Consider the following 55,578-nt stretch of genomic DNA (forward strand, 5'->3'; position numbering starts at 1 on the left):
AGTCGACGCTGCTGACGCAGGCCACTTCGCTCTTGGCGCGGGCCGGCCACCGCGCGGTGTATATTTCCGGCGAAGAAGCCGTGGCGCAGGTGCGGCTGCGCGCCGAGCGCTTAGGCCTAGCCGACGCGCCGGTGCAGCTTGCCGCCGAAACCTCGGTCGAGGATATCGTCTCGACGCTATCAGAGGGCGCGGTGCCACGGCTGATCGTGATCGACTCGATCCAGACCATGTGGACCGACACGGTGGAGTCGGCGCCCGGCACGGTGACGCAGGTGCGCGCCTCGGCGCAGGCGCTGATCCGGTTTGCCAAGAAATCCGGTGCTGCGATCATCCTGGTCGGGCATGTGACAAAAGACGGCCAGATCGCCGGTCCCCGCGTGGTCGAACACATGGTCGATGCGGTGCTGTCGTTCGAGGGCGAAGGCTCGCAGCAATTCCGCATCCTGCGCGCGGTGAAGAACCGTTTCGGCCCGACCGACGAGATCGGCGTGTTCGAGATGACGGGCCTCGGCTTGCGCGAGGTCTCCAATCCGTCCGAGCTGTTTTTGTCCGAGCGCGACCTGGGCAGTCCGGGCACGGCGGTATTCGCCGGGATCGAGGGCACCCGCCCGGTGCTGGTGGAATTGCAGGCGCTGGTGGCGCCGACCTCGCTTCCCACCCCGCGCCGCGCCGTGGTGGGCTGGGACCCGAGCCGGCTGTCGATGGTGCTGGCGGTGCTGGAGGCCCATTGCGGGGTCAAGCTGTCCGGACATGACGTCTACCTGAACGTGGCCGGGGGCTTGCGGATTCAGGAACCGGCGGCGGACCTGGCCGCGGCCGCCGCCTTGGTGTCGTCGCTGGTCAATGCGCGGCTGCCGACGGATGCGGTCTATTTCGGCGAGATTTCGCTGTCCGGCGCGGTCCGGCCGGTGGCGCAAACCGCAGCGCGCCTGAAGGAAGCGGCCAAGCTCGGTTTCGGCCGCGCCCTGCTGCCCGAATCGGCGCGTGGCGACAGCGGCGGCGATTCAGGCATGATCCTCAATACCGTCGGCGGATTGACCAGCCTGGTGGCGGAAATTGCTGCCCGGGGCACGCCCCGAGCCGATCGGGAGCGGACCCCGCCGCAAAACCGGGACAGCCAGCTAGAGAAAAATGCCACACCTGTGAGATTCCGGCGTCAGGAAGGCTAGCCGAGCGTGACCTTGTCGTCCCCCGCCGCTATAACCCGCGCGCACGGATGGCACGATTTCCGGCCTTGCGGGATAGGCCATATCCCCGTCACCTAGGGCGGCACCGACGTTGCCGATTCGCGGTTTCGAAGCTTTGATGCGGACCTGACCAGCCGATGCCGATAACCATACTCGATCTCGCTTTGCTCGCGGTGATGCTGATCTCCGGCCTGCTGGCGATGGTGCGCGGCTTCATGCGCGAGATCCTGTCGATCGCGGCATGGGGTGCTGCGGCGCTGGTCACCCTCTATGGATTCTCGAAACTGCTGCCGACCGCGAAAACTTATTTCAACAACGACACGGTCGCAGCCATAGTGGTGGTCGCCGGCGTCTTCGTCGGCACCCTGATCGTGGTCTCCATCGTGACGGTGCGGATATCCGACATGATCCTGGACTCCCGGATCGGGGCGCTCGACCGCACCCTCGGGTTCCTGTTTGGGCTGGCGCGCGGCCTTCTGATCGTCGTGGTCGCCTACCAGTTCTTCATCTGGCTGGTTCCGGAGAAGCAGCGGCCGGACTGGGTGACGGGCGCGAAGTCCCGGGTGGTGCTGCAGGGAACCGGCGATTGGCTGATGTCGCTCTTGCCTGACGACCCCGAGAACACCATCTTGAAGAGATTCAAGAAGAACAAGCCGGATGACGACCAACCTGAGACCGAACCGACGGCGCCGGCCCCCGGTGATGGCTACAGCAAACCTGCCCGCGACAGCCTGAAAAAGCTGATCGAGAAACCCACGGGACGTTGATACGAGACGCTAATACTTGGCCACAAGAGAGGCGCGATGGACTGCCAACAGAGCCCTTCCGATCAAGCCGAACACTGCGATTTCGACCTTACGGACCAGGACCTCGACGGCGACACGCTCCGCGAGGAATGCGGGGTATTCGGCATCTTCGGCCATCCCGACGCCGCCACCATCACCGCACTCGGATTGCACGCCCTGCAGCACCGCGGCCAGGAGGCCGCCGGCATCGTCTCCTTCGACGGCTCCCGGTTCCATTCCGAGCGGCGGCTCGGTCTGGTCGGCGACACCTTTTCCCGCGCCGACGTGATTGCACGCCTGCCCGGCACCATCGCGGTCGGCCACGTGCGCTACTCCACGACGGGCGAAACCATCCTGCGCAACGTGCAGCCGCTGTTCGCCGAGCTCAACGCCGGCGGCTTCGCGGTCGGCCACAACGGCAATCTCACCAACGGGCTGACGCTGCGCCGTGAACTGGTGCGCAACGGCGCCATGATGCAATCCACCACCGACACCGAGGTGATCCTGCACCTGGTCGCGCAGTCCAAGCGCAACCGCTTCATCGACCGTTTCATCGAGGCGCTGCGCGCGATCGAAGGCGCCTACTCGCTGGTGTCGCTGACCAACAAGAAGCTGATCGGCGCCCGCGATCCGCTCGGCATTCGCCCGCTGGTGATGGGCGAACTCGACGGCTGTCCGATCCTGGCGTCGGAAACCTGCGCGCTCGACATCATCGGCGCGAAATACATCCGCGACGTCGAACCCGGCGAAGTCATCGTGTTCGACCGCCATGGCGTGCAAAGCCACAAGCCGTTTCCGCCGATGCCGCCGCGCCCCTGCATCTTCGAATACATCTACTTCTCGCGGCCGGATTCGATCGTAGGCGGCCGCTCGGTCTACGACGTGCGCAAGGCGATGGGCGCTGAACTCGCCCGCGAGAGCCATGTCGATGTCGACGTGGTGGTGCCGGTGCCGGATTCCGGCGTGCCCGCCGCACTGGGTTATTCCCGGGAATCCGGGGTGCCGTTCGAACTCGGCATCATCCGCAACCACTATGTCGGCCGCACCTTCATCCAGCCCACCCAGAGCGTGCGCGAACTCGGCGTGCGCATGAAGCATTCGGCCAACCGCGCCGCGATCCAGGGCAAGCGCATCGTGCTGATCGACGACAGCCTGGTGCGCGGCACCACATCGCGGAAGATCGTCAAGATGATGCGCGACGCCGGCGCGCGCGAGGTGCATTTCCGCATCGCCTCGCCGCCGATCACGCATCCGGATTATTACGGCATCGACACCCCCGATCGCGCCGGCCTCTTGGCGGCAACCCATAACCTCGAAGAGATGCGGCAGCTGATCGGCGCCGACACGCTGGCGTTCCTGTCGGTCGACGGCATCTACCGCGCCATGGGCGAACCCGGCCGCGACCCCGCGCACCCGAAATTCACCGATCACTGCTTTACCGGCGACTACCCCACCGCGCTCACCGACCTGACGCAGGCCGAAGCCCAGCCGCGGCAACTGTCCTTGCTGGCGGAGGCGAGCTGATAGCTCGTCCCCGCGAAAGCGGGGACCCATAATCCCGGGCGCCGATTGTTCGGGCGGTATCAATAGGCACATCGTTTTCCATCATCACCTGCACGGCGTATGGGTCCCTGCGTTCGCAGGGACGACCGCCGATAGAGTTACCCGATGCCCCTCCCCCTCGCCTCCCGCATTGCTCTCGTCACCGGCGCGTCGCGCGGCATCGGCTATGCCACCGCGCGGGCGCTGGCCAAGGCCGGCGCCCATGTGATCGCGGTGGCGCGAACCCAAGGCGGGCTCGAAGAACTTGACGACGCGATCCGAAAGGACGGCGGCAGCGCCACCCTGGTGCCGCTCAACCTCACCGACTTCGACGGCATCGCCCGCCTTGGTGCTGCCCTCAACGAGCGCCACGGCAAGCTCGACATCCTGGTCGGCAATGCCGGCGTCGCCGGCCCGTCCTCGCCGCTCGGCCATATCGAGATGAAGCCGTGGAACGACGTGATCGCGGTCAACGTATCGGCCAACTTTCAACTGATCCGGTGCATGGAGCCGTTGCTGAAAAAGTCCGATGCCGGCCGCGCGGTATTCGTCACCTCGGCAGCTTCCTACAAGGCGCTGGCCTATGTCGGTCCGTATGCCGCCTCGAAAGCCGCGCTGGAAACGCTGGTGCGGGTATGGGCCAACGAGACCGCAACGACGCCGGTTCGCGTCAATCTGTTCAGCCCGGGCCCGATCCGCACCCGCATGCGCGCCACCGTGTTTCCGGGCGAAGATCCCCTGACACTGGACACGCCGGACCAGGCCGCCGGATTCATCGTGCCGATGTGCCTGCCCGGCTGGACCGAGACCGGCAAACTCTACGATTACCCGACCCGCAAGCTCCTGAGTTTCCAAAGCCCGGCGTGACCCCTTTCGGGGCATTCAGCCCGATTGACTCCCGAACTCCCCCGCTATTCACTGGCGCCCAATGTGGAAAAACCGGCAAACCAAGGGGGAATTTCGATGACGATGACGATGCTGACGCGGCGCACCGCCGTGCTTCTGACATGCGCGGGACTGGGGGTTGCAACCCCGGCGCTGGCTCAGGACAAGACGGTCAAGATCGGCGTGCTGAACGACATGTCGAGCCTGTACGCCGACATCGGCGGCCCCAACTCGGTGGTCGCCGTCAAGATGGCCGTGGAAGATTCCGGCCTGCCCGCAAAGGGCTGGAAGATCGACGTGCTGAGCGGCGATCACCAGAACAAGCCGGACGTCGGCGTCAACATTTCCCGGCAGTGGATCGACGTCGACAAGGTCGATGCCATCGTCGACACGCCAACCTCCAGCGTCGCGCTCGCGGTGTCCAATCTGGTCAAGGACAAGAACGCGATCATGATCAATTCGGGCGGCGCCAGCGCCGACATCAGCGGCAAGGCATGCACGCCGAACACGCTGTCGGTGACCTACGATACCTACATGCTCGCCACCGGCACCGGCAAGGCGCTGACCAAGGCCGGCGGCGACAGCTGGTTCTTCCTGACCGCCGACTACGCCTTCGGCTACGCGCTCGAGCGCGACACCGCGGCCGTCGTTACCGCCAGTGGCGGCAAGGTTCTGGGCGGCGTCAAGCATCCGCTCAATACCTCGGACTTTTCGTCGTTCCTGCTGCAGGCGCAGGCTTCGAAAGCCAAGGTGGTCGGGCTCGCCAATGCCGGCGGCGACACCACCAATGCGATCAAGCAGGCCTCCGAATTCGGCATCGTGGCGGGCGGACAGAAGCTCGCGGCGCTGCTGCTTTTCATCAATGACGTGCATGCGCTGGGGCTGAACACCGCGCAGGGTCTCACCTTCACGGAGTCGTTCTACTGGGACATGAACGACAATACGCGCACATGGTCGAAGCGCTTCCAGAAGCTGTCGCCGAAGGGGTCGATGCCGTCGATGACGGTGGCGGGCCTGTATTCCGGCGTGCTGCACTATCTCAAGACACTGGAGGCGATGGGCGGCAATTCGCATGACGGCGCCAAGATCGTCGTCAAGATGAAGGAATTGCCGACCGACGACGTGCTGTTCGGCAAGGGCACCATTCGCATCGACGGCCGCAAGATGCTGCCGGCCTACCTGTTCGAGGTGAAGAAGCCCGAAGAGTCGAAATATCCCTGGGACTACTACAAGCTGGTGGCGACGATCCCGGCCGAGGAGGCCGCGCGGCCGCTCAGCGAAAGCGAGTGTCCGCTGGTGAAGAAGTAGGGTCGCGGGTCCGCTGGCGGCAGGCTCAGGCGCGTTCGCCCGGGCCGGTCGCCAGCACGCGCACCGCAAGCGCGGACGCCAGCACCAAGAGCACCGAGGCCAGCAGGAACGGCGCGCCCGGCAGTTTCAGCGGCGCTTGCGCTCCGATGAACCAGGCAAACGTCAGCGTGAACAGAAACGGCCCCACCAGTTGGGAGACGCTTTGCACGCTCGATATCGCGCCCTGCAACTGGCCCTGCCGGTCGGGCGCGACCTGCCGCGTCATCAGCGCTTGGGTCGCCGCACCCGCGACGCCCCACAACGCCATCACGGGAATGCCCAGCCAGAACAGCGCGCCGGTCGATGCCGCGCCGAAAATCAGAAAGCCAGTCGCGCCGCAGCCAAGCCCGAGCAGCAGCGCGCGCCGCTCGCCGAGGTGCCGCACGATCGGCCCGATCGCAACCCCCTGGACCACCATCGCGCAGATGCCGACCACCGCCAGCGTGAGACCGACGGTCCTTGCATCCCAGCCGTAGCGATAGGTCGCATAGAGCACGAAGGTGGAGGGCAGCACCACATGCGCCACTTGCGCGATGAAGTTCACCACCGACAGGCCGGCAAGCACGGCATCGGAGCGCAGCAGATGCAGCGCACCGATCGGGTTGGCGCTTTTCCAGCGAAACGGCGAGCGGCGCTCCCTCGGCAGCGACTCCGGGAGGATCAGCAGGCCATACAGCGTATTGGCAAAACTCAGGCCGGCGGCGACCCAGAACGGCAGCCGCGGATCCATGCCGCCGAGCAGGCCGCCGACCGCGGGGCCGACGATGAATCCCGCGCCGAAGGCTGCGCCGATCTTGCCGAACACCGCCGCGCGCCGTTCCGGCGCCGTGATGTCGGCGATGTAGGCGAATGCCGTCGAGACACTGGCCGAGGTGATGCCCGAGATCACCCGGCCGACGAACAGCCAGGTCAACGACGGCGCCAGCGCCATCAGCACATAATCCAGCGCCAGCCCGAAATTCGACAACAGCACCACCGGCCGGCGGCCGAACCGGTCGGACAGGCCGCCCAGGATTGGCGAGAAGAAAAACTGCATCAGCGCCCAGGCGGTTCCGAACAGGCCGAAAATCCGCGCCGCGCTGGCGGTGTCGTTATCGACAAAGCTTTCGACGAGCTTGGGCAGGATCGGCATGATCAGGCCGAGCGCGAACATGTCGAGAAGGATGGTGACGAAGATAAAGGCCACCGCCGCGCGGCCCGGCGCGGCCGCGAGCGGCGTTTCGATGATGCTCCCGGGCCGCGCCTCGCTCACGACGGACGCCTGCGCTTGTGGGCGAACGGGTTGGCTTTCTCGCGCAGCGTAATCCGCACCGGCGTGCCCGGAAGCTCGAAGAATTCGCGCAAGGAATTGACGAGATAACGCAGGTACGATTGCGGCACCGCGTCCGCCCGCGAGCAGAACAGCACAAAACTCGGCGGCCGCGCCTTGGCTTGCGTGATGTAGTTCAGCTTCAGCCGACGGCCCGACACCGCCGGCGGCGGATTGGCGTCGACGGTCTGCTCGAACCAGCGATTGAGCGCGGCCGTCGGCACCCGCCGGTTCCACACCGCATAGGCCTCTTCGATCGCACTCATCAGGCGGTCGATGCCCTCGCCCATCAGGCCGGACACCGCGACAATCGGCATGCCCCTGACCTGGGGCAGGAGATGATCGGCGTCGGTGCGCAAGCCCGCGATCAGGCTGGCCTGCCGTCCCATCAAGTCCCATTTGTTGACCGCGATCACCAGCGCTCGGCCCTCGCGCTCGATCAGGTCGGCGATGCGCAGGTCCTGTTCCTCGAACTTGTTCTGCGCGTCCATCATCAGCACCACGACTTCGGCGAAGCGCACCGCGCGCAGCGCGTCGGCCACCGACAGCTTTTCCAGCTTCTCCTCGATCCGCGAGCGCCGCCGCAGGCCCGCAGTGTCGAACACCCGGAAATCCCGGCCCTGCCAGTTGATCTCGACCGAAATGGAATCGCGGGTAGTGCCGGCCTCGGCGCTGGTCAACAGGCGCTCTTCGCCGAGCAGATGATTGATCAGTGTGGACTTGCCGGCATTGGGGCGGCCGACGATCGCCACCCGGATCGGCCGCTTCGAAATGTCTTCATCCGGATCGATGACGTCGTCATCATCGAACTCGTCGGCGACGTCATCGACCGGCTCCGGCATCAGCGGGCGCAGCGCATCGTAGAGTTCGCCGAGGCCCTCGCCATGCTCGGCCGAAATCTGGATCGGCTCGCCGAGGCCCAGCGCGTAGGCTTCCATCGCGCCGGCATCGCCCTGCTTGCCCTCGCTCTTGTTGGCGACGAGAATCACCGGCTTGTTGGCGCGGCGGGCGAAATCGGCGAAGGCGCGATCGTTCGGCGTCAGCCCGGCGCGAGCGTCGATCACGAACATCAGCACATCGGCAAGACCGATCGCCGCTTCGGTCTGCTCCTGCATCCGCGCGGTCAGCGAGCCCTTGGCGCCCTCGTCGAGACCCGCGGTGTCGATGATGGTGAATTCGAGATCGCCGAGACGCGCTTCGCCCTCGCGGCGATCGCGGGTGACGCCCGGCTCGTCATCAACCAGCGCCAGCTTCTGCCCGACCAGGCGATTGAACAGCGTCGACTTTCCGACGTTGGGCCGGCCGATAATGGCAATCGTGAAGGACATGGACGATCCGTGCGCCTTAAGCGCGTGTTCCGCAAAAAGTGTGTCGCGGTCTTGCGACAAGAATACGCGCAGATTATCCGATCGGCGCGCATGTCCGTGAGACGGAAAAGCGAAATCAGCGCGAGAAGGTACCGCCCGGCAACGGCGCCGGGAATGGCGCGGCGGATTGCTGTGCCGGTTGGCCGGGCGCCGGTTGCGGCGCTTGCGCGGCCGGCTGATCGGGCTGCGGCGCGGTGGTGCGCTTGCGCACGATCTTCTTCGGTTTCGGCGCCGGCGGCACCGCGGCGGCGCCGCCTTCTTCCTCGGTTCCGGCGGCAGGCTCCTCGGGCGCGGTGCTGGCGGTCGCCGGCGGCTTGCCCTTACCTTTGGCGGCGCGCTTCGACTTCGGCTCCTCCGCGGGCGGCGGCGGTGCCGGCGTCACCAACGCGTTCTGCTGCTCGGTCTGCTCGCGCGCTCCCTTGTACAGATCCTTCGGCACGCCCTGCTCGAGGCCCGGCACGCCCTCGGGGAAAACCGGCTTGCGCTCGCCCGGCAGCTTTTTCTTGGTGTCGAGGAAATCCAGCCAATCGGTCGGATCGAAATTGGCGAAGCCGCCGGAACAGCCGGCCAGCGCGCCCGACAGCGAGATCAGGACGGCGGCAGCGATCAGACGTTGCGAGCGGCGCATGGTCGATTTCTCACTCAAGTCGTTTCTCACGCCGTCAGCTTTTCGCGACCGGCGGCAGCAACGCCTGCAGCGCTTCGGCGCGCGAGCGCAGGGCCGGCGGCGTTTCGCCGTCATTGGCAATCAAGTCCAGCCATCGCCGCGCCGCCGTGGTATCGTTGGCACGCCAGGCGGAGAGCGCCAGCAGTTCGCGCGCCGTATGGCGAAAGGTCGCCCCCGGCGCTGCGGCGGACTCAAGACGTTGCAGCATGTTGGGATAGCCAGCGGTATCCACCAGCAGCCCTGCGGCGCGGACCTTGGCCAATTCCTGTTCGGCGGTGCCGACGCTGCGATCGGTCGAGATGTCGTCGTACAGCTTGGCCGCCGCTTGCGGATCGCGGCTGGCGACTTCCGCCGCCGCGTGCAGCCGCGACATCATGCGGTAGCCCGACGGGGCGGTCGCAGCCAGAGTGTTGAAGGCCGCCTCGGCCTCGGTGTGCTTGTCCTGTTCGGACAGTTCCACGGCCTTGTCGAAAGCAGCCCCCGCCTCGGCCGCCTTCTGCGCTTCGAGGTACTGGTAGCCGCGCCAGCCGCCCACTGCGGCGACGATCAACAGCGCGCCAGCGATAATGTAGATCGAATACTGGTCCCACAGCTTCTTGAGCTGGTCGCGACGGACATCCTCGTCGACTTCATCAAATAATTCAGACACTTAAAGGTATCCATTCCCCGCTGAGCCGCAAAACATTACCGGCGGCGCAAAACGCCTGTCCCCGCATGGCGGCGGCGATACCCTAGCGATATGGCGGTGGCAAGGCAAAGCAAGCCGGACCAAAGCGTTAACACTGTTGAAGTCGGGCAAAAGCCGTTGTCACACCCCCACCACGGGAACCCCGATCACGACGGGATGAAACGCGAAAGCCAGCGCCAGATAGGCGACGATCCCGACCGCCACCGCGATCAGGTCGTTGCCTGGGCCGCCGACCGGAATCGGCGGCGCCCCTCCATCGGTGCGGCGCTTCAGCGAAATCCGGTCGAACACCGCCCATCCCAGGAACGAGCCGAACAGGATGATCGAGCCGAGGTCGCCGTTGGCGAGCAGATGCGCCGCCGCCCACAATTTGACGCCGGCCAGCATCGGATGCTTCAGCGTGGTGTAGATGCGGCCGCGGATGTAGGACGCCGCCACCAGAATGACCGCCGGCAGCATCAGCGCCACCGTGATGTGCTTGAGCACGGTCGGTGGATGCCAGATGTCGATCCAGCCGGTCGCGCGGTAATGGGCGAAACCCCAGACGATCAGCACCAGACCCGCGACCGACGCCAGCGCGTAGCCGATCTTGTAGGTGCCCTCGCCCATCGAAGCGATCGTTCGCGCGCGCAACTCACGCTGGGTCGTGAGGGTGTGGACACCGAGGAACAGCACGAGGCCCAGGATCATCACCAGCAGTCCCACGATGTCCTCCGTGTGCGATACGCCAATGCCGCATTTGACGCGACCGCAAGCTTTCCGTCAACGCTGAGTTCCCGCGTCGGGTTCACCGCGGACATTGCCACTTTCGAGTTTTGAAAACGTGCCGGCCATTTCGATTTCAAAAAAACAGCAAGACGGAAAGGAAACACGGAACCGGAATCATCGAAATCAAAGTGAAGCCAACCAAGCTGAACATCCGTTCAGAATACTGTTGTTGCGATGCCAGCAACGGTTTGGTTATCTTATTCTTCTACTGCTTGGAAACGATTCACCTGGAGGAAACAAAATGAAGAAGATTGCTTTGGTTCTGGCCGCACTGGCTGCTATCGCGTTTGCCATACCAGTTACAAGCGCAAGTGCCAAAGGGCATCACCATCACCATCACCACCATCATCATCACCACAGGTGATGCAGCGCTGACAAAAATGGCCCCTTAACCGGGGCCATTTTCGTTGCGTGACAACTGACGGATTTACCCGCGGTAGCTCACGCGGCGACAATCGTCTTCCATCGCGTGTCATTCGAGTTGGCGATGACGCCGGAGTTCGAAATGTCACCGGCGCGCTTCGTGTTGCTCTCCTTGAGGTGAGAAGCCACTTCAACCGCCAGATGCTCCCAGCGTTCAGCCTCGGCGAGCAGCTTCCAGGCTTCGGTTGGATTATAGGCGGCGTGCTGACGGCACAACAAACCCATGGCGCGATAGCGTTGCACCTCTTCCATGGCCACCTCCCTGAACTTATTTTTAGCGATACTACTTCTCGTTGGCAACGGTGTCACCACGACTTTGGGGCGGGTTTGTGTCAGTGGCCTTGACAGAATATCGGAAAAGCGCACGACGGCGGCGACGGAACGATCGGCGCCCTTACGGACTTCCCGACTGCTTGCCTAGTTCCCTGTTATCGACGTAGCGGATCGCGATCGGCCTACCCGCGAGCGCGCCGCCAAGGCCGCTGGTGAATTTCAGCGGCATGCAGGCGTCCAGCGACGCGTTGATCGCCTTCAGATAGGTGTCGCGGACATCGGCCGATACGCCCGCCGTCGCATAGGTCATGCGCGGGGTCGCGATGATTTCGCCGGAGCGCTTGAAGCTGAAGCGCACCGACATCTGCATGCCCTGCCGCGCGGCATCGGCCGGCGGCGGCGACCAGCACGCTCGCAGTTCCGCGAACAGGTCGCCGATGGTGTCGAGATCATGGTCGGGTTTGACGTATTTGGCGGCGTCGTCGTGCGACGGCGCGCTCTCGATCGTCAGCTGCAGGTTCTCGCCGTAGGGATAGTCGATCTCGGGAATACAGGGTCCGTGATTGAACACGCTGCAGAACGACGGCGTGCAGGGACGGCCGTCCAGCACGCTGCAGGGGGCATGGGAGAACGGCGTGGGATTGATTTGATGGCGGTGCCGGGCCTCGGCCGGGCCGGTGACGGCGAGACACATGACGATGAAAAGCGCGGAAACGTAACGCACGCCTCATACCTTCTTTTTCACGTCCTTCACGCTGGAGAACGCAATGCCCTCGGCGCGCTCCCGGACGTAGCCGAGATAGAATTCATTCTTGGCGAGGAACACCGGATCGCCATCGACGTCGTCGGCCACGCCGGAACCGTTGGCGGCGATGAAGGCGTCGAGTTTCTTGCGATCGTCGGACGAAATCCAGCGCGCCAGCTGGAACTCCGAAACCTCGAACTCCACCGGCAGCGAATATTCGGCATCGAGCCGCGCCTTGAGCACGTCGAGCTGCAGGGGACCGACCACGCCGACCAGCGCCGGAGCGCCGTCGCGCGGGCGAAACACCTGCACCACGCCCTCCTCCGACATCTGCTGCAACGCTTCCTTCAGCTTCTTCGCCTTCATCGCATCGGTGAGGCGGACGCGGCGGACGATTTCCGGCGCAAACGAAGGCACGCCGACAAAGGTGATGTCCTCGCCTTCGGTCAAGGTGTCGCCGATCCTTAAAGTTCCGTGATTGGGGATGCCGACGACGTCGCCGGCAAAGGCTTCGTCCGCCAGCGCGCGATCCTGCGCGAAAAAGAACTGCGGACTGGACAGCGACATGTTCTTGCCGGTGCGCACCAGTTTCGCCTTCATGCCGCGCGTCAGCTTGCCGGAACACAGCCGCGCAAATGCGATGCGGTCGCGGTGGTTGGGGTCCATGTTGGCCTGGACCTTGAACACGAAGGCGCTCATCCGCGGTTCCGAAGCCTCGACCTTGCGCAAGTTGGAATCCTGCGCGCGCGGCGGCGGCGCGAAACGGCCCAGCCCTTCCAGGAGATCGCCGACGCCGAAATTGCGCAGCGCGCTGCCGAAATAGACCGGCGTCAGATGGCCCTCGCGAAACGCCTCGAGTTCGAATGGCTTGCAGGCCTCCGACACCAGCGCCAGTTCGTCCTTGATCGCGCCGACATCGAGATTGGCGCTGCGTCCGGCAAGATCGGCGATGTCGATCTTGAGCGCCGCACCGGTCTTGGCGCCGCCGCCTTCGAGCAGGCGCACGCCGCCGGTTGAGACGTCATAGGTGCCGAGAAAATCGCGGCCGCGGCCGACCGGCCAGGTCATCGGCGTGGTGTCGAGCGCCAGGGTCTTCTCGATTTCATCCAAAAGGTCGAAGGTGTCGCGGCTCTCGCGGTCCATCTTGTTGATAAAGGTGATGATCGGAATGTCCCGCAGCCGGCACACCTCGAAAAGCTTCCGGGTCCGCGCCTCGATGCCCTTGGCGGCGTCGATCACCATCACGGCGGAATCGACTGCAGTCAGGGTGCGATAGGTGTCTTCGGAGAAATCCTCATGGCCCGGCGTGTCCAGGAGGTTGAACACGAGCCCCTCGAATTCGAACGTCATCACCGAGGTGACCACCGAGATGCCGCGCTCGCGTTCGATCTTCATCCAGTCCGAACGGGTGTTGCGCCGTTCGCCCTTGGCCCTGACCTGCCCGGCCAGATTGATGGCGCCGCCGAACAGCAGCAGCTTTTCGGTCAGCGTGGTCTTGCCGGCATCGGGATGCGAGATGATCGCAAAGGTCCGCCGGCGTGCGACTTCAGCCGCTAGCGGCGAGCGGGACGGCGATTCGGCGGTGAGCGTGAGGTCGGACATTGCGCGTGCGTTTGGCAGGGAAAACGGGCCGGATCAAGCACGATCCGCAGGGCGGATATGGGGATTTCGCGGCTGAACTCCAGCCCAGGCCTGCGTCTATCGCAGCGGCAACACCGACCAGTACGCCGCTGCGGCAATGATCGCCGCGGCGGGAATCGTGATCACCCAGGCATAGACGATCGAGCTTGCCACGTTCCAGCGCACCGCCGAGAGCCGCCGCGCCGCGCCGACGCCGACAATGGCGCCGGTGATGGTGTGGGTGGTCGAGACGGGAACCCCGAGCCAGGTCGCGATGAACAGCGTCGCAGCGCCCCCGGTCTCGGCGCAAAATCCCTGCATCGGCGTCAGCTTGGTGATCCGCAGTCCCATGGTGCGGACGATCCGCCAGCCGCCCATCAGGGTGCCCAGCGCCATCGAGGCCTGGCACGCCAGCACCACCCAGAACGGCACCGAAAAATCGTGGCCGAGAAAGCCTTGCGAATAGAGCAGCACCGCGATGATGCCCATGGTTTTCTGCGCGTCGTTGCCGCCATGTCCCAGCGAGTACAGCGACGCCGAGGCGAATTGCAGGATGCGAAATGCACGGTCGACCGCGAACGGCGTCGAGCGCACCGAGGCCCAGGACACGACCGCGATCAGCACCAGCGCCAGCAGAAAGCCGACCAGCGGCGACAGCACGATGGCGAGCAAGGTCTTCGACAGGCCGCTCCAGACCGCGGCCGACAGTCCGGCCTTGGCGATGCCGCCACCGACCAGCCCCCCGATCAATGCGTGCGAACTGGAGGACGGTATGCCCAATCCCCAGGTGATCAGGTTCCAGGCGATCGCGCCGATCAGGGCGGCGAAGATCACGTGGGCATCGATCACGCTGGGCTCGATGATGCCGGTGCCGATGGTGCGGGCCACGTTGAGCCCGAACACCAGGAAGGCGAAGAAATTGAAGAACGCCGCCCACAGCACCGCATATTGCGGCCGCAGCACCCGGGTGGACACGATGGTCGCAATCGAGTTGGCGGCGTCGTGCAATCCGTTGAGGAAGTCGAACAGCAGCGCGACGGCGATTAACCCGACCAGAATCGGAAGACCAAGCGTGGCATCCACTGCGCGGCCCTGCCCTATACCTGTTCGATCACGATACTGTTGATCTCGTTGGCAACGTCGTCGAAGCGGTCGGCGACTTTCTCAAGATGGTCGTAGATCTCCGCGCCGACGATGAAATCCATGGTGTTGGCGTCGCGATGCTTGAGGAACAGCTCCTTGAGGCCGATATCGTGGAGATCGTCGACCCGGCCCTCCAGCTTGGTCAATTCCTCGGTGATCGCGGTGAGCATCGCGACGTTCTTGCCGATCGATTGCAGCAGCGGCAGCGCGCGGCCGACCAGGTTGGCGCATTCGACCAGCAGCGTCCCGATTTCCCGCATCGGCGGCTCGAAAACCCGGACCTCGAACAACACCACCGCCTTGGCGGTCTGCTGCATCTGGTCGATGGCGTCGTCCATCGAGGTGATGAGATTCTTGATATCGACGCGGTCGAACGGCGTGATGAAGGTCCGGCGCACCGCGGTGAGCACCTCGCGGGTGATGTTGTCGGCGTCGTTCTCGAACTGGTTGACGCGCTGGCAAAACACCGGGGTTTCCTCGCCGCCGCGGAGCATGCCCTGCAGCGCCAACGCGCCCTGCTCCACGGTCTGGGAGTGACGGGCGAACAGGTCGAAAAACCGTTCCTCCCGGGGCAGAAAGGCACGAAACCAGCGCAGCATCGGATCTGTCCACGGCTCTTCAGGAAACGGCCGGCCAGGCGGCGGCCTGTCACATAACCGTCATAAACCATTTTGCCGGGAAAGCGCGCGGCGAGCGACGCCGGAACCGGGTCATCCACCGCTTTGTCGTGACGTTCCCCGGGCGCAGCGCAGCATGGAATGCCGCGCTGCTGAACCGGGGTCTCATCGGCATGAGAGAAAGGTGGGTCCCCGCTCTGCGGAGCAGCGCGAAGAAGCGCTGCACCGCGCCCAGGACACGGGTCCGTCTACAGCGAACGACGGAAATAATGCGCGATCTCGCCGATCACGCCGCGACGGAAGGTCAGCACGCAGACCACGAAGATCACGCCCTGGATCACCGTCACCCACTGACCGAAGCTGGCGAGGTACTGCTGCATGGCGATGATCACGAAGGCGCCGACCACCGGCCCGAACACCGTGCCGAGGCCGCCCACCAGCGTCATCAGCACGATCTCGCCGGACATGCTCCAGTGCACGTCGGTCAGCGAGGCGTTCTGCGCGACAAACACCTTCAGCGAACCGGCGAAGCCGGCCAGCGTGCCAGACAGAATATAGGCGAGCAGCTTGTAGTGGTCGGTCTTGTAGCCAAGCGAAATCGCGCGCTGTTCGTTCTCGCGGATCGATTTCAGAACTTCGCCGAACGGCGAATTGATGGTGCGATAGATCAACAGGAAGCCCGCGAGGAATCCGACCACGATGACGTAATAAAGCGTCGTCGAATTCGCCAGATTGAAAACCCCGAACAGATAGCCTTGGGGAATGCCCTGGATACCGTCCTCGCCGTGGGTGAACGGGGTCTGCAGATAGATGAAATACAACAGTTGCGACAGCGCCAGCGTAATCATCGCGAAATAGATGCCCTGGCGTCTGATCGCGACGAGGCCGGTGATGACGGCAAGCCCGGCGGCGGCCGCGATGCCGGCCACGATCCCGAGTTCCGGCGTCAATCCCCAGACCTTCAACGCGTGTGCGCTGACATAGCCCGCAGTCCCCAGAAACATCGCATGCCCGAACGACAGCAGGCCGCCGTAGCCGATCAGCAGGTTGAACGCGCAGGCCAGCAGCGCAAAGCACAGGGCCTGCATCACGAAGAACGGGTAGATGCCGGTCCAGGGCACGACTGACAACACCGCCGCCATGACGACGAACAAGATCATTTCGTCGCGCATGGCCCGCGGGGTTACCGGCAAGGTATCGTCGGTCATGGCCGTCATGTCAGTTCGCCCGTCCCGTCAGTCCCGTCGGCTTTACCAGCAGCACCAGCACCATCAACACGAATACCACGGTGTTGGAGGCCTCGGGATAAAAGTATTTCGTCAGTCCCTCGATCACGCCGAGCGCAAAGCCGGTGATGATCGATCCCATGATCGAACCCATGCCCCCGATCACCACCACCGCGAACACCACGATGATCAGGTCGGCCCCCATCAGCGGGCGCACCTGATTGATCGGCGCCGACAATACCCCGGCCAGCGCGGCCAAGCCGACACCCAGCCCGTAAGTCAGCGTGATCATCCGCGGCACGTTGATGCCGAAGGCGCGCACCAGCGTCGGATTTTCGGTGGCAGCGCGCAGGTTCGCTCCAAGCCGCGTCCGCTCGATCAGGTACCAGGTCGCCAGGCATACGATGAGGGAGAACACAACGACCCAGCCGCGATAGATCGGCAGGAACATGAAGCCGAGATTCATGCCGCCCTTCAGTTCATCGGGGATCGCATAGGGCAGACCGGACGAACCGAAATAATTCTGGAATATGCCCTGGATGATCAGCGCCATTCCGAATGTCAGCAGCAATCCATAGAGATGGTCGAGACCTGAAAGCCATTGCAGCATGGTCCGCTCCAGGATCATACCGAAGATGCCGACGATGATGGGTGCCAGGATCAGCGCGGGCCAATATCCGATGTTCAAGAGATTGAGCAGAAAATAGGCGCAGAAAGCACCCATCATGTAGAGCGCGCCGTGCGCGAAATTGATGATGTTGAGCATCCCGAAGATCACGGCAAGCCCAAGGCTGAGCAGCGCGTAGAACGAGCCGTTGATCAGTCCGACCAGCAGTTGGGCGTAAAGGGCCTGCATGAAACTTTCTCGCGCTCAGTTTCGAAACGAAGCGTCCGGCGGCGCGATGCCGCCGAACGCCTAAAGGTTACTTCTTCAGCAACGCACAGGTGCTCTTGTCCAGCGGCGTGAACGCCTGGTTGCCCGGAACCGTGCCGACCAATTTGTATAAATCCCACGGCGCCTTGGATTCCGACGGCTTCTTGACCTCGAACAGATAGGCCGAATGCAGCACGCGTCCGTTGGGCTGAATCTCACCTTTGCCGAACAACGGATCGTCGGTCGGCATCGACTTCATCTTGTCGACGACCTTGAGGCCGTCATGCGGGTTGCCGCCCAGTGCTTCCAGGGCCTTGAGATAATGCCGCACGCCCGAGTATACGCCGGCCTGGACCATGGTCGGGGGCGCGCCGTTCTTCATCCGGGCGGCGAATTTCTTGGAGAAGTCCCGGGTGTCGTCGTTCATGTCCCAGTAGAATGTCTCGGTAAAGTTCAGGCCTTGCGCGGTCTCGAGCCCGATCGCCTTGACGTCGGTCAGGAACAGCAACAGCGCCGCGAGCTTCTGGCCGCCCTTGACGATGCCGAATTCAGCCGCCTGCTTGATCGAGTTGGTGGTGTCGCCGCCGGCATTGGCAAGGCCGATGATCTTGGCCTTCGAGGACTGCGCCTGCAGCAGGAACGACGAGAAGTCGGATGTGTTGAGCGGATGCTTGACGCCGCCGACCACCTTGCCGCCATTGGCCAGAATGACCGCGGTGGTGTCACGCTCGAGCGCGGCACCGAAGGCGTAGTCCGCGGTGAGGAAGAACCAGGTATCGCCGCCGGCCTTCACCAGCGCCTGCCCGGTGGTATGGGCAAGCATGTAGGTGTCGTAGGTCCAGTGTATGGTATTCGGCGAGCACTGCGCGTTGGTGAGATCGGAAGTCGCGGCGCCCGAATTGACGTAGACGCCGTTCTTTTCCTTCACCACGTTGTTGACGGCGAGCGCCACGCCGGAGTTCGGCACATCGACGATGATATCGACTTTGTCGACGTCGAACCACTGCTTGGCGATGGCAACGCCGACATCGGGCTTGTTCTGGTGGTCGCCGGAAATCACATCGATCTTCCAGCCCTTGGCGACGAGACCGGAATCCTCGACCGCCATCTGCGCCGCCAGTGTCGAGCCGGGACCGCCGAGGTCGGCGTACAGCCCGGATTGATCGCTCAGCGATCCGATTTTCACCGTCTTGTCCTGCGCGAAAGCAAGACTCCCGGCAGCGAGGGTGAGCGCAGTACCAAGCAACAGCGCCGCAATTCTGTTCTTCATCTTGTTCTCCTTTTTATCTTTCTTTTTTCTCGTTGTTTTCAGACGCCGAGATAGGTGTGAAGCTTGTCCATATTGGCCGCCAGTTCGGAGTTGGCGAAACCGTCGATGATCTTGCCATGTTCGACGATATAGTAGCGATCCGCGACCGTCGCCGCGAAACGGAAATTCTGTTCGACCAGCAGGATGGTGAAACCTTCCGACTTGAGCCGCGCGATGGTCTGCCCGATCTGCTGGATGATGACGGGCGCAAGACCCTCGGTCGGCTCATCCAGCATCAGGAAGCGTGCGCCGGTGCGCAGGATGCGCGCGATCGCCAGCATCTGCTGCTCGCCGCCGGACAATTTCGTGCCCTGGCTGTTGAGCCGTTCCTTCAGATTGGGGAACAGTTCGAAGATCTGGTCCAGCGACAGGCCGCCGCTGCGCACGATCGGCGGCAACAGCAGGTTTTCGCGGACATCGAGGCTGGCGAAAATCCCGCGCTCTTCCGGGCAGAACGCCACCCCCATCCGCGCGATCTTGTCCGACGAGGCGCGGCTGATGTCCTGATCGTTGAAACGAATCGAGCCGGTGCGCTTGCCGATAATCCCCATCACCGATTTCAATGTCGTCGTCTTGCCGGCGCCGTTGCGGCCGAGCAGCGTGACCACCTCTCCGGCGTTCACGTTGAAATCAATGCCGTGAAGGATGTGGGACTCGCCGTACCAAGCCTCGAGATTGGCGACCGACAGCACCGGCTTGCCCGCGCCGGATGTCGGTGCCTTTGCAGCTACGGCCATTGCGGAATTAGCCATGGCCCGCCCCCAGATAGGCTTCCTTGACGCGCTCGTCCTTCGACAGGTCGGCGTAGTTGCCTTCCGCGAGTACGTGACCGCGGGTCAGCACGGTGATGGTGTCGGAAAGGTTGGCCACCACGCTGAGATTATGCTCGACCATCAGGATGGTGTATTTCGCGGCGATGCGCTTGATCAGCGCGGCGACTTTGTCGATGTCTTCATGCCCCATGCCGGCCATCGGCTCGTCCAGCAGCATCATTTCCGGATCGAGCGCCAGCGTCGTCGCGATCTCGAGCGCCCGCTTGCGCCCGTAAGGCATCTCGACCGCCGTCGTGGTTGCAAACTCGCTCAGTCCGACATCGTCGAGCAATTCATGCGCCCGATGATTGAAACGGTCGAGCACGGTTTTGGAGCGCCAGAAATCGAAGGAATGCCCGTGCTGGCGTTGCAGCGCGACCCTGACATTTTCCAGCGCCGTCAGGTGCGGAAACACCGCCGAAATCTGGAACGAGCGCACCAGGCCAAGGCGCGCCACATCGGCCGGCGCCAGCGCCGTAATATCCTGCCCCTTATAGAGGATCTGGCCGGCCGACGGCTTGAGGAACTTGGTCAGAAGATTGAAGCACGTGGTTTTGCCGGCCCCGTTCGGACCGATCAACGCGTGAATCGTGCCACGGCGGACCTTCAGACCAACATCGCGAACGGCGAAGAACCCCGCGAATTCCTTGGTCAATCCGTGGGTTTCGAGAATGAACTCATCGGTCAATCAGATTTCCCCCATCGGCCTTCGCGAAATCGGGTTCGCGCGTGGCCGACTATCAATGCCTGGTCCGTGACACCCTGGAAAATTGCGTCCCGGACCGGCCGCCTCCGGGGCGGAATATGCCGTCAACGGCCCGGTTTAGGCAAGGTGGAAAGCTTAAATCCGCCGAGGCCGGCAACCGGCGAGGCTTCGCCATTGGTCGTATTGCGCAAAGGCCACAATTGACCTCGCGGGGCGGATATCGGGGTGTCCGTCACCGGACGCGCCTCTCCGCGGTTAGCGCCGGCAAGCAGCCATTAACGGTGTTTGGATGCAATTTTACGTTTTCATCAAAAATTTGTCCTTCGGGCCAATGTTTGAACTCTTTGTATTGGGATCGGATTGCGACCTTGGAATTCCAGAGCGCCAACCCCACGATCGTCAAATCGATCAAGCAGCGGGATCTGTTGAACACCTGGCTGCGGCTCTACGCCCGCGAGCAGCACACGCCGCGCATCGAGGAATATCAGCCGGCGCGGCTCGACGATGAACTTCCCGATCTCGTCTACTACACCGTGGATACCGCATGTGAGCCGCCGCGCCTGACGATCCAGAGCAACGGCACGCGGATGTCGAGCGCCTACGGCAACACCGGCAAGGGCCGCTACCTCGACGACTTTGTCGGGCCCCGCCTGATACCGGTGGTGATGCCGGTCTATTATCAATGCGTTGCCCGCGCGCTTCCCGTCTACACCATCTCCAACATCGACGACATCTACGGACGAATCGTCGCTTATGAGCGGTTGCTGCTGCCTTTCTCGCAAGGCGGCCTCGTCACGCACGTGATCGCATCGTTGAAGACCATCAGCGAAGACGGCGGATTTGAAATCAGGAACCTGATGCGCGGAAATGACACCCTGCCGACGGCAAAACTCCGCGCGGTGATCGATCACGACCTCTTTCACCGCGCCCCGGGTCGCATCCCGGCCGGCGACGTCATCGAATTCAGTTAAGCCTCGAATGCAATTCGCCAGCGCCAATCCATCCGTGGTCCGGTCGGTGAAGCAGCGCGATCTCCTGAACGCGTGGCTGCGCGCGCTCGGCAAACGCGCCCTGCCCGCTCTCGCGGATTACCGGCCCGATCGCGTCGCCGACGAGCTGGCGGACATGATGGGATTTGACGTGGTCGGCGCAGGCGACGACGCCCGGTTCCTGATCACCCAGGAGGGTTCCAGGCTGACCGCGACTTACGGCAACGAGCACATCGATCCCGACAAGCGGACCAACCGCTATCTCGACGATGCGATCGGGCCGGCGCGGTATGCGCGCGTGCTTCCCTCCTACCGCGCCTGCGTGGCGCGGAAGCGGCCGACCTATTCGGTCTCGACCGTGCTCGATGCCGACGGCAAGGACGTGTCCTATGAGCGGCTGCTGCTGCCGTTCGGAAGCAGCGAGCATGTCGAGAAGATCGTCGGCTCATACAAGGCCATCAGCATCGAGGGCGGTTTCAAGATCAACAACCTGATGGGCATCCGGTCAAAATCGCGGCCCGAGAGCGTCATCAATGCCGTCATCGATCTCGATGTCATCAGCAGCCCGGCAAGTGATGGCGCAGCGGACGACATCATCGAGCTGAGCTAGACTTCTTGCGGCCGGATGGCGCCACTTCTTTCGCGTAAATCTCCGGCTCGAAGCCGGCGAGCAATTTGCCGCCGAGATCGAGCACGGGCCGCTTGATCATCGAGGGCTGCGCCAGCATCAGCGCGATCGCCTTCTTCTCGTTCAGGCGTTGCTTGTCGCTCTCCGGCAGCTTGCGAAAGGTGGTGCCGGCGCGATTGAGCAGCGTCTCCCAGCCGAGATCGTCGCACCAGCGCGTGAGCGTATCCTTGCCGATGGCTTCGGACTTGTAGTCATGGAAACGATAGGCCACGCCGTGACCGTCGAGCCAGGCGCGCGCCTTCTTCATGGTGTCGCAGTTCTTGATGCCGTAGATGGTGACGGACACAGCCGATCCTCGCGTGAAATTTATCGGCCGAAGCTAGCCGCGTAACGGCCAGCGCGCCAACGCGATAGATCGGCTTTGACCAACAAGGCTGTGCACAAGGACCAAGTCTGCACGTGGATAGGCCGGTCCCGTGCCGTTCGGCGAGCGTACTCACACCCTGAATGGTCCAACACCAACCCTTCCCACTCCACCACCGCTTGACTCTTGTTCTCATTTTGTTCTCATATGGGAATGAGCGAAACCTGCAGGTTCCCGCCGCCCTGGACAACTGTTCGGGCGAAGGCAGACACATATCAAGTGCAGGACGCGAACGGTGTCACGCTGGCCTGGATTTTCTGCCGCGACGATGAGGCGGGTTACAGCTTTGGTGTCAGCAGGCTGACCGCCGACGAGGCCAGGCGGCTGGCAAACGGAATTGCGCGGCTGCCCGAATTCATGATGCAGCGGCGCGGTTTTTTCCAGCGCGGCGGCGGCAAGCGCTGGAATCCAAAACGCCCCTACAACGTCGCTTTGGAGGACACCTACATCCGGGAGCATTGGGCGGCGATCGACGCGATCTGCAGGCTGAACAGCATCCCGTTCAATGCGACCGGCGAGAAGATCGAGAGCGGCGGAACATGGTGCGTCTATGAGTTCGCGTGGCAGATGGACGCCATACTGTTCTGGCATCGGTTTCAGGGCCGCTGGCTGCGCGGGGATGAATTTCACTACCCCGAAACTCCGAAGGATCTGCCTCCGCTGCGGGAACTGCCCAGGCACCCCCTATGACCGGCGGAAACCGGAACGCTGACCCTTCGACCGGCTCCCAACGCGTCGCTCACGCGATCATCAGGAAAATATAACAGCCAAACTTGCCAGTTTAACTTGCAAGTTTGGCTGTTAATCTCTACAAGAGGCCATGATCACGGACTCCCCCACTCTCATTCCGCTTGAGCCGGCCGTCGCCGAACTTTCGCTGGCGATCGGAAAACTGACGCGCCGGCTGCGGATGGAGGCGAACCCGGGTGAACTAACCCTGTCGCAGATCACCACGCTGGCCCGGCTGGACCGATCGGGCGCGATGACGACGGCGGACCTCGCCCGCTCGGAATTCGTCAAGCCGCAATCGATGGGCACGACGCTCGCCGATCTTGAGCAGGAAGGACTGGTCCGGCGCCGGCCGCATCCGACCGACGGACGGCAAGTCCTGTTCGAGTTGACCTCCGCGGGAATAGAGGCGCGGCGCCAGCGCAACATCGCCAAGCGCGAATGGCTGCTGGCCGCGATGGAGCAACTCGATCCGGCCGAACAACAAACCCTGCTCGCCGCCGCGGCACTCATCAAACGGCTGGCCGAGTCATGACCGGCACCTTTCGTTCGCTGAGCAATTTCAACTACCGGCTATGGGCCGGCGGCGCGCTGATCTCCAACGTTGGAACCTGGATGCAGCGCATCGCGCAGGGCTGGCTGGTGCTGACGCAACTGACCCACAACAATGCGACCGCGATGGGCGTCGTGCTGGCGCTGCAGTCGGGACCCCACCTGCTGCTGCTGCCGCTGACCGGATTTGCGGCGGATCATCTCGACCGGCGCAAGCTCCTGCTCGGCACCCAGGCGGCGATGGGAGCGCTTGCCTTCGGGCTCGGCATCCTGACCATCAGCGGACTGGTCCAACTGTGGCATGTATACGTGTTTGCGTTCCTGCTCGGCTGCGTCACGGCCTTCGATGCGCCGGCGCGCCACACCTTTGTCGGCGAACTGGTCGGCGAAGCCGACCTGTCGAACGCGGTGGCGCTGAATTCCTCCTCCTTCAACGCCGCCCGGATGATTGGCCCTGCGGTGGCCGGCACCATGATTGCCGCGGTTGGTTCCGGGTGGGTCTTCGTCATCAACGGCGCGTCATTTGTCGCTGTGCTGGGCTCGCTGGCGCTGCTCCGCGTCAATGAGCTACATCCGCAGGCGCGGGCCTTCCGCAAGCGCGGCAGTTTTGTCGAAGGCTTCCGCTATGTCTGGCAACGGCCCGATCTACAGGCCATCCTGCTGATGCTGTTCTTCATCGCGACATTCGGGCTCAACTTCCAGATCTTCATTTCGACGATGTCCGTTACCGTCTTTCACGGCGGCGCGAGCCAATACGGCTACCTGATGTCGATCATGGCGGTCGGAACGCTCGCCGGCGCGCTGCTGGCGGCAAGGCGCGAAAGACCCCGCTTCGCGCTGCTGGTGGCAGGCGGCGCCATCTTCGGCATCGGCTGCACAGTGGCTGCTTTGGCGCCCCACATCTGGCTGTTCGGTGCCGCATTGGTCGTCATCGGCGTGTCGGCCCTGACGTTCTCGAACTCGACCAACAGCCTGATGCAACTATCCACTGAACCGGCGATGCGCGGACGCGTCATGGCGATCCGCCTTGCGATCGCGCTGGGCTGCACTCCCTTGGGCGCGCCGATCGTCGGCTGGGTGGCCGACAATTTCGGACCGCGCTGGTCGCTCGGCATGGGTGCTGCGTCCGGCTTCGCCGCCGCCATCGTCGGCCTCCATTATCTCAGGACCCATCGTCATCTGAGACTGCGCTTCGATGCCGGACGCCTCCGCTTCAGCATCGACGGCGATCCGATAGCCCGAGCGCTTCCATCGAACCGACCCGCCCGAGCCTAGCGCGCGCTTCGACGCTCACGGGACAACGCCGCCGCTCACATTCGCCGCTGCAACACCGTCACATGCAGGCGGCGGCGGATTTCCATCCCCTGCCGCCGGTAGAGCGCGATCGCCGGGCTGTTATCGGAAAAAACATGCAGGAACGGAATTTCTCCGCGCGCCGAAATCCGGCAAGCAATAGCTGATAGCAGGATCTGCCCGTAACCATGACCGCGGTGCAATGGATGCACGCAGACCGCCGTGATCTCGGTGTAATGAGCGGGCTTCATCCGCTCGCCCGCCATCGCGACAAGCTGTCCGTCGATCCTGATCCCGAGAAAGACGCCCAGTTCGTGCGCTCGTGCGCTAAAGGGACCGGGCTTGGTGGGTTCGGTCAATTCCATCATCGCCGGAACATCGTCGGCGCCGAGCGTGACGATCTCCTGGCCGTGGCTCGGGTTTTCCGCGGGCATTCCGATCATCTGCTCGCCGGTTTTGGCGAGCCGGACATCGAACGCCGCGGGCGGCGTCACGGCATCGGGCGTAAACAGCACGGCGATGTCGGATGGCGACATCAGCGCAGCCAGTTCTGCGAAACCCTGCGTTGAGCCGTCCGGCACGGCCGCAAAGGGCGCTATCGCCGCAGGATAGCGCCGCGCCAGCGCGCCGCCTTCCGCCAACGCCTGCTGCCGGGTCGTCAATGCGGTCCAGACCGGATGATCAAGCGGATGGGCTGACAAGCCAGAACCCGGCATCGCACCTCGCTTTCATCGCCATTGATGGTGGGACGACGGATCTCTAACCGTTGCCGTCATCGAGACTGACGACCACGGCGGCGTTGGCAATGGTGATGGCATCGCCACCGCGCTCATCAGCAATCTCAAGCCCGCCTTTGACCGCGGTGACGGTCACGGTTCCGTAAGGCAGTTCTTTCGCGACCGCGGCAGTATCGACCGAGCCCGGGTCCGGCACGCCGATCGTGACATCGACGAACATGTCCTTTGAAGTCTTGCCTACCATCCGGAAGAACCCGAGGCTGGAGTGGCGGATCGCGTCGGAGACCGCGCGCTTGGCCGCCTTGGTGGCGTCGCGGCCGTGGACGTCGACGCCCATGCCCATTTCGGTGATACAGCGCACGCGTGCCATCGGGGTTCCCCATCTGTCGTTAGATGGCGAGGGATATCAAACTTCACCTGATATCGCCATGGCGGCCGCGCGACTATCGCGCCTTCGAATTGTTCAGCGCTGCGGCGGCGTGGATCAGCGTCTTGAAGGCATCTTCGTTTATTTCCTCGCCTTCGTGGATATCGATGGCGCGCCTGGTGTTGCCTTCGAGGCTGGAGTTGAAGAGGCCCTTGGGGTCCTTGAGCGAAGCGCCCTTGGCGAAAGTCAGCTTCACGACGCTTTTATAGGTCTCGCCGGTGCAGATGATGCCACCGTGCGACCACACCGGAACGCCTCCCCACTTCCACTCCTCGACCACCTCAGGTTCAGCCTGTTTGATCAGCGCGCGGACACGGGCGAGCGTCTTGCCCCTCCAGTCATCCAGTTCCTTGATCTTCGCGTCAATCAGCCGCGACGGGGATTCGCCCTTTTCAGCCTTGGGTGTTGCGCTCTTTTTCATACTGTTCGCACCTCATTGAATTCTCCGGGCCGACTTCACTCTGTCCGCGCCAGGACCTGTTCTAGATTCCCAAAGAACTGCTGCCAACCGTGCCTCGCGCCATGATAGGCCTGCTTCTGATCCGGCCGGAAGCCCGACTGCTCCATGCGCAGGTGAGTCCCCGTGCCGCTGGGAGTGAGTGTCCAGGTGACGACGCTCTCGAGACCATGGGCGCCCCATGTGTAAGATAGGGTCTTGTTCGGCTCGATGGCCCTTACCTGGCAGTCGACCGCGCCCCAGTCGGCGCGAAGATTGAAACTGTGGCCCGCGACCGGCTTGAAGTCGTTCTTCATCAGCCACTCCTCGATCAGGTGCGGTTGGGTAAGCGCGCGCCAGATCTTCTCCGGCGGATGCGCCAGTTCCCGTTCGACGACGACGGACAGCGTTTCAGTTGCAGGTTGGTTCATTGATCCATCCTTTTGAGCAGATCTTCGAGTTGGTCGAACCGGCTTTGCCAGAAGCCGGCCATCTGGCTGGTCCAGTCGATCAGCGGAGCCAGGGCACGAAGCTGCGCGCTATAGTGGGTCTGGCGGCCTTCGTGCCGATCGCGCACCAGCCCGGCCTGTTTGAGAACCCCGAGATGCTTTGAGACGGCCGGCTGCGAAACGCCGGCCCGCGCCGTCAAAGCCCCGACCGTCTGCTCGCCTTCGCGGCACAACCGCTCGAACAGGGTCCGCCGCGTCGGATCGGCGAGCGTTCTGAACAATATGTTGTGCGTCCGTGACATCTCAATCGATAACTCGCTGGCTATGGATTAAACCTATAACCAACGAGATATATGAGTCAACCGGTTCTTCGCCCCTTGATCAGCCTCAGCCATGGCGCCGAATGGAACACGCTCATCAGCAGGTACATCGGAACCATTCCGGTCAACGGCGATGCACCGTGCGCCGCCGAGCATAGCGCACCCGCCACACTGCCATCCCAAATCCCCGTAACGAGCGCCATGATGGCGAAGACCGGCGCGGCCGCGAGAGACAGCAAACGGTCCGCGCCGACCTTGGGCCATTCTCGGGACCGCCCGACTTCGGAGCGGATCAGGTCAGTCGCGTCGGAAATCATCTCGCCGCATCTTTCCGGAATGCGGCCTCTCCGGCGTCAGACACCTTGACCCACTTCGGGTCGGGTGCGGCGTTGGGTACGTAACTGTCGTGCCAGTTCCACCACTTGTATGGCCGGCTCTGCGGGTAGCCCTGCGGCGAGTCCTCCCACTCCTCCTGACGTCCGAGCGCGGTCATGTCGAGGTAGCTCCAGACCGTGCCCATCGCCTCGTCGCCGCGGCTGTTGATGAGGTAGGTGCGGAACACGCGCTCGCCGTCGCGGATAAACGCGTTGTGGCCGTGCCATTCATCGACCCCGAAGTCGGCGTCGAAGCTGTCGGTGATGGTGACCCAGGGAATCTTTTCCCAGCCCATCCGCGCCTTCAGCCGCGCGATGTCGGCCTGCGGCGCGCGCGAGGCATAGACCAGCGTGGTGTCGCGCGCATTCAGGTGCGTGAGGTTCGAGACCTGATCGGCGCCCAGCGAACAGCCGATGCAGGCATGCTCCGGCCAGCCGTGCACGCCGGGCTCGAAGAAGGCGCGGTAGACGATCAACTGACGGCGGCCCGCGAACAGATCGAGCAGGCTCGCTTTGCCCTCGGGCCCGTCGAACGTATAGGCCTTTTCCACGGCAACCCACGGCATCCGCCGCCGCTCGGCCGTCAGCGCGTCACGGGCGCGGGTCAGTTCTTTCTCCTTGACGAGAAGCTGCTCGCGCGCAGCCTCCCACTGCTGCGGCGAGACGATCGGTGGCGTGTTCATGGCGTGCTGGTCGCGCGAAACGGTTTGTGGTTGCATGATTGGTCTCCTTTGTTGAGATGCTTGTCTCTTTGTCGTGTTGGCTGTTATGCCGACTTTCAATGCGGGCAGATCTGCGACGCGCTAGTGCAGCTTTTGCGAGGAGGCCTGTTCCGCGGCGATGGCGCCGATGCTTGGAACAACCTTCTTCCAGCCTCCGCTCATATTCCTGAAAGCAACCTCGTTGTTCGGCAGCGCGAAGCCGGAGTGGACCACGCGAAGGCGCGTGCCGTTTTCAACTTTGGAAAGCGTGAAGGTCACGACAGTATCCAGCCGCGAGCCGTATCCGGCATTTGTCTCGTGTCCGCCCCTCCAGGCATAGGCGAGGCGTTCGTTCGTGACAGCCTCCAGCACCTCGCAGTGGATGACACCATCCCACGCGCCGGCCGGCGTGGTCCGATAGGTGAAGCGGGTGCCCTTCACGGCCGCAAATCCGGTCGGCGTCATGTGGAGCCAGCGGCCCATCAACTCGCCCGAGGTCAGCGTTTTCCAGATCGTCGCTGGTGCGTGCGGAAACACCTCCTCGACCACGATGGCCTGGGTTTCGGATTTTTCAGGTTTCAGTCCGGCCTGGGTCATGGATCGATCTCCTTGAGGAGGGTTCGGAGGTTGGCGAAACGCTTGCGCCAGAAGGCATCGTAGTGGCCGATCCAGTCGACCAGCGGCGTGAGGCCTTCCGGCCGGGCGCGGTAATAGACGTTGCGGCCCTCGGGACGCTCGGCGACCAGGCCGGCGAGCTTCAGCGACTTCAGATGCTGCGAGATCGCGCCTTGGGTAACGCCGCTGCCACGCGTCAGTTCGACCACGGTGATCTCGTCGGACCGAAACACCCGCTCGAACACGGCTCGCCGGGTCGGATCGGCAAGGGTGCGCAGGACGGTATCGATGGCGGTGGCCTGGTTCATGCCTTATCAATTAGCCTTCACTAATTCATTAGTCAAGGCTAATTTTTAGTCATTTCACGCCGGCGCAGGTTCCGGCCGGGTCTCACCCTTCGGGAACGGCCTGAAGGTCATGGCGATCAGGAACGCGCCGAGGCCAACCGCCCAGGAACCGATATAGAGCCACGCGTAACTGGCGAAGGTATCGTAGATCAAACCGCCGGCGACCGGACCGGTCGCCATGCCCAAGCTGCCGGCCATCGCGGTGCCGCCGATCACGGTGCCCAGGATCTTCAGCGGAAAATTCTCGCGCACCAAAACCGAGTAGAGCGGCATGGTGCCGGCATAGATGAAGCCGAACAGCGCCGCGACGGCGTAGAACGCGGCGAGCTCGCGCACGAACACGTAAGCCAGCGCGCCGAACGCCTGCGCGAGCAACCCCGCCACCAGCACCCGCTTGGCCCCGAAACGGTCGCCGGCGAGACCAAACGCGATCCGGCCGCCCAGCCCCGCCAGCCCTTCGACACTGTAGATCGTCACCGCCGCTATCAGCGGGATGCCGCAGGTGACCGCATAGCTCACGGTGTGGATGATCGGGCCCGAATGCGTCGCGCAGCACAGAAAGTTGGTCGCGAGCAGGATGATGAATTGCGGCGAGCGCACGGCCTGGCCGACCGACATCTCCGCCGGCGGCGCGTCCTCGCCGGCCGGCGCGATGCCCGCGCGCGCCAGCGCCGGCGGACGGCGCACCAGCAGTGAGACCGGGATCATGACGCTCGCGACCACCGCGGCCATCACCAGCATCGAGAACCGCCAACCGTGGTTCGAGACCAGCCACGCCGCGAGCGGCGACATGATCATCGGCGCCATCCCCATCCCTGCCGAGACCAGCGAGACCGCGAGGCTGCGATGGGTATCGAACCAGCCGGTGACGCACGCCATCATTGGCGCGAAGATCGCCGAGATCGAGCCGCCGACCATCAGCCCGAACATGATCTGAAATGCGAGCAGCGACGGCGCCTGGCTCGCCAGCGCCAGGCTTGCCGGCAGCACGATCGAGCCTGTCAGCACCACCGGCAGCGGCCCGAACCGGTCGGACAGGCTGCCCCACATCATGCTGGTGCAGGCCATCGCGAGGAACGCGACCGTCATGGCGCTGGACACGCCGGTCACCGACCAGCCGGTATCCTGCGCAATCGGCCGCAGGAACACCGGCAGCGAAAACATGCCGCCGATGGCGACGCAGCCCAGGACGCCGCCGGCGGCGACGATCACCCAGCGATAGCGAGATTGGTTCATTTGCGATCTCCCGGAGCTCTCTCGGGATATAGACGAACGGGACGGACTGGAACCGACACCAGGATATATCCGCGAGGAAATTTTTTCGAGCGGCGGATGCGATACCCCACCACAGCCGTCATGCTCCCGCAAAAGCGGGGCATCCAGTACGCCGCGGCTTTTCGGTTCAATCATCAGCGTCTCTGGAATACTGGATCGCCCGGTCAAGCCGGGCGATGACAGTTGGAAACACACCTTCGCGTTCCCGCGGCAGGAATCGCCCGGGTTGTGCATGCTGGTTTCGCCCCAGAGGGCGTGGGGAATGCCGGGCGCACGATGCACCCGCAGCCCGGCAGGGCAGAAAAAACAAGCCTTGCCGGTAACAGTCACCACAGGTCCACCGGAATCACCCGGCATCCCCGCACGCGAATGGTTTTAACGAGTTCCTTCGTGCTCTCCCCGGTGATCGGGCTTTGTTGTCACCGTCGCCAGCGAAGTTGCCTCCACTGACTTGACGCCGGCGTCGAGGCGTCAGGACCACACGACTTCATCGTCCGCATCAGCGCTGTTCGTCAAAAGCGCCATCAGCGTCCATCGCATCCCGCCCCGCGTCCGTGACGATCGCGAGCGCCCCTTGAGGGGGCGGGACAGGAATGGATATGAACTGATTTGCTATTTCTGAAAACCAGAACATTTTTGCACAAGGGGCTTGACACTGATTTGCCCGACAGATCGATTTAGGAAGTCGTTGGGGGCCTTAAGGAATTTATTTTCATTCCCTAATGACGCCGGTGATATGCCAGTTCCGCCCCCGGTCAGGAACGATTCTGACTGGCCTTATCAGCCCCCGATCCGCTCGACCAGATGCGCGCGCGACGGTCCAGGCTCGAACGGGTCGGCGAAATATTGCGTTTCGTGGGCGACCTTCCCTTCGCGGAATTCCATGATGCTCACGACGTAGGACGGCACGCCGTCATAGCTCAGCACGAATTCGCTGACCCAGAGATCGCCGCTGCTGATAATCCGCCGGACCGTAAAGCGCTTCTTGTTGGGCTGGACGGTGCGGCTCTCCCTGATGTTGCGCCGGCCGCGGATCCGCTCGCCCGATTGCGGATAATCAAGCACGGCATCCTCGCGGTAGATTTCATGTTCGGCCTCGAAATCGTTGGCGTCCGAGGCGTCCCAGTGGCGTTCAAGCGCAGAGCGTACGGTTTGATCGTCCATCGCAATCTCCCGCTTGCGCGTCCAGCTAGAGACGCAGGCGTAATCCGCCATCGCCGACGTTGAAGACGTGGGGGTTACGGCTTCAATTATAACCCGCCTAGCTAGCCGAGTCGCGTGGGGTGAATCTTCATTCGGGATCAAAGAGCCGCTATCAGCCGTGTGCGGCCATGGCGCGTTTGCAAGCCGGCCGCTCCTGGAGCCGCTCGCAATATGCCCGCAGTGTCGTGGGAAGATCCTGGCCGACACCTCGACTCCAAATTCGCAAGGCGGTCGCCACCGAAATGTCCGCCAGGGTTAGTCCGTCGCCCACAAGGAATTCGCGGTCACCGAGTTCATCACCAATTCGGTCGACCGTTCCCTTAAGCCGGGACTCGATTCCGATCGCCGACCAGTTGCGCTTTTGATCGTCCGGCGCACCGAAGCGGGCCGCAAGCAGCGGCGTCATCGGCGATGACAGCGACGCTTCCCCTATCAGAGTGAATTGAAGGACTTTAGCGAAGCGCTCGTCGTCCACGGGCGGCAAGGCATCACTTGGTCCATATTTCTGCGCGATGTAAAACATGATCGCGACCGATTCAGACATCGACACGTTGCCGTCCTGTAGGAAAGGCACAGTGCCGAAGGGGTTGAGCGCTCGGTAGCTCCCGTCCGGCGGAAAGCTGACGGGCACGAAGGTGTGGGCAATTCCCATCTCCTCGCATAACCAGGTCGCCCGCAGCCCCCGCGCGCCGTGAGGAAAGTCGTATATTTTTATCACTGGCAAAGTTTCCTCTTGGGCTCTCTGGGGAACGCGACTTGGGACGACCACGTCAGGGGGAACTCGTCGGGGCGGCCAACGTTAAACGCGGATGTAGTCCGCATTGCGTATGAAGCGTGGGGACCGGTTGGTAGGGGCAAGCCACGCTAAAAGCAATAAGGACAAGTCCAATGAGCATGAGTCGCAAAGAACTGACGTTCTCCTCCGGCCGTGACACTTGCGCTGCGTGGTTCTACCCGGCGGCGGCGGATGAAGGGATGAGACCCATCATCGTCATGGCCCACGGATTGAGCGGCACACGGCGAGACCGTCTGGGCGCGTTCGCCGATCGGTTTTCGGCCGCCGGTATCGCGGCGTTCGTTTTCGACCATCGGGGCTTTGGCGACAGCACGGGCGAACCGGACCTGTTCGAGCCTTCCCGTCAGTTGGAAGACTGGCGTGCCGCCATCGCGTTTGCCCGTTCCTTGCCCGACATCGATGCCGAACGCGTGGCGACATTCGGGTCCTCGTTTGGCGGGGGCAACGCGCTCGCCGCGGCAGCGGAGGATCCCAAGGTGGCCGCGGTGATCAGCCAGGTTCCGTTTCTCGACAGGGACACCCAGACCTACGCCAAGCCTCGGCACGTCGTGGAGCAATTGAAGGCTGCGGCTGCCGAAGGTCGTTATTTGCCCGCCGTTGGTCAGCCCGATGAGGCGGCGTTCATCAGTGCGCCCGGCGCGGAGGTCGGGTGGCGGCGTGTTGTCGCAATCGGTGAGGACTCTCGATGGCGGAACCGCGTCTCAGCGTCTTGGCTGTTGGGTCCCCCATATAGTCCTATCCGACATGCAGCCTCGCTTCACTGTCCCTGGTTGGTTTGCGTTGCCGCGGACGATCAGGTTGCCAAGCCGGGGCCTGCAATTGAGGCCGCGCGCCAAGCCCCGAAAGGTGAACTCCGCATCTATCCAGGTGTCGATCACTTCGACATCTACGACGGGCCGCCCCACGAGGCAGTGGTCGCCGATGAGATCGAGTTTCTTCACCGCCACCTTCTAGGCCGAAGCCTCTGCGGAACAACTAAAGCGGGTTCGGAGTTGATGCGGGTTTATCTGCCCGCGTTGACTTCGGATGAAAACCCAGTTGGCAAAAGGCGTTTCGACAGTAAAGCCTAAGCGAGGTCCAGAATAGTGTGACGACTATTGACCACTATCGGTGGTGCAACAACGCCTTTAACACCCCGCTCGATCCCACGTTACTCCACAGTACTCCCCTCACTCCCACTCGATCGTCCCCGGCGGCTTTGACGTCACGTCGTAGACCACCCGGTTGACGCCCTTGACCTCGTTGATGATCCGCGTGGCGGTCTCGCCCAGGAACTTCATGTCGAAGGCGTAGAAGTCCGCGGTCATGCCGTCGGTCGAGGTCACCGCGCGCAGGCCGACGACGTATTCGTAGGTGCGGCCGTCGCCCATCACGCCGACGGTTTTCACCGGCAGCAGCACGGCAAAGGCCTGCCAGATCTTGTCGTAGAGGCCGGCTTTCCTGATCTGGTCGATGTAGACCGCGTCGGCGTTGCGCAGGATATCGAGCTTTTCCGATGTGATCTCGCCGGGGCAGCGGATCGCAAGGCCCGGTCCCGGGAACGGATGGCGGCCGACGAAGATGTCGGGCAGGCCGAGTTCGCGCCCCAAGACGCGGACCTCGTCCTTGAACAGTTCGCGCAAGGGCTCGACCAGCTTCATGTTCATGCGCGCCGGCAACCCGCCGACATTGTGATGCGACTTGATGGTCACCGAAGGTCCGCCAGTGAACGACACGCTCTCGATCACGTCGGGATAGAGCGTGCCCTGCGCCAGGAACTCCGCGCCGCCAATCTTTTTTGCTTCCGCATCGAACACGTCGATGAACAGGCGCCCGATGGTCTTGCGCTTCTGTTCGGGGTCGGTAACCCCGGCCAGTTCGCCCAAAAATTGCTTCGAGGCATCAACGTGAACCAGCGGGATGTTGTAGTGATGCCGGAACAGGTCGACCACGGTCTTGCCTTCGTCCTTGCGCAGCAGCCCGTGGTCGACGAACACGCAAGTGAGTTGGTCGCCGATCGCCTCATGGATCAAGACCGCGGCGACCGCGGAGTCGACGCCGCCGGACAGCCCGCAGATCACGCTGCCCTTACCTACCTGGGCGCGGATTTTCTCGATCGCCTCTTCGCGGAACGCGCGCATGGTCCAGTCGCCGGTGAGCCCGGCGACCTTGCGGACGAAATTGCGGATCAGTCTGGCGCCGTCGGGCGTGTGCACCACTTCGGGGTGGAACATCAGGCCGTAATATTTGCGCTTCTCGTCCTGGATCACGGCGAACGGCGCATTGGCGGACGTGCCGGCGACGACAAAGCCGGGCGGCATCGCGGTGATGCGGTCGCCATGGCTCATCCAGACCGGATGCCGCTCGCCCATGTTCCAGGTGGAGTCGAACAGCTTGCTCGTGGCCTTGACCTCGACGTCGGCGCGGCCGAATTCTCTGGCATGTCCGCCCTCGACCGTGCCGCCGAGCTGCGCCGCCATGGTCATCTGGCCGTAGCAGATGCCGAGCACGGGAACGCCGGAATCGAAGATCGCCTGCGGCGCGCGCGGCGAGCCTTTTTCGTGCACCGATTCCGGGCCGCCGGAGAGGATCACGGCTTTGGGCTTCATCACAAGAAACGCCGCTTCCGCCTTCTGGAACGGCACGATTTCGGAATAGACGCCCTCCTCGCGCACCCGCCGCGCGATCAGCTGCGTCACCTGGCTGCCGAAATCGACGATCAGAATCTTGTCATGCGCCGAGGCCACCGAAGGCGCCGACTCTGCTGCGGGCTGTGCTGCTGTCATGGGAAGGAATTACGCTGCCCAAGGCGGCCCCGCAACCCTTCCGCAGCCGTCATGGCCGGGCTTGTCCCGGCCATCCACGGCTTAAAATGGGCAGGAAAAGCAAGACGTGGATGCCCGGGACAAGCCCGGGCATGACGAGGATCAACCAGTTCGGCGCAACACCGACACGAAAAATCCGTCGGTTCCGGTGCGGCGGGGGGTCATCAATAACCCCTCCGAGGATTGCAGCGTCGCCGCGGCAAAAGCTTCCGCTTTGTCCCACAATACCGTCACGGTCTGCGCTGGCAGCACCACCGTGAAATCCGGATGGCGGGCGAGGAAGCCGCGGACCTGGTCGGCGTTTTCGGGCGGCAAGACCGAGCAGGTGATGTAGGCGATCCGCCCGCCCGGTTTGGTCAAGGCGGCGGCGCGATCCAGCACCGTCACCTGGTCCTTCAGCCGCACTTCCAGCGCGCCGGGGCGCATCCGCCATTTGGCGTCGGGATTGCGCCGCCAGGTGCCGGTTCCCGTGCAGGGCGCGTCGATCAGCACCAGATCCGCTGAGGCGTGGATATCGCTCAGCGTGTCGCCCTCGCCCTTCGGGGTGCGCACGTCGCAATTATGCACGCCGGCACGCGACAGCCGCTCGTAGATCGGCGCAAGCTGCCGCTTGTCGTGGTCGGTCGCGATCAGCCGGCCCTTGCCTTGCATCATGGCTGCCAGCGCCAGGGTCTTCCCGCCCGCACCGGCGCAGAGGTCGATCACCTGCTCGCCGGGTTTTGCATTGGATAACAAGGCTGCGAGCTGCGAACCCTCATCCTGCACTTCAATGGCGCCCTTGATGAAGTCTTCTTCCGAATGGATGCCGGGATTGCGCGCGTCGGCGCCGAGCTCGATGCGCAGGCCGAGCGGCGACCATGGCGTGGGCTTGGCGCCGAGATGCGCAATCGAGGCGAGAATTTTCTCGCGCCTGGCCTTCAGCGTGTTGACGCGCAGATCGAGCGGCGCGCGGCTCGCCATTGAGGTTGCTTCCGCGACGCGGTCGTCGCCGAATACTTGCGCGAGATAGCCGTCGAGCCATTCCGGATAATCGCCGGCGATGTGCGCCGGCGCATCGGCCAGTGAACGAGAGGTCAGCGCGGCACGCTCGGACTCGGTCAATGGCCCAGGCGCGAAACGGCTGCCGTCGCATAGCGCGGCGATCGCCTCGGTATCAAGGCCGCGCTCGAGCCGCAGCATGCCGATGACGCGCGCGCGCGCAGTATCCTCGTCCATGATCCAGGCGCTCGAGGCGCGGCGGCGCAGCACGTCCCAGACTAGGCCCGAGATCGCGGCGCGATCGCCCGAGCCGGCATAGCGATGCGCGGTGCCCCATTCCTTCAGCGCCTTGGCGGCGGGGACGCGCTGGGCGTCGATGGTGTCGATCAGTTCGATGGCCGCGGAAAGCCGCGCTGCGGGAGTCATTCAAAGCTTTCAGTTCCAGAGGTAAGGCTCAGATCAGCAGCAGAATCTTCAGCGCGAAGTAGAGCCACATCGCGAACAGCACCAATGCTCCGGCAAACCACGACAGCGAACGCGCCTTGAGGTCGTTGGAGGTGACGAAAACGCCGGCATGGGCAAAACGGCAGACCACGAATACCCACGACAGCATCACCATCACGAGGTCGGCGTGGCGGATCGGCAGCGCAATCGCGATCAGGATGTAGAACAGAAGCGGCAGCTCGAACTGGTTCATGTAGCAGTTGCCGATCTGGGTGGCGCGGGCCGGCCAGTTCGGCTGCCCCAGCACGATGTCCTTCACCCTGGTCTGGCCGCTGATCAAGGCGCCCCGGCGCGCCCCGAACGTTCCCAGCAGCAGGAAGAAGGTGAGCCCGACCAGCACGAAAACCGGCAGCAAAACCATCTGAAGCGACATTGAAATCCTCCCCCGTGACCGAGCGTCAGTCCCCGCTATAGCGACCGCGCTCCCCCCTGACAATAAATCCCGGCCGGCGGCGTTGAACCTCCGTCGCCGCCGGGGTGACCAAGGGCAGATGAGTGCATTTCTCATGACGATCGCCGACGGCGGCCCGGATGGCTGGTCCGGCATGGCGATATCGGGGCTGGCCGGCGCCGCAGCGGCGCTGGCGGTTGCCGTCCTGCTGACGGTCTATTTCCGCACCGGATATCGCAGCACGCGCGATATCTTGCGGCATGGCCTCGCCGCGGCACTCGTGCTCGGGCTGCTCGCCTTCGCGGCCTACGACATGCGGCATGCCGCACTGGCCTATCTCGGCATCGTCCTCGCCCTTTAGGTTTCATCATTCCGACGTCAGGCGGATGTATGATCGCGCCGGAAGGAATGCTGCATGCCCGAATTTCGCCTCACCCAGATTTCCGATACGCATCTCGCCCGCCGCCTGCCGGAACTGACCGAGAACTTTCACCGCGCCAGCGAATACATCGACGCCAGACGTCCCGATCTCGTCGTCAACACCGGCGACCTCGCCTTCGACGGCCCGACCAGCCCGGACGATCTTGAATTCGCCAGGACATTACATGCAGCCCTGCCCGTGTCTTGCCGCTATCTGCCGGGCAACCACGACATCGGCGACAACCCGACCGCGCTTGGTCCAAAGCCGTCTCCTCCGGTCACCGAACAAAGCCAGCAGGCGTTCCTGTCGATCTTCGGCGAAGATCGCTGGCGCTTCGATGCCGCGGGCTGGTGCTTCATCGGACTAAACTCGCTGGTGATGAATACCGGGCTGGCGCGCGAGGCCGACCAGTTCGACTGGCTGGCTGCGGAACTCGCAAGCGCCGGTGGCCGGCCGGTGGCGCTGTTCCTGCACAAGCCGCTTTATCTCAATTTGCCCGACGATCCCGAACTTGCGGCAGACGCGATCCGTTATGTGCCGATGCCGGCGCGACGCCGTCTGGTGGAGATGCTGCGCGCCGTCGACCTGCGGCTGGTCGCCAGCGGACACGTTCACCAGCGCCGGGATTTCACCTACTCCCGCATCCGTCATGTCTGGGCGCCTTCGGCCGGCTTCATCATTTCGGATGCGCGGCAGGAAGTGATCGGCATCAAGGAAGTCGGGCTGGTCGAATATCGCTTCCAGCCCGACAGCTTCGAGGTCCGCCATGTCCGGGCGCCGAGCCAGACCGATCTCGACATGGATTCGCTGCTCGCCAGGGTTTCGAAAGGGTTAGCGAGCTAGAGCCGTTCCCGTTTCGATGGAATCGAAACGGGGCTCTAGATTCTTGTTTTGACGCGTTTTCTTTACGCGAACCGGTATCCACTTCGCTCGAAAACGCTCTAGAACTTGTAATCCCAGCCGATCCACGCGCAGAGGCTGCGGCCCATCACGTCTTCGAGGTCCTGGCCCTTCAGCCAGGGCATCTCCTCGGTGAAGAACGTCACGCATTGGCGGTAGCTGCAGGGCATGCGGGTGATGTCGGTGCCCCAGAACACCCGCTTCGGCCCAAAGGCGTCGAAGATGCGATGCAGCCCATCCTGGATGTTGCGGAAGGGATAGGCTTCCGTCGAATAATGCGGCGCGCCGGTGGCCTTGACCGCGACATTGGGCAACTTCGCCATCGCCACCAGCTCGTCGAGATGGATAAAGGCCTCGGCATCCCGGCCATTCCGGTTGAGGCCGCAATGATCGAGGATCATCCGCAAATCGGGATGACGCTCGGCGATGTCGCGGAATTTCGGCAGGAAAATACCGCCCATCATGGCGATCGGCAGGCCTTCCCTCTCCGCCGCCGGCCATAGCCATTCGAGCGAGCCGTCGTACAGCCACTTCTGGTGCTCCGGCAGCAATAACGGCCAGCGCAGCCCCATCATGCCCGGCTGATCGCGCCAGCCGTGTATCAGCTTTCGGTTCTCCGGCCTGTCGAGCGGAAACTGGCCCATGACGGCGAAGCGGTCCGGATATTTCCGCGCCGCCTCGATCGCCAGCGCATTGGCATCGGGATCCCAACCGCTCGGCGGATGGATCAGCGCGGCATCGACGCCGGCCTCGTCCATTTCCCGCAAAACCTCCTCGGCGGTGAACTGGGAGACCTTGCGGTGCAGGCCGGAGGTCGGCACCACCGTCTTCGACCAGATGTGCACCTGCGCGTCGATGATCTTCATGGGTTGATCCGGGCCGCATCGAGATAACCGGCCTTCTCTCTCCCGCAAGGCGTTGCTATCGTCAACCGGCAAAGGGAAGAAACGCGATGAAGGGACCTGAGGATGACGCCGGCCTGGCCGGCAAGGTCGCGCTGGTGAGCGGCGGGGGTGCCGCAGGCGACGGCATCGGCAATGGGCGGGCCGCGGCGATTCTGCTGGCGCGCGCCGGGACCAAGGTGCTGGTGAGCGATCGCGACCTCAAGCTCGCCGGGCGCACCGTGGAAATGATCGAGGCCGAAGGCGGCACCGCGGCGGCGCAGGCCGGCGACGTCACCGACGAAGCCGACTGCAAGCGGCTGGTCGAGGCTGCTGTCGACCGCTGGGGCCGGCTCGATTTCCTCGACAACAATGTCGGGATCGGCAGCCGCGGCAGCGTGGTCGACGAGAAGCCCGAGGAATACCGCCGCGTCATGCTGGTCAATGTCGAGACCATGTTCCTGCTGTCCAAGTATGCGATTCCGGCCATGATCAAGACCGCCAACGGCGGCGCGATCGTCAACATCTCGTCGATCTCAGCGCTGCGGCCGCGCGGGCTCACCACCTACTCGACCTCAAAGGCCGCGGTGATCGGGCTGACGCAAGCGATGGCGGTCGATCACGGCCGCGACAATATCCGCGTCAACTGCATCTGCCCGGGGCCGATGTACACGCCGATGGTCTATGCCCGCGGCATGAGCGAGACCGCGCGCCGGCAACGCGCCAGGGCCTCGGTGCTGAAGATCGAAGGCACCGGCTGGGACGTCGGCCACGCCGTGAAATTCCTGCTCAGCGATTACGCTCGCTACATCACCGGCCAGGTGCTGGTGGTCGATGGCGGCGTCACGCTGCAGGGGCCGGAACGCGATTCCCGGGATCACTGACCGCGCCATCAAAAAGGAACAAGCAAAATGGCCCGCCTGCCCTATCTCGAAGCCGACCAGGTCGCGCCCGAATATCGCGACTTGCTCAAGCGCAACACCAACCTGCACAAGCTGTTGGTCAACTCGCCCGACATGGCGCGCGCCTTCAACGGCGTCGGCAGCTACATCCGCTTCAAGAGCAAGCTCGACCCGCGCCTGCGCGAGCTTGCGATCCTGCAGGTCGGCTGGATGGAGAAGTCGGAATACGAATTCACCCATCACGTCAAGATCGGCAAGGAATTCGGCGTCACCGACGAGGATATCGACGCCATGATGGCCGAGACCGAAGGGAAATCCTCGAAGCTCGAGCCGCTCGCGAGAGCGATCCTGAAAGGCGCGCGCGAGATGGTGCGCGAGCTTGCGATGTCAGATGCCACCTTCGCCGAGATCAAGAAGGAGTTGTCCAATGAGCACATGACCGATCTGGTGCTCACCATCGCCTTCTATTGCGCCGTGGTGCGCGTGCTCGCGACCATGAAGATGGACAACGAGCCCTATTACAAAGAGGTACTGCAGCAGTACCCGATTCCGGGAGTGAGCTGACATGCGCCTGCAAGATCGTATCGCCATCGTGGTCGGCGCCGGCCAGAGCCCCGGCGAAGGCATGGGCAACGGCCGCGCCACCGCGCTGACATTCGCGCGCGAGGGCGCCAAGGTTCTGTGCGTGGATCACAACCTCGCTTCGGCGCAGGAGACGGTCGGCATGATCGGCGCCAAGGGCGGCTCAGCTTTCGCTTTCAAGGCCGACGTCACCAAGGAGGCCCAAATCAAGGCCATGGTGGAGGACGCGCAGGCACGCTGGGGCCGCGTCGACATCCTGCACAACAATGTCGGCGTCAGCCTGTCGGGCGGCGATGCCGAACTGCTCGATATCACCGAGGAAGCGCTCGACCGCTGCATCGCGATCAACCTCAAGAGCTGCATCTTCGCCGCGCGGCACGTGATCCCGATCATGCGCAAGCAGAAGAGCGGCGTCATCATCAACATCTCCTCGATGGCCGTCATCACCACCTATCCGTATGTGGCCTACAAGGCGACCAAATCGGCGATGGTTTCCTTCACCGAGCAGCTCGCCTACCAGAACGCCCAGTACGGCATCCGCGCCAATGTGATCCTGCCCGGCCTGATGAACACGCCGATGGCGGTCGACACCCGCGCCCGCGAGTTCAAGAAGACCCGCGCCGAGGTCGAAGCCGAGCGCGACGCCAAGGTGCCCCTGCGCAAGAAGATGGGCACCGGCTGGGACGTCGCCAACGCCGCGCTGTTTCTGGCCTCCGACGAGGCCAACTTCATCACCGGCGTGACGCTGCCGGTGGACGGCGGCGCCAGCGTACGGCGCGGCTAGCAATTGCCCGGCCGACACGGCATCGCCGCTCGCGCTGGACGCGAAGCGTCGTGGCAGTCGAAATCAATCTTCTCTTTGGCCCCAAAAGTGATCGAGCCTAAAAACTGATCATCTTGTTTCAGCCGTCGGTATGATCGACCGGCTGCGTAGCTTGCGCGGCATAGCGTCATTCTGTAGCAATAAGGCTCGGGAACGGATTATTAGAGCAACACCATGTCTGTGAGCGAGCGGGGAGAAGCTGCGTCGGTCCCGACGACTGGTTCTTCGATGCTACTCATTCCGATTTATACGGCGACAATTTTTCTTAGCGCCGCGTTGCTGTTCGCCGTGCAGCCTTTATTCACGAAAATGGTCCTGCCGCGCCTGGGTGGTTCACCATCGGTATGGTCCGTGGCCATGGTGTTTTTTCAAGGCATTTTGCTGCTTGGTTACGCGTATGCCGATATTTTAACCCGCCTGGTACGTGGTCCGCTCGCTTTGTTCATCCACCTCGCGGTTATGTTGGGCGGAGCGATGTTCCTGCCGGTCGCCATTGCGAAAGGCTGGGGCTTGCCACCAGCAGGCCACGAACAATTGTTCTTACTGGGTCTGTTCGCCGTCTCCATAGGTTTTCCGTTTTTCGCGCTGTCCGCTAACGGCCCACTGCTGCAAGCCTGGTTCGCCCGCTCCGGTCTTGGACAGGCCGAAAATCCCTATTTTCTTTACGCGGCGAGCAATACCGGAAGCTTGCTGGCATTATTTGCCTACCCGTTCGTGGCCGAGCCATTTTCGACGCTGAGCTTCCAAGGCAGCCTCTGGCGCTCCGGCTACTACTTGTTGATCGCGCTGATAGCCGCATGCGGAGTCCTGGTTTTCTTTCGCAGCGAAGGCGAGGCCGTTTTGCCGCACGCGCAGGCGACAGAAGCGCCCCCTGCGTTTGGCCGAATGACCTACTGGGTGGTGCTTGCCTTCGTGCCGTCAGCACTGATGATCGCGGCGACGGCGCATATCACTACGGATGTTGCTGCTGCCCCGTTTCTATGGGTGCTTCCGCTATCGCTTTACCTGATCAGCTTTATCTTGGTATTCAGCCGACGCACCTTTATCCAACAGGAAACCTGGATAAAACTCCAGCCATTCCTGCTGGCGTTGCTCGTGCTGACGCTCGCACTCGATATTCGCACATGGCTGATCGTCGATGTCGCGCTCCACTTGCTCACGTTCTTCGTGACGGCGATGATATGTCACGGCTTGATGGCCGCGACGCGTCCACAGGCTGCCTACCTCACGCGATTCTATTTTTGCATGTCACTGGGCGGCGTGCTCGGTGGAATTTTCTCAGGTCTGATAGCTCCTCACATTTTTTCATGGATCGCCGAATACCCGTTGCTGGTGGTTGCGGCCGCGCTGGCGCGGCCGGGGCTGGCTTGGCCGAGGGGAAAGGAAGCCCGGCTAGTTGTAACGCTCGTTGTGCTGGTCTTGCTCGCCGCATTGCCCGGGTTGTACGAAGGGTTCTCGATCATTCCACCGTACAATTGGCTTGTCTGGGGCGCCGTTACCATCCTGATCGCTTGCGCCGTCGCATCGCGCGAATTGCCATTGCGACTGGCCCTGCTTTTCGCCGCAGTCTTTCTCATCACTCGAATCTACCCGCCGAATGTGAGGCATCTCGAAACAGTGCGCAGTTTCTTCGGTGTCCACAAGATCGAAGTGACGTCGGACGGCCGTTTTCGCGTACTGCGCCACGGCATGGAATTGCATGGTGCGCAGCGATTGACCACCGATGACGGCAAGCCGGTCACCGGCCGACCCGAACTATCCACCTATTACCATCCTGATTCCCCCATCGCAGAAGCTATCGACGCCGTGCAGGACAAGAAACAGGGACCAATTCATGCCGCTGTTATCGGTCTCGGTGCCGGCTCGATTGCCTGTCTTATGAAGCCGGATGACCATCTTGATTATTACGAAATCGACGCCGAGGTCATCCGTATCGCCCGTGATCCAAAACGCTTTACGTTCCTGCGGGATTGCAAGCCGGACGCCAATATCGTTCTTGGCGATGCACGGTTGACCATCGCCGAGGCAAAGGACGCGCGTTATGATGTGATCGTCGTCGATGCCTTCTCTTCGGATTCAATTCCGGTGCATTTGCTGACACGGGAAGCTCTGCGCATTTATTTGTCGCGATTAAATCCCGGTGGCATCATCGTCACCCACATCTCCAACAATCACCTCGACTTGACAGGGGTTGTGACGGAGACGGCCGCGAGTGAAAAGCTGATCGCGAGGCTTTATGACGAAGACGAAACGGTCGGCGGTGACCCAATGATCAAGTTTTCGACCGTCATGATCCTGGCACGCAACAACGACGATTTTGGACTCCTGAAAGACTGGGATTTACAAACGCCGGAGCCCGGTGAATATCCCTGGAGCGACGACTTCTCGAACCTGTTGGGGCCGCTGATCGCCAAATTTCGAGAGGGCGACTGACAGCGGGACGATCCGAACGCTCCGCTCCGCCGCTGTGACTCTTTATGCGAGAGTGGTCGGTAAGCGGGTAGAGAGCCTCGTCACCGGCGCCAGGCAAAGCAGAATGCGGTGGACGAGGATGATCGCCTCCCCGATGCCCGTGCGTGACAAAGACGATCGTTGTCGCCAACGGCCCAGATTCGCCATCAATCCCGGCTTTGATCCGAACCGGCGCCTGAAAGGCATCTACGGGGGTTTTCGATGTCGAAGATGAATCCGGTCACCCGGCGCGGATCAATAGCTATCCTTGCCGTCCTCTCTGCTTGCGCAGCATTGCCGCATGCGGCAGCGGCGAACGACCAGGACAGCAACCATCAGCGGCGAATCTCGATCGCAGTGCCGGAGTTCTCGGATAGTCCGCCATCCGGCGAGGTCAACGCGCGCGAGATGACCGAAATTATTATCTCGGATTTGAAGGCGTCGGGACGGTTGGCGCTGCTCGACCCCCACGAACTTGTCGAGGACAACATCGATGTTGCCCCACATTTCGACAAATGGCGCAGCATCGATGCTCAAAGCCTGGTCACCGGCCGCATCGTGCGCAAACCGGATCAGCGCGTCATGGTGGAATTTCGCCTGTGGGATGTAGCCAGCGGCCAGCAACTGGTCGGTGCACAATATGTGTTGCAGCCGGATGACTGGCGCCGCGTTCCGCACGCGATCGCGGAGGCTATCCTCGAACGGTTGATCGGCCGCAGCTAGACCGGCGCAAGCGCGGGCTCACGCCTTGTCGGGCCCGACCCGCACCAACTGCTTGCCGAAATTGGCGCCCTTCAACAGCCCCATGAACGCAGCCGGGGCGCTGTCGAGCCCTTCGGTGATGAACTCACGATGCTTGACCTTGCCCTCGCGCACCCATTGCGACATGTCGCGCAGGAAGTCGGCGTGGCGCGCGGCGAAATCGCTGACGATGAAGCCCCGGATGGTAAGACGCTTGGTCAGCACCGCGCGCATCATCGTAGCAGGCCATTTGGGCGCTGTCGCCTCGGTGTCATTGTAATGCGCGATCAGGCCGCAGACGGGCACGCGCGCGAACGTGTTGAGCAATGGAAACACCGCTTCGAACACCGCACCCCCGACATTCTCGAAATAGACGTCGATCCCTTTCGGGCAGGCGTCCTTCAGTTTGCCCGCTAGATTGGGGTCGCGGTGATCGAGGCAGTCGTCGAAGCCGAGTTCTTTTTTGACGTAGTCGCATTTGTCCTTGCCGCCGGCGATGCCGACCGCGCGGGCGCCCTTGATCTTCGCGATCTGCCCGACCGCCGAGCCGACCGCGCCGGAAGCCGCCGCAACCACGACGGTCTCGCCGGGCTGCGGCTTGCCGATATCGAGCAGCCCGGTATAGGCGGTCATGCCGGGCATCCCGAGTACGCCGACCGCGGCCGAGACCGGTCCGAGTTTCGGATCGATCTTGGTCAATCCCTTGCCGTCGGAAAGTGCATGCGATTGCCAGCCCGCGCGCGACTGCACGATGTCGCCCCTGGCAAAGCCCGGATTGATGGAGCCGATCACCTCGCTTACCGTGCCACCCTCCATGACGCCGCCGATCGGCACCGGCGCCGCATAGGACGGCCCGTCGCTCATGCGTCCGCGCATATAGGGATCGAGCGACAGCCAGATGGTGCGCAGCAGGACCTGGCCCTCACCGGGGGCCGGCACCGCGTAGTCTTCCACACGAAAGTTTGACGCCTTGGGCTCGCCGACCGGGCGAGAGACGAGAACGACGCGCTTGGCGGATTGCGGCATGGTGGTTTCCTCCAATTTTGTTTTCGTCTTTGCGACGGTCTAGATTCAGGCTGTGATCTTTGCCAGCGCCGCGTCGAACGCGGCCGCGGCGTCAGGCAAATCCTTGAATGCAAGCCCGCTGTCGGCCGACTGCTTCTGCGCTTCCGTCGCAGTGGGGCGAATTTCGGCGACCGGCTTTGCACCATCGAGCAATGCCTTTGGCGCGATGACATGAAACTCGTGGGCTTCGATCGGCGCATCCTTGAGCAGAAACACGCTCAAGGACACGATGTCCTTGCCGCGCCGGTACGAAATATAGCGGTCGACCGCCACCGAGCCGTCGCGCTGCATGCCGCCGAGCTTGGCATAGCCCTTGGCGTCCAGCAGCCGGTGCGCCTTGAAACCCTTCACGCCGGCCGATCTGGCTTTCGCGGTCTCTTCGGACAGGTCGTACTTCGCCGCCATCTCCTTGCCCACGGCGGCGAGCCGGGCGGACATGTCGTGCTCGAATTCCTTCAATTCGGTGCGCGGTTTGGCAGCCTTCCGCGGCTTTGTGGCATTGCGCTTTTCGATCTCGGCCTTGCACTGCGCGATCACGCCGGCGACGGCTTTCCGCTCGGCGTTGGCAAGCAGATTCTTCAGATCCTGATCCGAAAGTGCTGCAACCCTGTCGTCCGACCAATCGACCATAATGACCAACTTCTTTTCGAATATTGTTGAGAATATTGTTGAGGTGAAACTCGGCTACACCCCGCCGGGGTAATTCGGAGCCTCGCGCGTGATGGTGACGTCGTGGACGTGGCTTTCGCGCAAGCCAGCGCCGGTGATGCGAACGAATTGCGCCTTCTCGTGGAATTCAGCAAGGTTTTTCGCGCCGACATATCCCATTGCCGCGCGCAGGCCGCCGGCCAGCTGATGCATGACATTGCCGACCGGGCCCTTGTAGGGCACCTGACCCTCGATGCCTTCAGGCACGAGCTTGAGCGTGTCCTTGATGTCCTGCTGGAAGTAACGGTCGGCGGAGCCGCGCGCCATCGCCCCTACCGAGCCCATGCCGCGATAGGCCTTGTAGGAGCGGCCCTGCCACAGAAACACTTCGCCGGGCGTCTCGTCGGTACCGGCCAGCAATGAGCCGACCATCGCGATATCGGCGCCAGCCGCCAGCGCCTTGGCAAGATCGCCGGAATATTTGATGCCGCCATCGGCGATCACGGGCACATTGGCCTTCTTCGCCGCTTCCACCGCATCCATGATCGCGGTGAGCTGCGGCACGCCGACGCCGGCGACGATCCTGGTGGTGCAGATCGAACCCGGGCCGATACCGACCTTGATCGCGTCGGCGCCGGAATCGATCAGCGCCTGCGCGCCTTCCGTGGTGGCGACGTTGCCGGCGATGACCTGCACCGCGTTGGAAAGCCGCTTGATGCGGTTGACGGCTTCCAGCACCCGCGAGGAATGACCGTGCGCGGTATCGACCACGATGATATCGACCCCGGCATCGATCAGCCGCTCGGTGCGGCCGAAACCGTTCTCGCCGACCGTGGTCGCCGCCGCGACCCGCAGCCGGCCCTGGGTGTCCTTGCAGGCCAAAGGATGGGCGACTGCCTTCTCCATGTCCTTAACGGTGATGAGGCCGACGCAGCGGTATTGATCGTCGACGACCAGAAGCTTTTCGATACGGTGCTGGTGCAGCATCCGCTTGGCTTCGTCCTGGCTGACGCCTTCGCGCACCGTCACCAGATTCTCGTGCGTCATCAGCTCGGAAATCTTTTGCTTGGGATCGGTGGCAAAGCGCACGTCGCGGTTGGTGAGGATGCCGACCAGCTTGCCGGGAACGCCCTTGGCCGCACCCGTGACCACCGGAATGCCGGAAAATCCATGGTCCTTCATCAACGCCATCGCGTCCGACAGCATCGCGTCGGGACCGATGGTCAGCGGATTGACCACCATTCCGGATTCGAACTTCTTGACCTGCCGCACCTGGGCGGCCTGGCCGTCGACATCGAAATTGCGGTGAATGACGCCGATGCCGCCCGACTGCGCCATGGCGATCGCCATGCGCGCTTCGGTGACGGTGTCCATGGCGGAGGCGATGATCGGAATGTTGAGCGGAATGGCGCGGGTAACGCGGGAACGGATATCGGCTTCCGAGGGCAGGATGTCCGACAGGCCGGGCTTTAGCAGCACGTCATCGAACGTATAGGCTTCGCGGATCGCCTGAAGTCCCAGCACCACTGCCATCGCCAACTCCGTTCAGCGGCCTGCCGCCGCGATCTGACCTCGGGATGAGCCGATTGACCGGCGATGCGCGGCATCGTCGTCGAATCAGATCCCATCGATAGGGTTGGCGGTGGTCGATAGCATGGCGGCCAATGGAATCAAAGCGTTTGGCAGCCATGCACAGGCTTTTCGATCAGCGCGGATAACCCGGTTTCCGCCGCGCCGGCGCGGATAAATCAGTTTCCGCCGTGCCAGCGCGGATAGCCCGGCGGCGGGTCGTAGCGGCGGATCGCCTGCACCACTTCACGGTGCCGGCGCTCTTCCCGCTTCAGATGTATCGCGATCACCGCATGCGCCGACGGCACCAGCAGCAGAACGTGGAAAATCAGGCCGAAAATCGCGCAAAACACGATCAGGACCAGGTTGAAGAGGGCGGCAAACGGCTGCCCGTTCAGCAACAGGCCGATCGGCGGCAACAAGGCAGCAAGCACATAGATCATCGTCGGAACTCCGGCGGCGGCGTCACAACGGATTTAGGCGGTTTTTGCCGTTCCGCAATAGCCTCTGCGGCTACCAGATGGTACAGCCCGTGCTCCTGTCCGCCGCAGCTTTTTCCAGCAAATTTGAATGACCAGAGAACGCCTGATCCCGCTCATCGTGGCCACCGCGCTGTTCATGGAGAACATGGATTCGACCGTGATCGCGACCTCGCTGCCGGCGATCGCCGCCGATATCGGCGCCAGTCCGTTGACCCTGAAGCTCGCGATCACCTCCTATCTGTTGTCGCTGGCGGTGTTCATTCCGGCGAGCGGCTGGACCGCCGACCGCTTCGGCGCGCGTATGGTGTTTTCGATTGCCATCGCCGTGTTCATGCTGGGTTCGATCGGCTGCGCACTATCCTCTTCGGTGACGGATTTCGTGATCGCCCGCATCGTGCAGGGCTTCGGCGGCGCCATGATGACGCCGGTCGGACGCCTGGTGCTGCTCCGCTCCATCGACAAAAGCGCACTGGTCAACGCGATGGCGTGGGTCACGGTGCCCGCACTGGTCGGCCCGGTGATCGGCCCGCCGCTCGGCGGCTTCATCACGACCTACCTGACCTGGCACTGGATCTTCCTGATCAACATTCCGATCGGCCTGCTCGGCATCTTCATGGCGCTGCGCTACATCGATCCGATCCGCAGCGAAGACCCCGAGCGCTTCGATCTCTACGGGCTGGTGCTGGCCGGGATCGGGCTTGGCGGCATCGCATTCGGGCTTTCGATCGCCGGCCTCAACCTCGTGCCATGGACCGTCGTCGTAGCGCTGATCGCCATCGGCGCCGTTTCCATGACGCTCTACGTCATCCACGGCAGGCGAACCGCCTCGCCGGTGCTGGATTTCGCGCTGCTGCGGTTGCCGACCATGCGCGCCAGCATCATCGGCGGCTTTCTGTTCCGGCTCGGCATCGGCGCGTTGCCGTTCCTGCTGCCGCTGTTGATGCAGGTCGGGTTCGGTCTGTCGCCGCTTCGCTCGGGGCTGGTGACGTTTGCTTCCGCGGCCGGCGCCATGGGAATGAAAACGCTGGCGGCCCGCATCATCCGGACCTTCGGGTTCCGCAACATCATGACCATCAATGCGGTGGTCAGTTCGACCTTCCTTGCGGCCTGCGCGCTGTTCACGATCACGACGCCGCTGCTTCTGATCATGATCCTGCTGGTGGTCGGCGGCTTCTTCCGTTCGCTGCAATTCACCGCCATCAACACGCTGGCCTATTCGGAAGTCGAGCCGGAACTGATGAGCCGCGCCACCACGTTGGTCAGCGTCAACCAGCAACTGGCGGTTTCCGCCGGCGTCGCGGTCGGCGCATTCTCGGTGGAATCGACCATGTGGCTGCATCACGTGACCGAGCTGAGTGCCGGCGATTTCGCGCCGGGGTTCATCGTGGTCGCGATCATCTCGACCATTTCGACGTACTTCTTCTGGGAAATGCCGGCCGATGCCGGTCATCAGGTATCGGGACGCGGCGTTACCACGGTCGCCAGCCCGGAGCGCGACGCCGAACCCGAGGAGACCGCCGCCACCGAGACCGCCAATGTCAGGGATACCCGGCTGGGGTGAACTCGCGCCTGTAAATCCAAGGGGTGGTCACGCCCGGGCTCTATCGGTTGCCTGACCGCGAAACCCCATCGCCAGCACGTAGCGCTCGGACGAATCCTTGCGGCTCGAGGCAGGCTTGACGTGCCTGACAGTGGCAAAATCGCGCTTCAACTGCGTCATCAATGCCGCATCCGCACCGCTCTGGAAAACCTTGGCGACGAACGTGCCGCCGGGCTTGAGTACATCGGACGCGAACGCGGCAGCGCCTTCCACCAGGCCGAGAATGCGCAGTTGATCGGTCTTGCGGTGGCCCGTGGTGTTGGCGGCCATGTCGGACAGCACCACATCGGCGCGGCCGCCCATCATGCCCAGCAATTTTTCCGGTGCGCCGTCGGCGAGAAAATCAAGCTGAGCGAAGGTCACGCCTGCAATCTCCGGCATCTCCAACAGATCGATCGCCACCACCTTGCCTCTGCCGTCGGCGGCGCCAACCCGTCTGGCGGCGACCTGGCTCCAGCCGCCGGGCGCCGCCCCAAGATCGACCACCGTGATGCCCTGCCTGAGGAAGTGGTACTTGTCGTCGATTTCGATCAGCTTGTAGGCCGCACGCGAGCGCAAACCATCCCGCTTGGCCTGCGCCACATAGGGATCGTTGAGCTGCCGCTCCAGCCAGAGCTTCGACGACAGCTTGAGCCTGCCGCCGCTCTTGACGGTGACGCGCAGCCGCCCGGTGGTATCCTTCGCCATGGCGTGTAGCTAACACATTGCGGGCCGATACGCCTACCGGCATCCGCCGAGCGCACCGTCCTCGCGCATCATCTCGACCAGCATTCCCTCGCGCAGGCCCCGGTCGGCCACCCGCAGCCGCGGCAGCGGAAACGCATCGCGGATCGCATCGAGAATGGCGCAGCCCGCCAGCACTAGGTCGGCGCGTTCGACGCCGATGCATTGATTGCCGGCGCGTTCCTGATAGGTCATGCCGAGCAGGCGCGTGATGGCAGCGGTGAGATCGGCGTCGCTCATCCAGACGCCGTCGATCCGGCGGCGATCGTAGCGCACCAGATTGAGGTGAACGCCGGCCAGCGTGGTAACGGTTCCCGAGGTGCCGAGCAGGTGCATATCCTTCAGGTCGGCGCCATGTTCGCTGGCAAACGGGGCGACGTATCTTGCCACCTCCTGCACCATGCGCGCATAGGATTGCGGGGTGACGTGCTTGCCGCCGAAATGCTCGGACAGGGTAACGACGCCGAGCGGGATCGACATCCATGCCTTGATGCGCGGCACGGCGTTTCGTTCGCCGGGATCGCGTTCGATCCGGACCAGTTCGGTCGACCCGCCGCCGATGTCGAACAGGATCGCGCCCCGCCCGCCTGGGTCGAGCAGCGGCGAGCAGCCGATCACCGCGAGGGTCGCTTCCGTCTCGCGGTCGATCACCTCGAGCCGGATGCCGGTCTCGGTCGCCACCCGATCCCGAAAACTGTCGGCGTTCGACGCTGCGCGGCAGGCTTCGGTTGCGATCAGCCGCAGGCGTTTGGCCTTCTTGGACTGGATCTTGTCGCGGCAAATGCTGAGCGCTCCGATGGCGCGTTCGATCGCGGCGTCGCTGATGCAGCCGGTCGCCGGGATCCCCTCCCCGAGCCGGATGATCCGCGAAAAGGAATCGACCACCCGGAATCCGTCATCGGTCGGACAGGCGATCAGCAGGCGGCAATTGTTGGTGCCCAAATCAAGCGCAGCGTAGACGCCGGAGCCCGATGCTGGCCCCGCTGGTGCGCCCGCCGCAGCCGATCCCGCGCTTGCGCGCGGCCCCGGGCCGTCGCGAAGGCGCGTGTCATTGTTCATCAAATGTCTTTCCGCGGCTAGCTTTGGCCGACGAGGAATTTCCGTTCACGGAAACTTTAGCAGCGCACAGGGGCGACGCAACAGCCCTGCATACGGGACCATGCCCAATCGGGCGTTGTCGTCCGGATAGCGGCGGGTTATCTGAAGGAAGCCGCGAAATCGGGCAAAAAGCCGAAATTTCAGGGTTTTCGATGCAAGATCACACGTCTTCGGTTTCCCTCGACAACGCTATCGCACTGCAAAAATACGGCGTCGGACTGCCGGTCCGCCGCAAGGAAGACGACACCCTGGTGCGCGGCAAGGGCAAGTACACCGACGACTTCAATCTGCCGGGGCAGGCCTACGCCTGGATCGTGCGCTCCAGCCACGCCCACGGGATCATCCGCGGCATCGACACTGTAGCGGCCAGGGCGATGCCCGGCGTGCTCGGGGTCTGGACCGGAACCGAACTCGCAGCGGCCGGCTATGATCCCTTCACTTGCGCCCTGCCGCTGAAAAACCGCGACGGCTCGCCGCTGCTGCAGACCGGACGCATGCCGCTGATGACCGACAAGGTTCGTTATGTCGGCGATGCCGTGGCCTTTGTGGTTGCCGAGACGCTGGCGCAGGCGCGCGATGCCGGTGAAGCCGTGGTGGTCGATATCGATCCGCTGCCGGCCGTCACCCGTGCCGAGGACGCCGCAAAGCCCGGAGCGCCGCAACTTTACGATCACATCCCCGACAACGTCGCCCTGGACTATCACTTTGGCGACGCCGCCAGGGTCGACGCGGCCTTCGCCAGTGCCGCGCATGTGACCAGGCTCGACATCGTCAACAACCGCATCGCCGTGGTGGCGATGGAGCCGCGCGCAGCACTTGCATCCTACGACAAGGCCAGCGAGCGTTACACGATTCAGGTTCCTACCCAGGGCGTATCGGGCAACCGGAACATGCTGGCCAGGAACATGAAGCTATCACCCGACAAGGTCCGCATCCTGACGGCGAATGTCGGCGGCTCCTTCGGCATGAAGAACATCAACTATCCCGAATACATGTGCATTCTCTATGCGGCGAAGGTGCTCGGGAGGCCCGTGAAGTGGACCGACGAGCGATCGACCAGTTTTCTTTCCGACAGCCAGGGCCGCTCGCAGACGATCCATGCCGAGCTCGCGCTCGACGCCGAAGGCAGGTTTCTGGCGGTGCGCGTCAAGGGTTACGGCAACCTCGGCGCCTACATCACCGGCGTCGCGCCCAATCCATTGACGCTCAGCATCGCAAAGAACCTCCCCAGCCTCTATCGCACCCCGCTGGTGAGCATCGATATCAAATGCGTGCTCACCAATACCACGCATCTGGGTGCCTATCGTGGCGCCGGCCGCCCGGAGGCCAACTACTACATGGAGCGTCTGGTCGATCGCGCCGCCGCCGAGATGGGCATCAACCCGCTGACGCTGCGCAAGCGCAACTTCATCAAGCCGGCGCAAATGCCGTTTTCGTCAGCCTCCGGCTTTGTCTATGACAGCGGCGATTTCCGAGGGCTGCTCGACAAGGCGCTCGAAATTTCCGATTACGCCAATTTTAACAGGCGCAAGAAGGAAAGCCGCAAGCGCGGCAAGCTCCGCGGCATCGCGGTCGGCTGCTACCTCGAAGTCACCGCACCTCCCAGCGGCGAGCTTGGCAAGATCACGTTCGAACCGGACGGTTCGGTGAAGCTCACTACCGGCACGCTGGATTACGGCCAGGGCCATGCCACGCCGTTCGCGCAGGTGCTTTCCGCGCAACTCGGCGTACCCTTCGAAAAGATCACGCTTGAGCAGAACGACAGCGATCTGGTGCGGTTCGGCAACGGCACCGGCGGCTCCCGCTCCATCACCGCGACGGGTACGGCGATCGTCGAATCCGCTGCCTTGGTGATCGCCAAGGGCAAGCAGGCGGCGGCGCATTTGATGGAAGCCGCCGAGGACGATATCGAATTCGCGCAAGGGCGCTTCACCATCGCCGGCACCGACCGCAGCATCGACATCATGGAGCTGGCGCAACGGCTGCGCGAAGGCACGATGCCGGAAGGCGTGCCATCGTCGCTCGACGTCGATCACAACACCAAGGAGACGCCCTCGACCTTCCCCAACGGCTGCCACGTTGCGGAAGTCGAGATCGATCCCGACACCGGCGTCATTAGGGTGGTGCGTTTTACCGCCGTCAACGACTTCGGCACCGTCGTCAACCCGATGATCGTCGCGGGGCAGTTGCATGGCGGCGTCGCGCAGGGCATCGGACAGGCGCTGATGGAAGAGGTCCGCTACGACGAAGGCGGCCAGCCCATCACGGGATCGTTGATGGACTACGCGCTGCCGCGCGCCGAGGACATTCCGCAGGTCGCGATCGACGACCATCCGGTGCCCGCCAGATCCAATCCGTTGGGCACCAAGGGCTGCGGCGAGTCCGGCTGCGCCGGCGGCCTCGTCACCCTCGTCAATGCGGTGCTCGATGCGCTCTCCGAGTTCGGCATTACGGAGATCGAGATGCCGTTGACCCCGGAGCGGGTCTGGCGTGCAATAAGGGACGCGAAATCAAAGGCGGCGTGACTGCTGCCGTGATCGCCTGCCACAGACCGGCGTGCCCTATTGCTTGAACCGAGATCGCTGAGCCATCGCCATGACCACCCGCCCGACTGCGACGCGGCCCTTCCTCGTGGTCGTGCGGGGAGCGGCCGACGCTGCCTGCAGGGTCTGGATGAAAAAGGACGCGCCGCGGCGGTGGGACTTGCTGCTCGACTGGTACGGCCGCAACCGAAATTTCCTGACGATCTCGTCGATCTGGCCAATTTCGGCGGCATCACGAAATTTCCATCGATCAAGCGGCTCGACGCGACCTGGCCCGGCTACCTGCAATCCTACCAAGCGGTCTGGTTTGTCGATGGCGACGTCGAGATCGCGTTCGAGGATATCGACACCCTATTCGATATCTTTTCCCGCTACGATCTCTGGCTCGCGCAACCCTCGCTGTCGCCAAGCTCATTCCATGCGCATGAAATCTGCGTGCACCGCCCGGGCGTTGCCTTGCGATACGTCAACTTCGTCGAGATCATGGCGCCGATTTTCTCGAGACACGGTCTAAAGACGTGCCTGGCGACATTCGATCAGAGCATCAGCGGTTGGGGACTGGACGTGGTCTGGCCGGCCCTGCTGGGACAACCGCAACGCCGGATCGCCATCATCGACGCCATTCAGATCGAGCATCCCAGGAAAATGGATCTGGTAGCCGGACCGTTTTACCTCTTGCTGGGGTCGATGGGCGTCGATCCGCGCGCCGAGAAGAAAGCCGTGATGGAACAATACGGCGTCACGCAGGAATTTCAGACGTATGAATATGTGCTGAAATAGCGCCGCGTGAGAGTCTTACGAAGAGGATGGATTGCCGGGTCAAGCCCGGCAATGACGAGATAACTACGCCGCCGCCTGCTCGCGCGGCTGGTAGATCGCGATGT

61 protein-coding genes (1 of these 61 only partly in view) are annotated in these 55,578 nt (G+C 63.2%); 22 read left to right on the forward strand and 39 right to left on the reverse strand.

The genetic code is table 11. The annotated features are described in order from the left end of the window. The 5 genes from radA to E7813_RS14795 all read left to right on the forward strand — a co-directional run. On the forward strand, positions 1-1,169 hold a 1,169-nt coding region (gene radA / locus E7813_RS14775; protein ID WP_291575106.1), incomplete at its 5' end, for a DNA repair protein RadA. Positions 1,170-1,324: 155 nt separating this feature from the next. Next, positions 1,325-1,954: a CvpA family protein gene (locus tag E7813_RS14780; protein ID WP_291575108.1), complete on the forward strand. Its 630-nt coding sequence runs from the start codon at positions 1,325-1,327 to the stop codon at positions 1,952-1,954. A gap of 36 nt (positions 1,955-1,990) precedes the next feature. After that, positions 1,991-3,496 carry an amidophosphoribosyltransferase gene (gene purF, locus E7813_RS14785; protein ID WP_291575110.1) on the forward strand — a complete coding sequence of 502 codons (1,506 nt, stop codon included), beginning with the start codon at positions 1,991-1,993 and terminating at the stop codon, positions 3,494-3,496. Positions 3,497-3,640: 144 nt separating this feature from the next. Further along, positions 3,641-4,381 carry an SDR family oxidoreductase gene (locus E7813_RS14790; protein WP_291575112.1) on the forward strand — a complete coding sequence of 247 codons (741 nt, stop codon included), beginning with the start codon at positions 3,641-3,643 and terminating at the stop codon, positions 4,379-4,381. 96 nt (positions 4,382-4,477) lie between these two features. Then, positions 4,478-5,707 carry an ABC transporter substrate-binding protein gene (locus E7813_RS14795; protein WP_291575114.1) on the forward strand — a complete coding sequence of 410 codons (1,230 nt, stop codon included), beginning with the start codon at positions 4,478-4,480 and terminating at the stop codon, positions 5,705-5,707. Positions 5,708-5,732: 25 nt separating this feature from the next. On the opposite strand, the gene E7813_RS14800 is transcribed toward E7813_RS14795, so the two are convergent. From E7813_RS14800 to E7813_RS14820, 5 genes are all read right to left on the reverse strand, one after another. Beyond that, complete coding sequence (locus tag E7813_RS14800) at positions 5,733-6,974, reverse strand: TCR/Tet family MFS transporter (RefSeq protein WP_291575207.1); 1,242 nt, start codon at positions 6,972-6,974, stop codon at positions 5,733-5,735. Between the two features lie 20 nt (positions 6,975-6,994). Continuing rightward, a complete protein-coding gene (gene der, locus E7813_RS14805; protein WP_291575115.1) occupies positions 6,995-8,383 on the reverse strand; it encodes a ribosome biogenesis GTPase Der in 1,389 nt (462 codons plus the stop codon). Positions 8,384-8,498: 115 nt separating this feature from the next. Beyond that, positions 8,499-9,050, reverse strand: a complete 552-nt coding sequence (locus E7813_RS14810) for a hypothetical protein (RefSeq protein ID WP_291575209.1) — start codon at positions 9,048-9,050, stop codon at positions 8,499-8,501. A 34-nt stretch (positions 9,051-9,084) separates the two neighbouring features. Then, on the reverse strand, positions 9,085-9,738 hold the full coding sequence (locus E7813_RS14815) for a tetratricopeptide repeat protein (protein WP_291575116.1): 654 nt from the start codon (positions 9,736-9,738) through the stop codon (positions 9,085-9,087). Between the two features lie 159 nt (positions 9,739-9,897). Then, positions 9,898-10,482, reverse strand: coding sequence for an NnrU family protein (locus tag E7813_RS14820; RefSeq protein ID WP_291575118.1), 585 nt, complete (start codon positions 10,480-10,482; stop codon positions 9,898-9,900). Positions 10,483-10,600: 118 nt separating this feature from the next. On the opposite strand from E7813_RS14820, the gene E7813_RS14825 reads away from it, so the two are divergent. Further along, complete coding sequence (locus E7813_RS14825) at positions 10,601-10,909, forward strand: hypothetical protein (protein ID WP_291575120.1); 309 nt, start codon at positions 10,601-10,603, stop codon at positions 10,907-10,909. A gap of 77 nt (positions 10,910-10,986) precedes the next feature. On the opposite strand, the gene E7813_RS14830 is transcribed toward E7813_RS14825, so the two are convergent. From E7813_RS14830 to E7813_RS14875, 10 genes are all read right to left on the reverse strand, one after another. Next, positions 10,987-11,220, reverse strand: a complete 234-nt coding sequence (locus tag E7813_RS14830) for a hypothetical protein (protein WP_291575122.1) — start codon at positions 11,218-11,220, stop codon at positions 10,987-10,989. A 142-nt stretch (positions 11,221-11,362) separates the two neighbouring features. Next, the gene (locus E7813_RS14835; protein WP_291575211.1) at positions 11,363-11,935 is read right to left on the reverse strand and encodes a hypothetical protein; all 573 of its coding nucleotides are present in this window, start codon (positions 11,933-11,935) and stop codon (positions 11,363-11,365) included. 33 nt (positions 11,936-11,968) lie between these two features. Then, positions 11,969-13,588 carry a peptide chain release factor 3 gene (locus E7813_RS14840; RefSeq protein ID WP_291575124.1) on the reverse strand — a complete coding sequence of 540 codons (1,620 nt, stop codon included), beginning with the start codon at positions 13,586-13,588 and terminating at the stop codon, positions 11,969-11,971. A gap of 96 nt (positions 13,589-13,684) precedes the next feature. Beyond that, a complete protein-coding gene (locus E7813_RS14845) occupies positions 13,685-14,689 on the reverse strand; it encodes an inorganic phosphate transporter (protein ID WP_291575126.1) in 1,005 nt (334 codons plus the stop codon). A gap of 14 nt (positions 14,690-14,703) precedes the next feature. Next, entirely contained in the window at positions 14,704-15,348 is a 645-nt protein-coding gene (locus E7813_RS14850) for a DUF47 domain-containing protein (RefSeq protein WP_291575128.1), read from the reverse strand. Positions 15,349-15,614: 266 nt separating this feature from the next. After that, positions 15,615-16,583, reverse strand: coding sequence for a branched-chain amino acid ABC transporter permease (locus E7813_RS14855; protein WP_291575129.1), 969 nt, complete (start codon positions 16,581-16,583; stop codon positions 15,615-15,617). 1 nt (position 16,584) lies between these two features. Continuing rightward, complete coding sequence (locus E7813_RS14860) at positions 16,585-17,448, reverse strand: branched-chain amino acid ABC transporter permease (RefSeq protein WP_291575131.1); 864 nt, start codon at positions 17,446-17,448, stop codon at positions 16,585-16,587. Positions 17,449-17,515: 67 nt separating this feature from the next. Then, a complete protein-coding gene (locus E7813_RS14865) occupies positions 17,516-18,736 on the reverse strand; it encodes an ABC transporter substrate-binding protein (protein WP_291575132.1) in 1,221 nt (406 codons plus the stop codon). A gap of 38 nt (positions 18,737-18,774) precedes the next feature. Beyond that, on the reverse strand, positions 18,775-19,512 hold the full coding sequence (locus tag E7813_RS14870; protein WP_291575212.1) for an ABC transporter ATP-binding protein: 738 nt from the start codon (positions 19,510-19,512) through the stop codon (positions 18,775-18,777). Positions 19,513-19,519: 7 nt separating this feature from the next. Next, entirely contained in the window at positions 19,520-20,275 is a 756-nt protein-coding gene (locus E7813_RS14875; RefSeq protein WP_291575133.1) for an ABC transporter ATP-binding protein, read from the reverse strand. 386 nt (positions 20,276-20,661) lie between these two features. Between E7813_RS14875 and E7813_RS14880 the strand changes: the two genes are divergently transcribed. Then, positions 20,662-21,264: a hypothetical protein gene (locus E7813_RS14880; protein ID WP_291575214.1), complete on the forward strand. Its 603-nt coding sequence runs from the start codon at positions 20,662-20,664 to the stop codon at positions 21,262-21,264. 7 nt (positions 21,265-21,271) lie between these two features. Further along, entirely contained in the window at positions 21,272-21,892 is a 621-nt protein-coding gene (locus tag E7813_RS14885; RefSeq protein WP_291575134.1) for a hypothetical protein, read from the forward strand. On the opposite strand, the gene E7813_RS14890 is transcribed toward E7813_RS14885, so the two are convergent. Further along, entirely contained in the window at positions 21,876-22,256 is a 381-nt protein-coding gene (locus E7813_RS14890) for an ArsC family reductase (RefSeq protein WP_291575135.1), read from the reverse strand. The genes E7813_RS14885 and E7813_RS14890 overlap by 17 nt on opposite strands. Positions 22,257-22,481: 225 nt before the next feature. Between E7813_RS14890 and E7813_RS14895 the strand changes: the two genes are divergently transcribed. From E7813_RS14895 to E7813_RS14905, 3 genes are all read left to right on the forward strand, one after another. Next, the gene (locus E7813_RS14895; protein WP_291575137.1) at positions 22,482-23,024 is read left to right on the forward strand and encodes a hypothetical protein; all 543 of its coding nucleotides are present in this window, start codon (positions 22,482-22,484) and stop codon (positions 23,022-23,024) included. Positions 23,025-23,154: 130 nt separating this feature from the next. After that, the gene (locus tag E7813_RS14900) at positions 23,155-23,598 is read left to right on the forward strand and encodes a MarR family transcriptional regulator (protein WP_291575139.1); all 444 of its coding nucleotides are present in this window, start codon (positions 23,155-23,157) and stop codon (positions 23,596-23,598) included. After that, on the forward strand, positions 23,595-24,890 hold the full coding sequence (locus E7813_RS14905) for an MFS transporter (protein ID WP_291575141.1): 1,296 nt from the start codon (positions 23,595-23,597) through the stop codon (positions 24,888-24,890). Before E7813_RS14900 ends, E7813_RS14905 begins: the two co-directional genes overlap by 4 nt. Before the next feature lie 35 nt (positions 24,891-24,925). Here E7813_RS14905 and E7813_RS14910 read toward each other — a convergent pair whose 3' ends face one another. From E7813_RS14910 to E7813_RS14965, 12 genes are all read right to left on the reverse strand, one after another. After that, positions 24,926-25,624 carry a GNAT family N-acetyltransferase gene (locus tag E7813_RS14910; protein WP_291575143.1) on the reverse strand — a complete coding sequence of 233 codons (699 nt, stop codon included), beginning with the start codon at positions 25,622-25,624 and terminating at the stop codon, positions 24,926-24,928. Between the two features lie 43 nt (positions 25,625-25,667). Continuing rightward, complete coding sequence (locus E7813_RS14915; protein ID WP_291575144.1) at positions 25,668-26,015, reverse strand: Lin0512 family protein; 348 nt, start codon at positions 26,013-26,015, stop codon at positions 25,668-25,670. A gap of 73 nt (positions 26,016-26,088) precedes the next feature. Then, a complete protein-coding gene (locus E7813_RS14920) occupies positions 26,089-26,493 on the reverse strand; it encodes a DUF1801 domain-containing protein (RefSeq protein ID WP_291575145.1) in 405 nt (134 codons plus the stop codon). A gap of 35 nt (positions 26,494-26,528) precedes the next feature. Beyond that, complete coding sequence (locus E7813_RS14925; RefSeq protein ID WP_291575146.1) at positions 26,529-26,939, reverse strand: SRPBCC domain-containing protein; 411 nt, start codon at positions 26,937-26,939, stop codon at positions 26,529-26,531. Then, positions 26,936-27,259, reverse strand: a complete 324-nt coding sequence (locus E7813_RS14930) for a metalloregulator ArsR/SmtB family transcription factor (protein ID WP_291575147.1) — start codon at positions 27,257-27,259, stop codon at positions 26,936-26,938. The genes E7813_RS14925 and E7813_RS14930 overlap by 4 nt, the downstream gene beginning before the upstream one ends. Before the next feature lie 56 nt (positions 27,260-27,315). Further along, the gene (locus E7813_RS14935) at positions 27,316-27,594 is read right to left on the reverse strand and encodes a hypothetical protein (protein WP_291575149.1); all 279 of its coding nucleotides are present in this window, start codon (positions 27,592-27,594) and stop codon (positions 27,316-27,318) included. Continuing rightward, the gene (locus E7813_RS14940; protein ID WP_291575151.1) at positions 27,591-28,370 is read right to left on the reverse strand and encodes a DUF899 domain-containing protein; all 780 of its coding nucleotides are present in this window, start codon (positions 28,368-28,370) and stop codon (positions 27,591-27,593) included. Before E7813_RS14940 ends, E7813_RS14935 begins: the two co-directional genes overlap by 4 nt. 84 nt (positions 28,371-28,454) lie before the next feature. Continuing rightward, positions 28,455-28,949, reverse strand: coding sequence for an SRPBCC domain-containing protein (locus E7813_RS14945; protein ID WP_291575153.1), 495 nt, complete (start codon positions 28,947-28,949; stop codon positions 28,455-28,457). Then, positions 28,946-29,275, reverse strand: coding sequence for a metalloregulator ArsR/SmtB family transcription factor (locus E7813_RS14950; protein ID WP_291575155.1), 330 nt, complete (start codon positions 29,273-29,275; stop codon positions 28,946-28,948). Before E7813_RS14950 ends, E7813_RS14945 begins: the two co-directional genes overlap by 4 nt. Positions 29,276-29,329: 54 nt before the next feature. Next, complete coding sequence (locus tag E7813_RS14955; protein WP_291575157.1) at positions 29,330-30,550, reverse strand: MFS transporter; 1,221 nt, start codon at positions 30,548-30,550, stop codon at positions 29,330-29,332. An 819-nt stretch (positions 30,551-31,369) separates the two neighbouring features. Then, a complete protein-coding gene (locus tag E7813_RS14960) occupies positions 31,370-31,753 on the reverse strand; it encodes a nuclear transport factor 2 family protein (RefSeq protein WP_291575158.1) in 384 nt (127 codons plus the stop codon). Positions 31,754-31,904: 151 nt separating this feature from the next. Then, complete coding sequence (locus E7813_RS14965) at positions 31,905-32,510, reverse strand: glutathione S-transferase family protein (RefSeq protein WP_291575160.1); 606 nt, start codon at positions 32,508-32,510, stop codon at positions 31,905-31,907. 155 nt (positions 32,511-32,665) lie between these two features. Here E7813_RS14965 and E7813_RS14970 point away from each other — a divergent pair, with 155 nt between their 5' ends. Beyond that, a complete protein-coding gene (locus tag E7813_RS14970; RefSeq protein ID WP_291575216.1) occupies positions 32,666-33,658 on the forward strand; it encodes an alpha/beta fold hydrolase in 993 nt (330 codons plus the stop codon). Positions 33,659-33,757: 99 nt separating this feature from the next. Here E7813_RS14970 and guaA read toward each other — a convergent pair whose 3' ends face one another. The 3 genes from guaA to E7813_RS14985 form a co-directional block, all read right to left on the reverse strand. Beyond that, positions 33,758-35,353 (reverse strand): glutamine-hydrolyzing GMP synthase, encoded by a 1,596-nt coding sequence (gene guaA / locus E7813_RS14975; RefSeq protein ID WP_291575161.1) that lies wholly within the window; start codon positions 35,351-35,353, stop codon positions 33,758-33,760. A 141-nt stretch (positions 35,354-35,494) separates the two neighbouring features. Further along, positions 35,495-36,796, reverse strand: a complete 1,302-nt coding sequence (locus tag E7813_RS14980; RefSeq protein ID WP_291575162.1) for an RsmB/NOP family class I SAM-dependent RNA methyltransferase — start codon at positions 36,794-36,796, stop codon at positions 35,495-35,497. Between the two features lie 28 nt (positions 36,797-36,824). Further along, positions 36,825-37,247 carry an MAPEG family protein gene (locus E7813_RS14985; protein ID WP_291575163.1) on the reverse strand — a complete coding sequence of 141 codons (423 nt, stop codon included), beginning with the start codon at positions 37,245-37,247 and terminating at the stop codon, positions 36,825-36,827. Between the two features lie 118 nt (positions 37,248-37,365). On the opposite strand from E7813_RS14985, the gene E7813_RS14990 reads away from it, so the two are divergent. Further along, entirely contained in the window at positions 37,366-37,626 is a 261-nt protein-coding gene (locus E7813_RS14990; RefSeq protein ID WP_291575165.1) for a hypothetical protein, read from the forward strand. A 54-nt stretch (positions 37,627-37,680) separates the two neighbouring features. Then, positions 37,681-38,529 carry a metallophosphoesterase gene (locus E7813_RS14995; protein ID WP_291575167.1) on the forward strand — a complete coding sequence of 283 codons (849 nt, stop codon included), beginning with the start codon at positions 37,681-37,683 and terminating at the stop codon, positions 38,527-38,529. Positions 38,530-38,627: 98 nt separating this feature from the next. Here the strand turns inward: E7813_RS14995 and E7813_RS15000 are convergent, their stop codons facing one another. Then, entirely contained in the window at positions 38,628-39,452 is an 825-nt protein-coding gene (locus E7813_RS15000) for an amidohydrolase family protein (RefSeq protein ID WP_291575169.1), read from the reverse strand. Between the two features lie 86 nt (positions 39,453-39,538). Here E7813_RS15000 and E7813_RS15005 point away from each other — a divergent pair, with 86 nt between their 5' ends. The 5 genes from E7813_RS15005 (at position 39,539) to E7813_RS15025 (ending at position 44,948) form a co-directional block, all read left to right on the forward strand. Next, positions 39,539-40,351, forward strand: a complete 813-nt coding sequence (locus E7813_RS15005; protein WP_291575171.1) for an SDR family NAD(P)-dependent oxidoreductase — start codon at positions 39,539-39,541, stop codon at positions 40,349-40,351. Positions 40,352-40,378: 27 nt separating this feature from the next. After that, positions 40,379-40,933 (forward strand): carboxymuconolactone decarboxylase family protein, encoded by a 555-nt coding sequence (locus tag E7813_RS15010; protein ID WP_291575172.1) that lies wholly within the window; start codon positions 40,379-40,381, stop codon positions 40,931-40,933. A gap of 1 nt (position 40,934) precedes the next feature. Beyond that, positions 40,935-41,735 (forward strand): SDR family NAD(P)-dependent oxidoreductase, encoded by an 801-nt coding sequence (locus E7813_RS15015; RefSeq protein WP_291575173.1) that lies wholly within the window; start codon positions 40,935-40,937, stop codon positions 41,733-41,735. Between the two features lie 267 nt (positions 41,736-42,002). Next, complete coding sequence (locus tag E7813_RS15020) at positions 42,003-44,207, forward strand: fused MFS/spermidine synthase (protein WP_291575174.1); 2,205 nt, start codon at positions 42,003-42,005, stop codon at positions 44,205-44,207. 240 nt (positions 44,208-44,447) lie between these two features. Then, a complete protein-coding gene (locus E7813_RS15025; protein ID WP_291575175.1) occupies positions 44,448-44,948 on the forward strand; it encodes a hypothetical protein in 501 nt (166 codons plus the stop codon). A gap of 18 nt (positions 44,949-44,966) precedes the next feature. On the opposite strand, the gene E7813_RS15030 is transcribed toward E7813_RS15025, so the two are convergent. The 4 genes from E7813_RS15030 to E7813_RS15045 all read right to left on the reverse strand — a co-directional run bounded on the left by E7813_RS15030 (position 44,967) and on the right by E7813_RS15045 (position 48,691). After that, positions 44,967-45,992 carry an NADP-dependent oxidoreductase gene (locus E7813_RS15030; RefSeq protein ID WP_291575178.1) on the reverse strand — a complete coding sequence of 342 codons (1,026 nt, stop codon included), beginning with the start codon at positions 45,990-45,992 and terminating at the stop codon, positions 44,967-44,969. A gap of 45 nt (positions 45,993-46,037) precedes the next feature. Further along, positions 46,038-46,661, reverse strand: coding sequence for a hypothetical protein (locus E7813_RS15035; protein WP_291575180.1), 624 nt, complete (start codon positions 46,659-46,661; stop codon positions 46,038-46,040). A 54-nt stretch (positions 46,662-46,715) separates the two neighbouring features. Then, a complete protein-coding gene (guaB, locus tag E7813_RS15040) occupies positions 46,716-48,212 on the reverse strand; it encodes an IMP dehydrogenase (RefSeq protein ID WP_291575182.1) in 1,497 nt (498 codons plus the stop codon). A gap of 215 nt (positions 48,213-48,427) precedes the next feature. Beyond that, entirely contained in the window at positions 48,428-48,691 is a 264-nt protein-coding gene (locus E7813_RS15045) for a hypothetical protein (protein ID WP_291575184.1), read from the reverse strand. Between the two features lie 127 nt (positions 48,692-48,818). Between E7813_RS15045 and E7813_RS15050 the strand changes: the two genes are divergently transcribed. Further along, complete coding sequence (locus E7813_RS15050) at positions 48,819-50,291, forward strand: DHA2 family efflux MFS transporter permease subunit (RefSeq protein WP_291575186.1); 1,473 nt, start codon at positions 48,819-48,821, stop codon at positions 50,289-50,291. 27 nt (positions 50,292-50,318) lie between these two features. On the opposite strand, the gene E7813_RS15055 is transcribed toward E7813_RS15050, so the two are convergent. Together E7813_RS15055 and E7813_RS15060 are read right to left on the reverse strand one after the other, a co-directional pair. Continuing rightward, positions 50,319-51,017 (reverse strand): RlmE family RNA methyltransferase, encoded by a 699-nt coding sequence (locus tag E7813_RS15055; RefSeq protein ID WP_291575188.1) that lies wholly within the window; start codon positions 51,015-51,017, stop codon positions 50,319-50,321. A gap of 33 nt (positions 51,018-51,050) precedes the next feature. Then, positions 51,051-52,112: a Ppx/GppA phosphatase family protein gene (locus E7813_RS15060; RefSeq protein WP_291575189.1), complete on the reverse strand. Its 1,062-nt coding sequence runs from the start codon at positions 52,110-52,112 to the stop codon at positions 51,051-51,053. Between the two features lie 191 nt (positions 52,113-52,303). Here E7813_RS15060 and E7813_RS15065 point away from each other — a divergent pair, with 191 nt between their 5' ends. Together E7813_RS15065 and E7813_RS15070 are read left to right on the forward strand one after the other, a co-directional pair. Beyond that, the gene (locus E7813_RS15065; RefSeq protein WP_291575190.1) at positions 52,304-54,676 is read left to right on the forward strand and encodes a xanthine dehydrogenase family protein molybdopterin-binding subunit; all 2,373 of its coding nucleotides are present in this window, start codon (positions 52,304-52,306) and stop codon (positions 54,674-54,676) included. Between the two features lie 171 nt (positions 54,677-54,847). After that, a complete protein-coding gene (locus E7813_RS15070; protein ID WP_291575191.1) occupies positions 54,848-55,474 on the forward strand; it encodes a DUF707 domain-containing protein in 627 nt (208 codons plus the stop codon). Positions 55,475-55,537: 63 nt separating this feature from the next. On the opposite strand, the gene E7813_RS15075 is transcribed toward E7813_RS15070, so the two are convergent. Then, positions 55,538-55,578: the 3' portion of a hypothetical protein gene (locus E7813_RS15075; protein ID WP_291575192.1), read on the reverse strand. 760 nt of this gene lie beyond the right edge of the window; the window shows 41 of its 801 coding nt (coding positions 761-801); its start codon lies beyond the right edge, outside the window; it ends in the stop codon at positions 55,538-55,540.

The organism is Bradyrhizobium sp., assembly GCF_004799405.1.
In the GTDB taxonomy this organism is placed as follows: domain Bacteria; phylum Pseudomonadota; class Alphaproteobacteria; order Rhizobiales; family Xanthobacteraceae; genus Bradyrhizobium.

What these genes read in the sequence shown, in the direction of transcription:
- E7813_RS14925 (WP_291575146.1), bottom strand. Translation starts at nt 26,939, where the DNA reads ATGAACCAACCTGCAACTGAAACGCTGTCCGTCGTCGTCGAACGGGAA.
- E7813_RS14960 (WP_291575158.1), bottom strand. Translation starts at nt 31,753, where the DNA reads ATGGACGATCAAACCGTACGCTCTGCGCTTGAACGCCACTGGGACGCC.
- E7813_RS14810 (WP_291575209.1), bottom strand. Translation starts at nt 9,050, where the DNA reads ATGCGCCGCTCGCAACGTCTGATCGCTGCCGCCGTCCTGATCTCGCTG.
- E7813_RS14780 (WP_291575108.1), top strand. Translation starts at nt 1,325, where the DNA reads ATGCCGATAACCATACTCGATCTCGCTTTGCTCGCGGTGATGCTGATC.
- E7813_RS14885 (WP_291575134.1), top strand. Translation starts at nt 21,272, where the DNA reads ATGCAATTCGCCAGCGCCAATCCATCCGTGGTCCGGTCGGTGAAGCAG.
- E7813_RS14985 (WP_291575163.1), bottom strand. Translation starts at nt 37,247, where the DNA reads ATGTCGCTTCAGATGGTTTTGCTGCCGGTTTTCGTGCTGGTCGGGCTC.
- E7813_RS15020 (WP_291575174.1), top strand. Translation starts at nt 42,003, where the DNA reads ATGCTACTCATTCCGATTTATACGGCGACAATTTTTCTTAGCGCCGCG.
- E7813_RS14955 (WP_291575157.1), bottom strand. Translation starts at nt 30,550, where the DNA reads ATGAACCAATCTCGCTATCGCTGGGTGATCGTCGCCGCCGGCGGCGTC.
- E7813_RS15050 (WP_291575186.1), top strand. Translation starts at nt 48,819, where the DNA reads ATGACCAGAGAACGCCTGATCCCGCTCATCGTGGCCACCGCGCTGTTC.
- E7813_RS15055 (WP_291575188.1), bottom strand. Translation starts at nt 51,017, where the DNA reads ATGGCGAAGGATACCACCGGGCGGCTGCGCGTCACCGTCAAGAGCGGC.
- E7813_RS14795 (WP_291575114.1), top strand. Translation starts at nt 4,478, where the DNA reads ATGACGATGACGATGCTGACGCGGCGCACCGCCGTGCTTCTGACATGC.
- E7813_RS14935 (WP_291575149.1), bottom strand. Translation starts at nt 27,594, where the DNA reads ATGATTTCCGACGCGACTGACCTGATCCGCTCCGAAGTCGGGCGGTCC.
- E7813_RS14940 (WP_291575151.1), bottom strand. Translation starts at nt 28,370, where the DNA reads ATGCAACCACAAACCGTTTCGCGCGACCAGCACGCCATGAACACGCCA.
- E7813_RS14980 (WP_291575162.1), bottom strand. Translation starts at nt 36,796, where the DNA reads ATGACTCCCGCAGCGCGGCTTTCCGCGGCCATCGAACTGATCGACACC.
- E7813_RS14790 (WP_291575112.1), top strand. Translation starts at nt 3,641, where the DNA reads ATGCCCCTCCCCCTCGCCTCCCGCATTGCTCTCGTCACCGGCGCGTCG.
- E7813_RS14865 (WP_291575132.1), bottom strand. Translation starts at nt 18,736, where the DNA reads ATGAAGAACAGAATTGCGGCGCTGTTGCTTGGTACTGCGCTCACCCTC.
- E7813_RS14850 (WP_291575128.1), bottom strand. Translation starts at nt 15,348, where the DNA reads ATGCTGCGCTGGTTTCGTGCCTTTCTGCCCCGGGAGGAACGGTTTTTC.
- E7813_RS14900 (WP_291575139.1), top strand. Translation starts at nt 23,155, where the DNA reads ATGATCACGGACTCCCCCACTCTCATTCCGCTTGAGCCGGCCGTCGCC.
- E7813_RS15000 (WP_291575169.1), bottom strand. Translation starts at nt 39,452, where the DNA reads ATGAAGATCATCGACGCGCAGGTGCACATCTGGTCGAAGACGGTGGTG.
- der (WP_291575115.1), bottom strand. Translation starts at nt 8,383, where the DNA reads ATGTCCTTCACGATTGCCATTATCGGCCGGCCCAACGTCGGAAAGTCG.
- E7813_RS14910 (WP_291575143.1), bottom strand. Translation starts at nt 25,624, where the DNA reads ATGCCGGGTTCTGGCTTGTCAGCCCATCCGCTTGATCATCCGGTCTGG.
- E7813_RS14905 (WP_291575141.1), top strand. Translation starts at nt 23,595, where the DNA reads ATGACCGGCACCTTTCGTTCGCTGAGCAATTTCAACTACCGGCTATGG.
- guaA (WP_291575161.1), bottom strand. Translation starts at nt 35,353, where the DNA reads ATGACAGCAGCACAGCCCGCAGCAGAGTCGGCGCCTTCGGTGGCCTCG.
- E7813_RS15045 (WP_291575184.1), bottom strand. Translation starts at nt 48,691, where the DNA reads ATGATCTATGTGCTTGCTGCCTTGTTGCCGCCGATCGGCCTGTTGCTG.
- E7813_RS15005 (WP_291575171.1), top strand. Translation starts at nt 39,539, where the DNA reads ATGAAGGGACCTGAGGATGACGCCGGCCTGGCCGGCAAGGTCGCGCTG.
- E7813_RS15015 (WP_291575173.1), top strand. Translation starts at nt 40,935, where the DNA reads ATGCGCCTGCAAGATCGTATCGCCATCGTGGTCGGCGCCGGCCAGAGC.
- E7813_RS14920 (WP_291575145.1), bottom strand. Translation starts at nt 26,493, where the DNA reads ATGAAAAAGAGCGCAACACCCAAGGCTGAAAAGGGCGAATCCCCGTCG.
- E7813_RS14870 (WP_291575212.1), bottom strand. Translation starts at nt 19,512, where the DNA reads ATGGCCGTAGCTGCAAAGGCACCGACATCCGGCGCGGGCAAGCCGGTG.
- E7813_RS14895 (WP_291575137.1), top strand. Translation starts at nt 22,482, where the DNA reads ATGGGAATGAGCGAAACCTGCAGGTTCCCGCCGCCCTGGACAACTGTT.
- E7813_RS14855 (WP_291575129.1), bottom strand. Translation starts at nt 16,583, where the DNA reads ATGACGGCCATGACCGACGATACCTTGCCGGTAACCCCGCGGGCCATG.
- E7813_RS14990 (WP_291575165.1), top strand. Translation starts at nt 37,366, where the DNA reads ATGAGTGCATTTCTCATGACGATCGCCGACGGCGGCCCGGATGGCTGG.
- E7813_RS15025 (WP_291575175.1), top strand. Translation starts at nt 44,448, where the DNA reads ATGTCGAAGATGAATCCGGTCACCCGGCGCGGATCAATAGCTATCCTT.
- E7813_RS14830 (WP_291575122.1), bottom strand. Translation starts at nt 11,220, where the DNA reads ATGGAAGAGGTGCAACGCTATCGCGCCATGGGTTTGTTGTGCCGTCAG.
- E7813_RS14915 (WP_291575144.1), bottom strand. Translation starts at nt 26,015, where the DNA reads ATGGCACGCGTGCGCTGTATCACCGAAATGGGCATGGGCGTCGACGTC.
- E7813_RS14835 (WP_291575211.1), bottom strand. Translation starts at nt 11,935, where the DNA reads ATGTGTCTCGCCGTCACCGGCCCGGCCGAGGCCCGGCACCGCCATCAA.
- E7813_RS15010 (WP_291575172.1), top strand. Translation starts at nt 40,379, where the DNA reads ATGGCCCGCCTGCCCTATCTCGAAGCCGACCAGGTCGCGCCCGAATAT.
- E7813_RS14840 (WP_291575124.1), bottom strand. Translation starts at nt 13,588, where the DNA reads ATGTCCGACCTCACGCTCACCGCCGAATCGCCGTCCCGCTCGCCGCTA.
- E7813_RS14945 (WP_291575153.1), bottom strand. Translation starts at nt 28,949, where the DNA reads ATGACCCAGGCCGGACTGAAACCTGAAAAATCCGAAACCCAGGCCATC.
- E7813_RS15060 (WP_291575189.1), bottom strand. Translation starts at nt 52,112, where the DNA reads ATGAACAATGACACGCGCCTTCGCGACGGCCCGGGGCCGCGCGCAAGC.
- E7813_RS14950 (WP_291575155.1), bottom strand. Translation starts at nt 29,275, where the DNA reads ATGAACCAGGCCACCGCCATCGATACCGTCCTGCGCACCCTTGCCGAT.
- E7813_RS15030 (WP_291575178.1), bottom strand. Translation starts at nt 45,992, where the DNA reads ATGCCGCAATCCGCCAAGCGCGTCGTTCTCGTCTCTCGCCCGGTCGGC.
- E7813_RS14930 (WP_291575147.1), bottom strand. Translation starts at nt 27,259, where the DNA reads ATGTCACGGACGCACAACATATTGTTCAGAACGCTCGCCGATCCGACG.
- E7813_RS15035 (WP_291575180.1), bottom strand. Translation starts at nt 46,661, where the DNA reads ATGGTCGATTGGTCGGACGACAGGGTTGCAGCACTTTCGGATCAGGAT.
- E7813_RS15065 (WP_291575190.1), top strand. Translation starts at nt 52,304, where the DNA reads ATGCAAGATCACACGTCTTCGGTTTCCCTCGACAACGCTATCGCACTG.
- purF (WP_291575110.1), top strand. Translation starts at nt 1,991, where the DNA reads ATGGACTGCCAACAGAGCCCTTCCGATCAAGCCGAACACTGCGATTTC.
- E7813_RS14860 (WP_291575131.1), bottom strand. Translation starts at nt 17,448, where the DNA reads ATGCAGGCCCTTTACGCCCAACTGCTGGTCGGACTGATCAACGGCTCG.
- guaB (WP_291575182.1), bottom strand. Translation starts at nt 48,212, where the DNA reads ATGGCAGTGGTGCTGGGACTTCAGGCGATCCGCGAAGCCTATACGTTC.
- E7813_RS14995 (WP_291575167.1), top strand. Translation starts at nt 37,681, where the DNA reads ATGCCCGAATTTCGCCTCACCCAGATTTCCGATACGCATCTCGCCCGC.